Source organism: Streptomyces sp. NPDC002676 (assembly GCF_053592455.1).
Genome location: NZ_JBSFVT010000004.1, coordinates 115,344 through 171,004, shown reverse-complemented (window position 1 = coordinate 171,004; position 55,661 = coordinate 115,344). Strand labels below are relative to the sequence as shown.

Sequence of the window (55,661 nt, the reverse complement as noted above, 5' to 3'; positions counted from 1 at the left end):
TCAGGCTGAAGGCGAGGTTGCGGTCGGCCGTGACACCGCGCTTCAGGATCCCCGAGATCTCGTGTGCCGCCGCCTCGATGGTCTTGTCGTCCTCCTTGGTGGTGTCGGCCTTGCACATGCCGTCGGCGATGTCGGTGGACACGGTTCCGTCCGCGTGGATGTAGAGCCCCTTGTCCGTGGCCCGCCGGACGGCGTCCTTGAGGTCCCGCTGGGCGGCCTTCAGATCGACCACCGCGTCCTGGACCACGCGTTGCGCCGCGTCCGCCACGGCCGCGGCGTCCTCCAGCTGCCGCTGGATGTCGTCGATCATCTTCCAGGCGTACGGGGCCGCGGCCCCTTCCCAGTAGCCCTTGTTGCGCAGCGGGCTGAGGACGTCGTCGTGCATCTGCTTGCCGAGGCCCTTGATCTTGCCGTGGATGCTCTTCCAGCGGTCCGCCAGGTCGTCCAGGACCGTGAGATCCGCGCCCAGCAGGGCCTGGTAGAAGGTCTTGGCCATCAGTAGTCCTCCAGCACCGAGCGGACCTTCACCTGCCGCGCCGACTCCTCGACGGAGGCGTCGGTCGACTTGTAGGTGTGGTCGGTCGAGCGCAGGCTCTCGGCGATGTGGGCCAGCCAGGCCGTGACGGTGCCGGCCTGTCGCTCCCACTGCCGGTGGGCCAGCCGGATCGCCGGCGCCGACTCCATGCCTGCCAGCTCGCGCACGGCCTTCAGTGAGGGCTCCTCCAGGGTGGCGGCCGGCTTGTAGAAGTCGTCGTAGATGTCGTCCACATGCCCGGCGGCCGTCTTCAGCACCGACGGGGCGATCTTCAGCCGGTCTCCCGAACCACCGGACTTTCCGGGCGGCTTGATCAGGCCGGGCGGATCCGGCTGGAGCGGCGGCCGGTCCAGCGGGTCCTTGGCGCTGTCGGCGGGCGGCGCGTGGTAGTCCCCCTCGAAGCCCGGAAGGATGTCGTGCTTCCTGATCTCGTCCGGGGACAGCGGAAGTTTCGACTGGTCCGGCTCCGGAAGCCTGTCGTCCCCAGTTACGGCTTTGCGATCGCTCACGGTTCTTCCCCCGAAGATTCTTTGGTGCAGCAAGGTAACCATGACGGCGGCGGAAGATCACATCTGGAGCTGCGAAGGGTCCGGTGAAAACCCTGTGATCGCGGCTCGGGCGATGTCGTAGCGTGCCGTCCATGACGACGACAGCCGCCACTGACGCCGAAGGATCCGGAGCCCACCCGCGGTTCGCCGAAGCGCTGCGCGCACTCGGCCTCGACGAAGTCCTCGCGCGGACCCGGCATTTCCCGGAGGCCACCCGGACCGCCGCCGAGGCCGCCGCGGCGATCGGGTGCGAACTGAGCCAGATCTGCAAGTCACTGATCTTCGCAGCCGACGGCGTTCCGGTGCTCGTACTGATGGACGGCGCCTCGCGCGTGGACGTGGAGAGGGTGCGGCGCGAACTGGGCGCCGGGAAGGTCACCCGGGCCGACGCCGGAGCCGTCCGCGAGACCACCGGCTATGCCATCGGCGGCGTACCGCCCTTCGGGCACCGCACCCGAACGCGTGTGCTCGCCGACCGCTCGCTGCTCGCGCACGACACCGTGTGGGCGGCGGCCGGAACTCCCCACACCGTCTTCCCGATCGGGCCGAAGGACCTCGTCGCCCACGCGGGGGCCACGCTGGTGGACGTGCGCGAGCAGACCGCGTGACGCCGCTGGTCACCGCGGCCGTCCTGGTCGCGGCGGTCACACACGCCAGCTGGAACGCCATCGCGCACCGCATCACCGACAAGCTGGTCGGGTTCACGCTGATCATGGCCGGCGGGGTGCTCATCGGACTGGTGCTGGCGCCGTTCACGGCGTTCCCGGCGGCGCGCGCGTGGCCGTACCTGCTCGCCTCGGCCGTCGTCCATGTCGTCTACGTCCTGCTGCTGATGACGTCGTTCCGGCTGGGGGACTTCGGGCAGGCCTATCCGATCGCGCGGGGCAGCGCACCGCTGGTGGTCACCGTGTTCGCGGCCGTCTTCGCACACGAGGTGCCCGACACCTGGGGCGCCGCCGGCATCGTGCTGTGCTGCACCGGCCTGACCGGGGTGGCGCTGTGGGGGCTGCGCGGGCGCCGGCCGGACTGGGCGGCGATCGGGGCCGCGCTCGCGACGGGGCTGTCCATCGCCTCGTACACGGTCATCGACGGCCTCGGCGTGCGCGCCTCCGGCTCGCCGCTCGGCTACACCGGCTGGCTGATCATGGTGCAGGGCGTGGCGATCCCGGCGTACGCCGTTGTCTTCCGCTGGCGGCGCGAGTCGGTGGCCGTCCTGCGCCCCTTCGCCGCCCTCGGCCTGCTCGGCGCGGTGCTGTCCGTCTCCGCGTACGGCCTGGTGCTGTGGGCGCAGACCCGCGCCGAACTCGCCCCCATCGCCGCACTGCGCGAGTCCTCGATCATCGTCGGCGCGGCCATCGGCGCCCTCTTCTTCAAGGAGCGTTTCGGTGCGCCCCGCATCGCGGCGGCGGGTTTGCTGGTCGTGGGCATAGGGCTGATGCTGCACACCGGGTGACCGAATGAAGATCCGTACGAAGGAGCCGTCATGACCGACAAGCCGACCGTCAGCGTCCTGGGCACGGGCATCATGGGCGCCGCCATGGCCCGCAACCTGTGCCGCGCCGGACTCCCCGTGCGGGCCTGGAACCGTACGCGCGCGAAGGCCGAACCGCTCACCGCCGACGGTGCCACCGTCACCGGCACGCCCGCCGAGGCCGTCGAGGGCGCCGATGTCGTCCTGACCATGCTCTACGACGGCACCGCCGCCCTGGAGGTCATGCGCGAGGCCGCCCCGGCGCTGCGTCCCGGCACCGTGTGGGCGCAGTCCACCACCGCCGGGATCGAGCTGACCGCCGACCTCGCCGCCCTCGCCCGCGAGCACGGCCTGGTCTTCTACGACGCCCCCGTGCTCGGCACCCGCGAGCCCGCCGAGGCGGGCCGGCTGACCGTGCTGGCGGCCGGACCCGAGGAGGGCCGGGCGACGGTCACGCCGGTGTTCGACGCGGTCGGCGCCAAGACCGTGTGGACCGGCGAGGACGGCGCGGCGGGCAGTGCCACGCGGCTGAAGCTGGTCGCCAACAGCTGGGTCCTCGCGGCCACCGCGGCGACCGGCGAGGTGCTGGCCCTGTCCCAGGCCCTCGGCGTCGACCCGCAGCGCTTCTTCGACGTGATCGAGGGCGGCCCGCTCGACATGGGATACCTGCGCGTCAAGTCGGCCCTGGTGCTGGAGAACCGGCTCTCCCCTGCGTCGTTCGCGGTGGCCACCGCCGAGAAGGACGCCCGGCTCATCGTCCAGGCCGGCGAGCAGGGCGGCGTACGGCTCGACGTCGCCGCGGCCACCGCCGAACGGCTCGCCCGCGCCGCGGCCCAGGGCCACGGGGCCGAGGACATGGCCGCCGCGTACTACGCCAGCTTCGAGGAAGGAAAACCGGCCGGCTGAAGGCGGTTCACGCGTCAATGTGCCGTTCCGGGTGTGGGGGAGCACCCTGGTATCAGCAGCCTTCGGAGGTGGTCATCATGGTGCACACCCTTGTCGGATGGCACATCGAAATGGAATTCATCGAGGAGAACGACACCCACACGCGCGCGGTGGCCCTCTTGCGTCTGCCCGACGGCACCGAGGTGCGGGCGCACGGTCACGCCAGCAGGCACCGCGTCGACCCCAACCAGCCCAGGGTGGGCGAGGAGATCGCGGGGGCCCGTGCGCTCAACGAACTGGCCATGCAGCTGCTGACCAAGGCCCACACGGAGATCGACGCGGTGTCCGGCCGGACCTCGCACCCGATCAACGTGTGAGCGTCGAGCGCAGCGCGCGCACCAGTGCCTGCGCCCGCGGGTCCGCCGTCACGCTCTTCCGGAAGCCGTTGGTGACGTAGCCGAAGGAGAGGCCCGTCTCCGGGTCGGCGAAGGCCAGCGCGCCGCCGCGGCCCGGGTGGCCGAAGGAGGCGGGGGAGAGCAGCGGGGACGCGCTGCCGTGCAGCATGTAACCGAGGCCGAAGCGGGTGCCCACGACCAGCACCCGGTCCGGCCCGGCGGACTGCTCGCCGCGGGCCAGTTCCATGGTGTCCGCGGTGAACAGGCGGCGCCCGCCGTCCACTTCGCCGATGAGCGAGGCGTAGAACCGGGCCAGGCCGTCGGCGGTCGCGATGCCGTTGGAGGCGGGCAGGACGGCGGCCCGGTAGGCGGGGTCGTTCTCGTCCGGGAGCGGGGTGATGGCGGCGAAGGCGCGGCGGGTGAGGGAGTCCGGGTCGGCGTAGGCGTCGGCGACCGCCCGCTTGGGGCGGGTCCGCAGACCGCCGGCCGGCTGCGGGTCCTCTGCGGGACCGACGCGGCCCACGCGCGCCTGCTCCGCCTCCGGCAGCCCGAGCCACAGATCGGCGCCGAGGGGCGCGGCGATCTCGGTGGCTATCCACTCGCCCACGCTGCGCCCGGTGACCCGCCGGACCAGCTCGCCGGTGAGCCAGCTGTAGGTCTGCGCGTGGTAGCCGTGGTCCGTGCCCGGCTCCCATGCCGGCGCCTGCGCCGCCACGGCCGCCGCGCCGAGGTCGGGGTCGGTGGCCTCGGCGGGGGTCAGCGGGCGGTCCAGCACGGGCACGCCCGCGCGGTGCGCGAGCAGGTGCCGGACGAGGGTGCGCTCCTTGCCCGCGGTCTTGTACTCCGGCCAGTACGCGCCGACCGGGGCGTCCAGGTCCAGCTCGCCGCGCTGGTGCAGGAGCAGCAGTGCGGCGGCGGCGACACCCTTGGTCGCGGAGCGCACGATCTGTGCGGTGCCCTGCTCCCAGGGGGTCTCGCCGTCCACGTCCTTGGTGCCGGCCCACAGGTCGACGACCTTGTGCCCGTCCCGGTACACGGCGAGGGCCGCGCCGCGTTCCCCGAGCAGCGCGAAGTTCGCGGCGAACGCCTCCCTGACCGGCTCGAAGCCTTCGGCCACCACGCCGTTCACGTCCAGATCCACGACCGGTCCCTCCACTCGCTTGCGACCATGAGTGAAACACGGGTGTGTGGCCTTGGATTCCTCGGCCGATGGTGATCTCGGCTACGCGGGGCTCAGCCCAGCAGAATCGTCACGTCGATGTTGCCGCGCGTCGCGTTCGAATACGGGCAGACCTCGTGCGCCGCGTCCACCAGCTTCTCCGCGATCTCCCGGTCCAGGACCGGCAGGGAGACGCTGAGGGCGACCGCGAGGCCGTAGCCGCGGTGCCGGTTCGGGCCGATGCCGACCTTCGCGGCCACCGTCGAGCCGGTCAGGTCGTAGCCCGCGCGGTTGCCGACCAGGATCAGCGCGTTGTGGAAGCAGGAGCTGTAGCCGGCCGCGAACAGCTGCTCGGGGTTGGTGCCGTGGCCGTCTCCGCCCAGCTCGGGCGGCATCGCGACCTTCAGCCCGATCTGGCCGTCCTGGCTGGTGACATAGCCCTCCCGGCCGCCGTGGGCGGTGGCCTCGGCGACGTACATGATCTTCGTCGGACGGGTGTCGACACCGGTGTCGACTGCGGTGCCGTCGGTCAAGACTGGCCTCCCCAATCAAGTGGCGCACAAGTGCATTGTGCACAAGGTACTGGCTGGTAGGTCAGTCCGCTCCACCAGGGGACTCGAACCGCGGGTAACGCGGGATCAGAGGCGGTCGGACGCCGCGTCGACGCGCTCGGTGAGCCGCCACAGCTCCTCGCGCAGCCGCGTCATCTCCTGCGCGTCGAGCCCCGTCGCCGTGATGAGCGCGCCGGGCACGCACTCCGCGCGCTCCCTCAGTTCCTCCCCGCGCCCGGTGACCGCGACGAGCACCGAGCGCTCGTCGCTCGCCGCGCGCTCCCTGCGCACCAGGCCCGCCCCCTCCAGCCGCTTCAGCAGCGGCGACATGGTGCCGTAGTCCAGCCGCAGGGCGCTCGCCAACTCCTTCACGGTGGTCTCGCCGCGCTCCCACAGCACGAGCAGGACCAGATACTGCGGGTAGGTGAGCCCGAGGTCGTCCAGCAGCGGACGGTATGCGGCCGTCACGGCGCGCTGCGCGGCGTACAGCGCGAAGCACAGCTGGTCGTCCAGCAGCAGCGAACCGGCGGCCCCTTTGCCGGGCCGGTCGTCTCGGTCGTCTTGAGGCGTCACGCGCCCATTGTCACGGACTTCGGGTCGAAGCCGAAGGGCAGCTCCAGCCGGTGGGCCCGCATCAGCGCGTCGTCGCACAGCAGCTCGCCGGTCGCGGCGTCCGCCGCGATCACGCCGTCGCTGAGGATCAGCGAGCGCGGGCACAGCTCCAGGGCGTACGGCAGGTCGTGCGTGACCATGAGCACCGTGACGTCCAGGGAGCGCAGGATGTCGGCCAGTTCGCGCCGGGAGGCCGGATCCAGGTTGGAGGACGGCTCGTCCAGGACGAGGATCTCCGGCTCCATCGCGAGCACGGTCGCCACCGCCACCCGCCGGCGCTGGCCGAAGGACAGGTGGTGCGGCGGGCGGTCCGCGAACTCCAGCATGCCGACCCGCTCCAGGGCGGTCCGTACCCGCTCCTCCAGCGCCGCGCCCCGCATCCCGGCCGCCGCCGGACCGAACGCCACGTCCTCCCGGACCGTCGGCATGAACAACTGATCGTCGGGGTCCTGGAAGACGATGCCGACCTTCTGCCGGATCTCGGCCATGTGCCGCTTGCCGACCGGCAGCCCGGCCACGGTCACCGTGCCGGTGCCGCCGCCCAGGATGCCGTTGAGGTGCAGCACGAGGGTGGTCTTGCCGGCGCCGTTCGGGCCGAGCAGCGCGACGCGTTCGCCGCGCGCGATGCTGAAGTCCACGCCGAACAGGGCCTGGTGGCCGTCGGGGTAGGCGAAGGCGAGGCCGGAGACCTCCAGGGAAGCGGGTGCGGTCACAGCGGTCACAGGATCCATCCCAGCAGACAGACGATCAGGGCGGCGAAGGGCAGGGCGAGGGCGTACGACCACTGCGCCCGGGACGCGGTCACCTCGTCGATGACCGGCATCGAACCGGAGTAGCCCCGGCTCACCATGGCCAGGTGCACCCGCTCCCCGCGCTCGTAGGAGCGGATGAACAGCGCGCCGGCCGACTTGGCGAGCACGCCCCAGTGGCGCACGCCCTTCGCCTCGAAGCCGCGCGATTCACGGGCGATCCGCATCCGGCGCATCTCGTCGGTGATGACGTCGCCGTAGCGGATCATGAAGGAGGCGATCTGCACGAGCAGCGAAGGCAGCTTCAACCGCTGCAGCCCGAGCAGCAGTTCGCGCAGTTCGGTGGTGGCGGCCAGCAGTACGGAGACGGCGACGCCGAGGGTGCCCTTGGCGAGCACGTTCCAGGCGCCCCACAGTCCGCCGACGCTCAGCGAGAGCCCGAGCACGTGCACCCGCTCGCCCTCCGCGACGAACGGCATCAGCACCGCGAACGCCACGAACGGCACCTCGATCAGCAGCCGTTTGAGCAGGAAACCGGCGGGCACGCGCGCGTGCCGCGCGACGAACGCCAGCAGCACGGCGTACAGAGCGAACGCCCACACCGCCTCGCGCGGGGTCGAGACGACGGCCACCACGAAGGCGAAGGCGGCGGCGAGCTTGGTGTGCGGCGGCAGGGCGTGCACGGGGGAATGGCCGTGCCGGTAGAGCCGGTGTGCGTGTCCCGCTCCCATGTCAGGCCCCCGTGCTCGCCGTCGAGGCGGGGGAGACGTCGCCCGTACGCCGCCTGCGCACCGCCCAGAACACCGTGCTGCCCGCGACGACCGTGACTCCGACGCCGATCGCTCCCGCGAGGCCCTTGGAAGCGCGACCGTCGGTGATGTCCTTGACGCCGTAGCCGGCGAGCGGGGAGCCGTCGCTCGCGTGCTTCTGGGTCTTCTTGTCGATGCCCTTGTCGTGGGCGACCTTCATCAGGCCGTCCGGACTGGCGGAGGCGTAGAAGCTCACGAACCCGGCGAGCACCAGGGAGGTGATCAGGCCGCCGATCAACAGCGTGCGCCGGGAGGTGCGCGCCGCCACGGGCGCCGTGGTCGGTGCGTCCACGAGTACGCCGTTCACGCGCAGCTTGAGGCGTTGGTGCAGGCCACGCGCGCCGTGCACCAGGTCCGGGCGTACGGCGACGACCGCGCTCACCGTGAGCGCGGTGATCACGGCCTCGCCGATGCCGATCAGCACGTGGACGCCGATCATCGCGGTCGCCACCTTGCCGAGGGCGACGTCCGTCGTGCCGCCGATCGCGTAGATGAGGGTGAAGACGACGGCGGCGGCCGGCACGGAGGCCAGCGCGGCGACGAAGGAGGCGACGGTGACCGAGCGCCGCTTGCGGGGCAGCACGGCGAGCAGCGCGCGGAAGACGGCGTACGCGACCACCGTGGTGACGATCGCCATGTCGGTGATGTTCACGCCGAGCGCGGTCAGCCCGCCGTCCGCGAAGAGCACGCCCTGCATGAGCAGCACGACCGACACGCAGAGCATGCCCGTGAAGGGCCCGACCAGGATCGCGGCGAGCGCCCCGCCCAGCAGATGGCCGCTCGTTCCGGCCGCGACGGGGAAGTTCAGCATCTGTACGGCGAAGATGAACGCCGCCACCAGACCGCCCAGCGGGGCCGTCCGCTCGTCGAGTTCTCGGCGGGCGCCGCGCAGGCTCACGGCGAGGGCGCCGACGGCGACAACGCCGGTGACGGCGGAGGTGGGGGCGTCGATGAATCCGTCAGGTACGTGCACCGTTCGATCTTAGAGGCTTGTTGCGAGTCTTTTGCAATAGCTAGCCGCTCGCCAATCGCAGCTCCGGAGGCACAAATCGGAAAATATGGGACATTAAGGAAGAAGAGGTGGATGCGCGGCTGCCGCATTCGTCACACTGCGTGAGAGGTTGTTCCGATGTCTGTAGTCGAACAGACCGCCCGCGCCCACATCGTCACGGACGAGGAGGACCCGGGGGCCGTACCGGTGGTGCTGCGGTACGACCCGGACGCCGATCCGCGGTCGGTCCGGGTCGGGCTGCCGGGACCGCACGAGTGGACGTTCTCCCGGGCGCTGCTGGAACGAGGACTGCGGGCACCGGCCGAGAGCGGTGATGTGCGGGTGTGGCCGTGCGGGCGCGTCCAGGCGGTCGTCGAGTTCCACTCCGACAACGGTGTCGAGGTGGTCCAGTTCGAGTCGAAGGCGCTGCTGAGATTCCTCCGCCGCACGTATACGGCGGAGCCGGTACGGAACTGAGCCGAGCCGGTACGGCCTGGTCAGCCGCCCATCTTCAGCAGGGCCGCCACGATCGGGCCGGCCGTGTCGCCGCCGTGCCCGCCCGCCTGCACCACGCCAGCGGCGACGAGGTCGCCCCGGTAGGCGGTGAACCAGCCGTTCGGCTTCTTCTGCCCGTCGACCTCGGCGGAGCCGGTCTTGGCGCCGACGTCGCCGCCCACGCCCGCCATCGCCTTGGCGGCCGTGCCGTACGCCGCCGTGTACTGCATGACCTCCTTCACCTGGGCCCGGGTCTTCGACGACATCGTGTGCGTGGCCTTCGCCAGCGTGCGGTGGTCCACCGAAGGCGACACCAGATACGGCTGGTGGAAGGCGCCCGCCTGCACCGTCGCCGCCACCGACGCCATGTTCAGCGGGTTCATGCGCACCCCGCCCTGCCCGATCAGCGAGGCGCCCATCTGCGCGCCGCTCTGCACCGGGACGGAGCCGTCGAACGACGGGACGCCGATGGCCCAGTTGTCCATGCCGAGGCCGTAGACCTGCTGGGCCTCCTTCGTCAGGTCGCTGTTGGACAGCTTCGGCGCGAAGTTGATGAAGGCGTTGTTGCAGGAGGCCCCGAAGCTCTGCTTGAACGTGCCCTTCTTGATCTCGGAGTCGCCGTCGTTGTGGAACGTCCAGCCCGCGAGCTTGTACGTCTTGGGGCACGGGTGGGAGGCGTCCGAGGTGATGAGCTTCTTCTCGAAGAGCATCGTCGACGTCACGATCTTCATCGTGGAGCCGGGGGCGAGGGAGCCCTGGAAGGCGACGTTGAAGCCGTGCTCGCTGTTGGCGACCGCGAGGATCTCACCGGTCGAGGGCCGCACGACGACCACGGAGGCGCGCTTGCGCTTGCCGACCTGCCGCTCGGCCTCCGCCTGGAAGGAGGGGCTCAGCGTGGTCTTCACCGTGCCCGGCGTGCCCTGGCTCAGCGCCACGAGCGTCTTGTCGGACAGCTTGGCCTTCTGCGACGCCTTGCCGCGCACCACGCGCAGCTCGATGCCTGCCTTGCCGCCCGCCGTCTTGCCGTACTTCTCCCGCAGCCCGTCCAGCACCGCGCCCAGTGAGGGGTACTTGGCGGCCGTCAGCTCGCCGCCGTCGCGGTCCAGCGCCTTGATGGGCGGGGTGCCGGACTCGCCGGTGACGAGGGTGTCGCCGTCCTGCAGATCCGGGTGGACGATCGAGGCGTGCCAGCCGACCAGCGGCTTGCCGTCGCTCGCCCGCCGCACCACGGTGAGCGAACCGCCGTAGGCCAGCGGCTTGCTGAGGCCCTGGTCGGCCACCGTCGCCTTGACGGCGAACGGCACCTTGGCGCCGGTGGCCGCGGCCGGGGTGAGCGTGACGCTCTTCAGGTGGGCGTCCTTGGCGACCTCGGTGAGCAGCGTGGTGGCGGCGGAGGGGTTGTCGGTGGCGGAGGCCGCCTCGGCGACCCGCCCCTGCTGCCAGGCTGTCAGGAAACGTGCGGAGGCGGTGTGGACCTCGGCGGGGGTGAGCGGGCCGGTCTTGATGTTCTTGTGGTCGGCCGTGGCGGAGGCCGCATCGGCGGCGCCCCCGCCGTCGTAGAGCGCGTAGACGCCGAACCCGGTGACGACGACGGCGGCGGCGATCATCCCGCCGAGCGCGGCGGAGCTGGGCTTGCGTCGCTCGACGACACGTCTTCTCTTGCCCACAGCCTCAGTTCCTCCGCGCTCTCCCCAGGGTCCCCGCAGCCCTCTCACTCCTCAACGACGGCTCTTACCTTAAAGTCCCTGGCTTCGCGAGAGATATCAGCCCGAAATCCGTAGCACGCTTGCGACAATCGGCCCCGCCGCGTCGATGCCGTGGCCGCCGTCCTGGACCATCGCCGCGGCGGCGACGTCGTTCCGGTACCCGGTGAACCAACTGTCGGACTTCGCCTGGCCGTCGGCCTCCGCCGAACCGGTCTTCGCGCCGATGTCCCCGCCGAGCCCGGACATGACCCCGGCTGCGGTGCCGCTGCGCGCGGTGCGGTTCATCATGGTGCGCAGCTGCTGGACGGTGCTGTGCGACAGCCCGCGCGCGCGAGCCGGTCTGCGGTGGTCCAGGCTCAGCGGCACGATCACGGGCTGCCGGAAGGTGCCGGTCGTCGCGGTCGCCGTGACGGAGGCCATGTTCAGCGGGCTCATCTGCACCTGTCCCTGGCCGATCAGGCCGGCGGCGGTGTCCGGGCCGTCGGCGGCGGGCACCCGGCCGTCGAAGGACGGGACGCCGATCTGCCAGTTGTCCTGCCCGAGCCCGAACCGTTCCTCGGCCTCATTCTTGAGGGAGTCCACCTTCACCTCGTCGGCGAACTTCACGAACGCCGTGTTGCAGGAACGCGCGAAGCTGTCGGAGAGGGTGGCGTGCTCGTCCGGGACCAGGCCCTTGAGGTTGTGGAAGGTCTGGCTCTCCGAGACGGCGGAGGGCGGGCAGGGTGCCGGGCCGTTCGCCGTCGTCAGCCCGTTGTCGATGAGGGTCGCCGCGCTGATGATCTTCATGGTGGAGCCGGGCGGGCGTTCGCCGAGGAGAGCCGCGTCGAAGCCGTCCGTACGGTGGTTGGCGACGGCCAGGATCTCGCCCGTGCTGGGCTTGACGGCCACGACGGATGCGTCGGCGTACTTCTGCACGGCGGCCTCGGCCGCCGCCTGCGCGCTCGCGCTCAGCGTCGTGGGCAGTCTGCCCGGTCTGCCCTTGGCGAGGGTGAGCAGGGTTGTGTCGGCGGCCTGACTGCCGTCTCCCGTGTCCGCATGACGTATCACCAGCTCCACGCCGGGGCGCCCGCCCGTCTTCGCGCCGTACCGCTTGCGCAGCTCGTCCAGGACGGGCCCGAGCGACGGGTACTTCGCGGGCGTCAGCACCCGCCCGTCGCGGTCCACGGCCTCGATCTGAGGGGCCGACGACTCGCCGGTCGCCAGGGTGTCGCCCTTGCGCAGCTGCGGGTGGACGACGGAGGGCTGCCAGTCCACGAGCGCCCGGTGCGAGGTCCTGCCGCGCACGACCGTCAACCGGCTCCGGTAGGTGAGGGGCTGGGACTTCCCGTCGTACGACACCGTTGCCCTGACCTTGAAGGGCACGGTCCTGCCGGTGGCCGCACCGGGCGTGATGTGCACATCGCCGATGTGCGCGGCCTCGCCGTACGCGGTCAGCAACTCGCGGGCGGCCTCAGGGAAGTTGGTGTACGTGGCCGCCGTCGCGCTGTCCCCCTTCTCCCACGCGGCGAAGAACTTCGCCGTGGTCGCCCTGACCTCGGCGCCGCTGGGCGGGCCGGTCTGCGCGGCGGCGGGACTCCCGCCCGTCCCCCCGCCGCCGTTCAGCGCCGACAGCATGTTGTAGGCGCCGTAACCGGCCCCGCCCAGCACCACCACGCACACGCCGCCTATGACGGCCCCCTTGACTGCGCTGTGCATCGCGCGTTCCTCCCCGTTTGCTGAACATGTTCAATAAATGCTCAGGGGGAACGGTATGCGGCGGTGATTTGTGCGAACAGAGTGTTTGTACTCAGGTGTCCAGCCGTGGACAGAGCGCTTATACCCAGGTGTCCAGCCACATCCGCGACCGCCAACTGTCGATCGGGATGGCCGTACCGGTGTAAAGGGGCCAGAAGTAGATGAAGTTCCAGGCGATCAGCAGCACCAGCACGCCCGCCGTCGACGCGCCGATCACCCGGCGGGTCTCACTGGAGCCCGCAGGGCCGACGATCGCGCCGATCATCATCGCCACCGCCAGGCACAGGAACGGCACGAAGACGACCGCGTAGAACAGGAAGATCGTCCGCTCCTGGTACATGAACCAGGGCAGATAGCCCGCCGCGATACCGCAGGCGATGGCGCCCGCCCGCCAGTCGCGGCGGAACGCCCAGCGCCACAGCACGTACAGGATCGCGAGGCAGGCCGTCCACCACAGCAGCGGTGTGCCGATCGCCAGCACCTCCCGGGCGCACTTCTCCGCCGCGTTCGCCGGGCAGCCGTCCGTGCCGGGGGCGGGGGACTCGTAGAAGTACGACACCGGGCGGCCCAGCACGATCCAGCTCCACGGGTTGGACTGGTAGGTGTGCGGGGACGTGAGCCCGACGTGGAACTTGTAGACCTCGTGCTCGTAGTGCCAGAGGCTGCGCAGCCAGTCCGGCAGGAAGGTCCAGTTCCCGCCCTTGCCGTCGGTGGCGGCCCAGTTGCGGTAGTAGCCGCCGGTGCCGTCGGCCGGGGAGAGGATCCAGCCGATCCAGGAGGAGAGGTAGACGGCGACGGCGACCTGGGTCATGGCCAGATAGGTGATGACCGTGTCGGCCCAGAACAGGCCGGGGAAGCGGCGTCGGGCGCCGGCCACCTTGCGGGCGCTGACGTCCCAGAGGACGGCCATCACGCAGAAGAAGACCAGGATGTACAGGCCGTTCCATTTCGTGCCGATCGCGAGGCCCATCAGTACGCCTGCCGCCCAGCGCCAGGGGCGCCACCCGAGCCACGTCGTCTCCGCGATGTGCGCGTCGGGGCGGACCCGGCCGTCCGCCTCGACCGGCAGCGCGGCGGCCAGTCTCGCGCGAGCCTTGTCCCGGTCGATGAGCAGACAGCCGAACGCCGCCAGCACGAAGAACATCAGCACGCCGTCGAGCAGCGAGGTCCGGCTCATCACGAAGTGCAGCCCGTCCACCGCCATCAGCGCGCCCGCCAGGCAGCCGAGGAAGGTGGAGCGGAACATGCGGCGCCCGATCCGGCACAGCAGGAGGACGGAGAGCGTCCCGAGCAGCGCCGTCATGAAGCGCCAGCCGAACGGGTTGAACCCGAACATCAGTTCGCCGAGCCCGATCACGTACTTGCCGACCGGGGGGTGCACCACATACGCCGCGTCCGAGGGGATCGCGAGGTGCCCGTGCGTCTGCAGGACCAGGTCGTTGGCGTTCTTGTCCCAGTTGACCTCGTAGCCACGGTGGACCAGCGCCCAGGCGTCCTTGGCGTAGTACGTCTCGTCGAATATCACCGCACGCGGGCTGCCCAGGTTGTAGAACCGCATCAGGCCCGCCATCAGCGTCACCAGCAGCGGCCCGCCCCAGCCCGACCAGCGCGTGAGCCGGCGGCCCAGGGCCGGCGGCACGCCCAGCGCCTGCCACAGCCGCGGGCTCGGTTCGGCGTACGGAGGCACGAGCCGCTCGCGTACGTCGCCCACGGGCGCTCCCTCGGCCGGTGCGTAGCCGAATCGGCGCAGCCGCTGCTGCCACGACGGCCGCTGGTCGTGCGGCGACTGGCCCTGCCGGAGGTCCGTGGAGGACGCGGTACTGGTCACCGCGCCATCGTAGGGAACCCTTCTGTGTGAGTCCCGTGCATGGGTCCTACGGGCCGGATGCGTGGCGTTCCGGCGCCGCTGCGAGCCTTGCCGCCGGCCCTGGGAGGATGGGGGCGTGACTGGAACCCTTGTCCTGGCAGGTACCCCCATCGGCGACATCGCGGACGCGCCGCCCCGGCTGGCGGAGGAGCTGGCGGGCGCCGACGTCGTAGCCGCCGAGGACACCCGGCGGCTGCGCCGGCTCACCCAGGCGCTCGGCGTGACGCCCAAGGGCCGCGTGGTGTCGTACTTCGAGGGCAACGAGGCCGCCCGCACCCCCGAGCTGGTCGAGGAGCTGCTCGGCGGCGCCCGCGTGCTGCTGGTGACCGACGCCGGGATGCCGTCGGTCTCCGACCCCGGGTACCGGCTGGTCGCCGCCGCCGTCGAGAAGGACATCCGGGTCACCGCCGTACCCGGCCCCTCCGCCGTGCTCACCGCGCTCGCCCTGTCCGGGCTGCCCGTCGACCGGTTCTGCTTCGAGGGGTTCCTGCCGCGCAAGGCGGGCGAGCGGCTCTCCCGGCTGCGCGAGGTCGCGGGCGAGCGGCGCACGCTCGTCTACTTCGAGGCCCCGCACCGCCTGGACGACACCCTCGCCGCCATGGCCGAGGTCTTCGGCGCGGACCGGCGGGCCGCCGTCTGCCGCGAGCTGACCAAGACGTACGAGGAGGTACGGCGGGGCCCGCTCGGCGAACTGGCGAGCTGGGCCGCCGAGGGGGTGCGCGGCGAGATCACCGTGGTGGTCGAGGGCGCCGCGGAGGCCGGCCCGGAGGAACTGGACGCCGAGGAACTGGTCCGCCGGGTTCGCGTCCGCGAGGAGGCGGGTGAGCGGCGCAAGGAGGCGATCGCGGCGGTGGCTGTGGAGGCCGGGCTGCCGAAGAGGGTGGTTTTCGACGCCGTGGTCGCGGCGAAGCGCTCCGCCGGGTGAGGCGGCGCACACCCCCTCTGAGCAGGGTGCTTCTCGACTGAGCACGCGCCCCATGGGAGGGCAAAAGGCTGTCGCCGAAGGCAAAGCCAGGCAGGGCCGACCGGGGCCGTTTCGGCAAGGAAGGCTCAAAACGGCTCCAACACTCGACAGGACAGCTGCGTTCGCGCCGGTGAAGGCGTCCACTGGTCGAAGGGACGCACCGTCCCTTGTCCAGCGGACAAGAGGAGCTGGCATGAGCGAGATCGCAGCCGTCGTTCACGAGTCGTACGCCTTCGCCTGCATGCGCTGCGGGCACGGCTGGGAGCAGTCGTACGAGATAGAGCACCACACGGACGCCGAGGGCAAGGAGTTCGTGGTGTACGTGGCCGACGGCCGCATCGTGCCGTCCCCGCTGAGCCGGCCCACGTGCCACAACTGCGACCACCACGTCGTGCGGATCATGCGCGCGGGGCAGGTCTCGTCGGTGCGCGACGCCGCCCGGCGGCAGCACCACCCCGTGGTCCAGGCGGACCCGGCGCAGGCGCCCGAGCAGGACAAGGGGCACCACCACTGGCACCTGTCCGATCTCCTGCATCCCTTCCACCGCAAGGCGGGCTGAGCGGATCACCGGCGTTCGCCGGGGTGCCCCTTTCGTAGGATCGGAGCATGCCTTCGAACGCCGGTCGCACCTCCAAGGACGACAAGAACGCGGCCCCGCCGCTCCCGGCACCCCTCGCGGTGCCCGTCGCCGACTCCCACACGCACCTCGACATGCAGTCCGGCACGGTCGAGGAGGGCCTCGCGAAGGCCGCGTCGGTGGGCGTGACGACGGTCGTCCAGGTCGGCTGCGACATCAACGGCTCGCGGTGGGCTGCGGAGACCGCCGCCGCGTACGAGAACGTCCACGCGACGGTCGCCCTGCACCCCAACGAGGCTCCGCGCATCGTCCACGGCGACCCCGACGGCTGGTCCCGGCAGGGTGCCCGTGTGCCCGGCGGTGACGCCGCGCTGGACGAGGCCCTCGCCGAGATCGACCGGCTGGCCGCCCTGCCCCAGGTCAAGGGCGTGGGCGAGACCGGCCTCGACCACTTCCGCACCGGGCCCGAGGGCAAGGCGGCCCAGGAGCGGTCCTTCCGCGCGCACATCGAGATCGCCAAGCGGCACGACAAGGCCCTCGTCATCCACGACCGCGACGCCCACGCCGACGTCCTGCGCGTCCTGAAGGAGGAGGGCGCCCCGGCGCGCACCGTCTTCCACTGCTACTCCGGCGACGCCGAGATGGCCGAGATCTGCGCCCGCGAGGGCTACTTCATGTCCTTCGCCGGCAACGTCACCTTCAAGAACGCCCAGAACCTGCGCGACGCCCTCGCCGTCGCCCCGCTGGAGCTCGTCCTGGTGGAGACCGACGCGCCGTTCCTGACCCCGGCGCCCTACCGCGGACGGCCCAACGCCCCGTACCTCATCCCGGTCACGGTGCGCGCGATGGCCGCCGTGCGCGGCATCGACGAGGACGCGCTGGCGACGGCCCTGGGCGCCAACACCGCACGCGCCTTCGGTTACTGAACACTGGCCGAACGTTCCGCGGACAACAGTGCGTAGTCGCGTCGCTTTGGAGAGTGACGGCGGCTCGGCTAGGTTCTGGAGGCCCGATCCGGACCCCTCTGGCCTTCTGGAGCGTATCGGCGTGAGCAAGTCGCAGTACGAGGCGTACGACGAGACGTACGGCGAGGCGTACGGCCCCCACGGCCATGACGTCCCCGTACATCTGGCTCAGACGCTGCCCTCCGGGGTGTACCGGGACACCTACCGGCCCGCCTACGAGGCCGAACCGGTGCGGCCGTCGCCGCGGCAGGCGGGAGCGGGCGGGCGGGCCTCGCGCCGGCGCAGGGCGCGCTACGGCGAGCGCCCGGAGTCCGCCGTGCGCCGTCTGCTGCCGCAGGCCCTGGTCGTGGCCTTCCTGGCCGGCGGCACCACCGCGTTCGTCGCCAAGGACAAGGCGGTCGAGCTGAGCGTCGACGGCAGCACGCACACGCTGCACACCTTCGCCGACGACGTCAGCGGACTGCTCGCCGAGGAGGGCGTGCGCGTCGGGCCGCACGACGTGGTCGCACCCGCCACCGGCAAGGCGCTCGCCAGCGGCGACGAGGTCGGCGTGCGCCACGGGCGCCCCCTGCGGCTCACGCTGGACGGCGAGCGGCGCGAGGTGTGGACGACGGCGCGCACGGTGGAAGGGGCGCTCGAAGAGCTGGGGGTGCGCGCGGAGGGCGCTTACCTGTCGGCCCTGCGCTCCCAGAGCATCGGACGCGCCGGGCTCGCGCTCGACGTGCGCACCGAGCGGGCCGTCACGATCATGGCGGACGGCCGCACCCGCACCATCCGCACCAACGCGGCCACCGTCGGGGAGGCGGTCGAGGATGCCGGGATCACCCTGCGCGGCCAGGACGCCACCTCCGTGCCGCCGGAGAGCTTCCCGCGCGACGGGCAGACGGTGACCGTGCTGCGGGTGACCGGCAGCAGGGAGGTCCGCGAGGAGCAGATCCCGTTCGAGGTCGAGCGGGCCGCGGACCCCTCCCTCTCCAAGGGCACCGAAGTCGTCGCACAGTCCGGGCAGCCCGGTCTGCGCCGGGTCACGTATCTGCTGCGCACCGTCAACGGGGTGCAGCAGAAGCCGCGCCGGGAGCAGTCCGAGGTGGTGCGCCGGCCGCGCACGGAGCTGGTCAAGGTGGGTACCAAGCCGTTGCCGCCGTCCGTGCAGGGCGCCGAACACCTCAACTGGCAGGGCCTCGCCGCGTGCGAGTCCGGCGGCCGTCCCCACGCCGTCGACCCCTCGGGGACGTACGGCGGGCTCTACCAGTTCGACACCCACACCTGGCACAGCCTCGGCGGCACCGGCCGCCCCCAGGACGCATCGGCGGAGGAACAGACGTTCCGGGCGAAGAAGCTGTACATCCGCCGGGGGGCCAGCCCTTGGCCGCACTGCGGGGCGAGGTTGCACGGGTAGCCGCGCAGCCGCAGCGCCGGGGCACCTGGCAATCCCGCCGACCACACCCCCGTACCCTTGTCCCGTGAGCAGCCCCACCCCCGACGCCCTCCTCGGCCCCGCCGACATCCGTGAGCTTGCGGCAGCGCTCGGTGTCCGGCCCACCAAGCAGCGCGGTCAGAACTTCGTGATCGACGCCAACACGGTCCGCCGTATCGTCCGCACCGCCGAGGTCCGCCCCGACGACGTGGTCGTCGAGGTCGGCCCGGGGCTCGGCTCCCTCACGCTCGCGCTGCTGGAGGCCGCCGACCGGGTCACCGCCGTCGAGATCGACGACGTCCTGGCCGGCGCGCTGCCCACAACCGTCGCCGCGCGCATGCCAGAGCGCGCCGACCGCTTCGCCCTCGTCCACTGCGACGCGATGCACGTCACCGAACTCCCCGGCCCCGAGCCGACGGCCCTGGTGGCGAACCTGCCGTACAACGTCGCCGTCCCCGTGCTGCTGCACATGCTCGACACCTTCCCGAGCATCGAGCGGACGCTGGTGATGGTGCAGTCCGAGGTCGCCGACCGGCTCGCCGCCACGCCCGGGAACAAGGTGTACGGCGTGCCGTCCGTGAAGGCCAACTGGTACGCCGAGGTGAAGCGGGCCGGCGCCATCGGGCGCAACGTCTTCTGGCCCGCGCCGAACGTCGACAGCGGGCTCGTCTCCCTGGTCCGGCGGACCGAGCCGATCAAGACGACGGCCTCCAAGGCGGAGGTCTTCGCCGTCATCGACGCCGCCTTCGCACAGCGCCGCAAGACCCTGCGGGCCGCCCTCGCCGGCTGGGCCGGTTCCGCCGCCGCCGCCGAGGCGGCGCTGGTCGCGGCCGGGGTCTCCCCGCAGGCGCGTGGCGAGGCGCTGACGGTGGAGGAGTTCGCGCGCATCGCCGAGGCCGCGTCCTTGCGTGGAGCGACCCCCGCACGCCCGGAAGAGGAGTCCGGCAAGTGAGCGTCACCGTGCGCGTCCCGGCCAAGGTCAACGTCCAGCTCGCGGTCGGCGCCGCCCGCCCCGACGGCTTCCACGACCTGGCGAACGTCTTCCTCGCCGTCGGCCTGTACGACGAGGTCACCGTCACCCCGGCCGACGAGCTGCGCGTCACCTGCGAGGGCCCGGACGCCGCACAGGTCCCCCTGGACCGCACCAACCTCGCGGCCCGTGCCGCCCTCGCGCTCGCCGGGCGCCGGGGCATCGAAGCGGCCGTGCACATCCACATCGCCAAGGACATCCCGGTCGCCGGCGGCATGGCGGGCGGCAGCGCGGACGGCGCGGGCGCGCTGCTCGCCTGCAACACGCTGTGGGGCGCCGGTGCCTCCCGCGCCGAACTCCTCGCCATCTGCGCCGAGCTGGGCAGCGACGTGCCGTTCAGCCTGGTCGGGGGCGCGGCGCTCGGGGTCGGGCGCGGCGAGCGGCTGACCGCCCTGGAGGTCGGCGGCACCTTCCACTGGGTGTTCGCGATGGCCGAGCGCGGGCTGTCGACCCCGGCCGTCTTCCGCGAGTTCGACCGGCTCGCCGAGGGCCGGGACATCCCCGAGCCCGTCGCCTCCCCGGACCTGCTGGAGGCGCTCGCCAAGGGCGACCCGGACGCGCTCGCCGCCGCCGTCTCCAACGACCTGGAGCCCGCCGCCCTCTCCCTCTTCCCGGAGCTGGCCGACACCCTGGCCGCCGGCCGCGCCGCCGGCGCCCTCACCGCGCTGGTCTCCGGCTCCGGCCCCACCACGGCCTTCCTGGCCCGCGACCCCGAGTCGGCCGCCTCGATCGCCGAGGCTCTGCGTGCCTCCGGCACCTGCCGCACGGTACGCACGGCAGCAGCTCCAGCGCCGGGCGCGACGGTGCTGACCGCGGCCCGCGAAACGGGCGTGAGCGCCGCCGTGTGACGACAGCGGGGCAACAGCAGGGGGAGCTGTGAGCTGTGAAGGGGGAACAGCATGACCGCCGAGGAACTCGTCGCCGCCGTACGCCGGGGTGACACGGACGCCGTACGGGACCTGCTCCGGGGCGGGGCCGACCCGGACACGCTCGTGCCCGGCGAGGACGTCCCCGTCCTGTGTCTCGCCGTGGCCGCGTACGACCACAAGGTCGCCGAAGCCCTGACGGAGGCCGGAGCCGACGCCCTGCGCCCCCTGCCCGACGGCACCACCCCGCTGCTGCGGGCGATCGACGGCGGCGACCGGGACACCGTCGACGAGGTCCTGCCGCCCGCCGAACGCATGGCCGAGGACGCACGCCGCGAGGCGCTGGCGCGGGCGCGGCACTGGGCCGACACCGGCGTGGAGGCCGAGCTGCGCCGAAGGTCGGGGGCGCGGGGGCCGGTGCGGCGCGAGGTCGTCGAGAGCCGCTGGGGGGCCAGCCACAGCGTGCAGCTCGCTCTCGGCGGGCTGACGGCACGCGACGCCCACCTCGGCATCCTGTGCGAGCTGGAGCGGTGGCACGGGGTGCGGGTGCCGTTCGAGGAGCTGCTCGGGCGGGCGCTCGCACGGCAGGACCCCGATCACGCGGACTGGTTCGCCGCCGCCAACGTCCTCGGCGGGCGCCAGGAGAACGACGAGACCTGGCAGGCCGCCGTGGCGCTGAGCCGGCACCCCGAGGCGCTGCACCGGCTCTTCGCCGCCGACGTGCTGCTCTTCCTCGGCATCGGCTCCGGACTCGACGGACGCACGCCCTTCGACGACCTCGGTACCGAGGCCTTCCTCCCCTGGGCCCGCGCGGAGCGCGACCCGCGCGTGCTGGCCGCCGTACTGAACGGGCTGGCCCACCAGGACGACGCCCCGGAGATCGAGGACGTGGGCCTGTCCTACCGGGCGCATCCGGACCCCCGGGTGCGCGCCCTGGTGCCGGACATCCTGGAACGGGGCGAGGGCGGACTGCTCGTACGGCCCGCCCGCCTCGCCGCCGTGCTCGGCCTCGCCCGCGACCCCGACCCGCTCGTCCGCCGGTCGGCGTGCATGTGGCTCGCGGAGTACCCGGGACGCGACCCGGAGCTCAGGGACGCGCTGGCCGCACTCACCGACGAGGACGACCCGGCGACCCGCGTCTACGCCATGTACGGGCTGGCCAACAAGGACGACCCGCGCTGTGTGGAGGCGAGCCGCCGCATAGAGGCCGCCGACGGGGAGCCCTGGGGGGACGACTGGATGCTGGACGCCGCCCGGCGCTACGAGGAGCGCAGGGCGAAGGCCGCCGGGGCGGGCGCGGCGGGGTAGGCCGCCGTGGCGCATTAGGCTGGGAGGCTGACCCCCTCGTGCGCAGGAGTGAAATGGCCGTCAATCTGGTCAATGTCGAGAACGTCAGCAAGGTGTACGGCACCCGTGCCCTGCTGGACGGCGTCTCGCTCGGCGTCTCCGAGGGCGACCGCATCGGAGTCGTCGGCCGCAACGGCGACGGCAAGACCACCCTCATCCGGATGCTCGCCAAGCTGGAGGAGGCCGACACCGGACGGGTCACCCACTCCGGCGGGCTGCGCCTCGGCGTGCTCACCCAGCACGACTCCCTGGACCCCGCCGCCACCGTCCGTCACGAGGTCATCGGCGACATGGCCGACCACGAGTGGGCCGGCAACGCCAAGGTCCGCGACGTGCTGACCGGCCTGTTCGGCGGGCTGGACCTGCCGGGCTTCCCCAAGGGGCTCGACACCGTCATCGGACCGCTGTCCGGTGGCGAGCGGCGCCGGATCGCGCTCGCCAAGCTGCTCATCGAGGAACAGGACCTGCTCGTCCTCGACGAGCCCACCAACCACCTCGACGTCGAGGGCATCGCCTGGCTCGCCCAGCACCTGCAGAACCGGCGGTCCGCGCTCGTGTGCGTGACCCACGACCGCTGGTTCCTCGACCAGGTCTGCACCCGCATGTGGGACGTGCAGCGCGGTGACGTGTACGAGTACGAGGGCGGCTACTCCGACTACGTCTTCGCGCGCGCGGAGCGCGAGCGGATCGCCGCCACCGAAGAGGCCAAGCGGCAGAACCTCATCCGCAAGGAGCTGGCCTGGCTGCGCCGCGGCGCCCCCGCGCGTACGTCCAAGCCGCGCTTCCGCGTCGAGGCCGCCAACGAGCTGATCGCCGACGTGCCGCCGCCCCGGGACAGCAGCGAGCTGATGAAGTTCGCCTCCTCCCGGCTCGGCAAGACGGTCTTCGACCTTGAGGACGTCACAGTGCAGGCCGGGCCCAAGGTGCTGCTCAAGCACGTCACCTGGCAGCTCGGCCCCGGCGACCGCATCAGCCTGGTCGGCGTCAACGGCGCCGGCAAGACCTCGCTGCTGCGCGCCATGGCCGAGGCGGCGCGGACCGGGGGCGAGGCGCAGCCGGCGGGCGGCCGGGTCGCCGTCGGAAAGACCGTCAAGCTCGCCTACCTCTCCCAGGAGGTCGCCGAACTCGACCCCACCTGGCGGGTGTTGGAGGCCGTGCAGCGCGTCCGTGAGCGCGTCGACCTCGGCAAGGGCCGGGAGCTGACGGCGGGACAGCTGTGCGAGACGTTCGGCTTCGGCAAGGAGAAGCAGTGGACGCCGGTCGGGGACCTGTCCGGTGGTGAGCGTCGCCGGCTCCAGCTGCTGCGCCTCCTCATGGACGAGCCCAACGTCCTCTTCCTGGACGAGCCGACCAACGACCTCGACATCGAGACCCTCACCCAGCTGGAGGATGTCCTCGACGGCTGGCCCGGCTCGATGATCGTCATCTCCCACGACCGGTTCTTCGTCGAGCGCACCACCGACCGCGTCTTCGCCCTCCTCGGCGACAGCACCCTGCGCATGCTGCCGCGCGGCATCGACGAGTACCTGGAGCGGCGCCGGCGCATGGAGGAGGCGGTCGCCACGCAGGCCGCCACCTCGGCTGCCAAGCCGGCCACCGCGGAGAAGAGCGCCGCCGACCAGCGCGCCGCGAAGAAGGAACTCCAGAAGATCGAGCGCCAGTTGGACAAGGTCTCCGAGAAGGAGTCCAAGCTGCACGCCCAGATCGCCGAGAACGCCACCGACTTCGCGAAGGTGGCCGAACTGGACGCCCAGCTGCGGGATCTGGCCGGGGAGCGCGAGGAACTGGAGCTGCGCTGGCTGGAGCTGGCCGAGGACGCGTAACAGGCAGAGGCCTTGGGCGCATTAGTCGCAACAGGCTTGCGCGCGCCCCGTGAAGGGGGCGTGAAGGCGGATAACGACGGCATCACGGGCCGGTCCTCCCTTGGGAACAGGGGCGGATCCGGCCCCGTTTGCTGTCGGAGCCGGTGATAGAAATGGCCGTCTGAGAACTGTCTGAGACTGTCTGAGAACGACTTCTGCATCTGTCACGAACCTCAGGGCGTGGCTGAAAAACGGGGAACGAGGGGGAAGAGCGCTGATGACTCAGCCGCCCAACCAGCCGCCGCAGGGCGGTTTCGGACCGCCACCGGACCAGCCGCCGCAGGGCGGCGGATTCGGGGCCCCGACCCCGCCGGCGCAGGGCGGTTTCGGCACACCCCAAGGCGCCCCGGGAACGCCCCCGCAGCCCCAGCCCGGCTACGGCTACCCCCAGCAGCCCGGCCCGTACGGCGCCGCTCCCGCCGCACCGGGCACCCCCGGCCCCTACGGCCAACCGCAGCAGCCGGGACCGTACGCAGCCCAGCCCCAGCCCGGCTACGGCTACCCGCAGCAGCCGCAGTACCCGGGCGCGCCCGGCACTCCGCCGGGCGGCAAGCAGGGGCTCAAGGGCAAGCCGGTGGTGATCGTCGCCGCCGTCGTGGCCGCACTGCTCGTCGTCGGCGGCACCGTCTTCGCGGTCACGGGCGGCGGTGGCGGCGGCAAGAAGAAGCCGGTCGCCGAGAAGAGCGGCGACGACAAGCCCTCCGCGTCCCAGCCGGTCAACCCGGGCGACGGCAGCGGCGACGGCGGTTCGGACCCGGACAACCTCAACGAGGGCCGCAAGCCCGGCGAGGCCAAGGTCCTCTGGTACAAGGGCGCCCCCGACGCACCCGGTTCCGGAGCCCACGCGCCCGGGATGTGGATCACCGACAAGACCGTGGTGAAGGCGGCGTACAAGCAGGTCTTCGGGTTCGGCATCGCCAACGGCACCCCCGCCTGGAGCCCGATCACCTTCCCGCAGAAGATCTGCGCGGCCACCCCGCAGCCGTCGCCGGACGGCAAGATCGTCGTGGCGTACATGAGTGGCGTCAGCGACAACGCCAAGTGCAACCAGCTCCAGCAGATCGACCTCGCCACGGGCGAGAAGGGCTGGAGCGGCGAGGTCGCCGACGGCGGGCTGTTCGACAGCGCGCGCGACATCGGACTGACCATCAGCGGCAAGACGCTGATGGTGTCCCGCGAGGAGTCGGGCACGGCCTACGACGTCGACACCGGCAAGAAGCTGTTCGACAAGAAGAAGTACGGCAACGCCTGCTACCCGGCCGCGTACGCGGGTGACGCCAACCGGCTGATCCAGGTGGCCTCCTGCGGCGCCGGCACCAGCACCGAGCACGACGAGATCTCCGAACTCGACCCGGCCACCGGCAAGGTCGAGTGGACGCAGCCGTTCAAGAAGGGCTGGACGATCGCGCGCACCTACTCCGTCAGCCCGCTCGTGGTCTATGCGACCAACGACGACGAGAAGGCCTGGAACATCTCCACCTTCACCAAGGCCGGCAAGTTCCGTTCGGAGGTCAAGGTCGACGAGAAGTTCGGGCCCAACTGCGGCTTGGCGATCCTCCAGCGCGACCTGCAGGGCTGCCAGGGCGCCGCGGCCGACGACGACACGCTCTACCTGCCCACGGACTCGGACAGCGGCGCCAACGAGATCGTCGCGATCAGCCTGTCCACCGGCAAGGCGAAGTGGCGGGTCAAGTCCCCGGCGGACGAGCCGATGAGCGCGATCAAGGTCGAGGACGGCAAGCTCATCGCCTATGTGCAGCCGTCGTACGACGCGGGCGGCCAGGTGCTGTCGATCCCGACCGGCGGCTCCTCGCACACGCCGGCCAAGCTGCTGCAGAACCCTTCGGGCACCGCCCAGATCGAGGACAGCTTCTACCTCGGCCGGGTCGACTGGGTCGGCGGGCGCTTCTTCATCTCCTCCACCGAGCTGAACGGCAACGACGATTCGAAGGAGAAGCTGATGATGGCCTTCGGCAACTGAGCCCGGCCGGTCCCGCTCTCCGTCTCCTCGTCTCCGATTCCGCGCCGTCCTTCGGCCCTTAGCGCTTCACCGAGGTACCTCCGTCATGACTCAGCCGCCTCCGCCGCCGCCGAACCAGCCCCCGCAGCAGGGCGGTTTCGGCCCGCCGCAGGACCAGCCCCCGCAGCCCCCGCAGCCCCAGCCCGGCTACGGCTACCCGCAGGCACCGCAGCCTCCGCAGCCCCAGCCCGGCTACGGCTACCCGCAGGCACCGCAGCCCCCGCAGGCCCCGCCCGCCCAGGCCCCCCAGCCTCCGCAGGCACCGCAGCCCGGCTACGGCTACCCCGGCGTCCAGCAGAACCCGTACGCCCAGCAGCCCCCGGCCTACGGCCAGCCGCCCACCGTGCCGATGCAGCCGCAGGCCGGGTACGGCCAGCCCGCGCAGCCGGGCTACGGCTACCCGGGCCAGCCGCCCACCATGCCGATGCACCCCCAGCCGGGGCAGCCCGGCGGCGGGCGCAACAACAGCACGCTGATGATCGTGGTCGCGGCGGTCGCCGCCATCGCGCTGATCGTCGTCGGCGGCATCTGGTACGCCTCCTCCTCCGGGGACGACGGCAAGAAGCACGACACCGCCGGCTCCAGCGGCGGCACCGGCGGCAAGGACGACAAGGGCGACTCCGGCGGCACGGGCGGCGGGGGCAAGGAGAAGGTTCCGGCGAACACCGCCGCGAACGTCCTCTTCGAGGTCCCGATGCCCAAGACGAACGACACCGTCGTCACCTCGGGTTCGTGGCTGACCGACAAGGTGTACGCCAAGACCGGCGTCGCCGAGATCGACGGCTACGACCCCGCCAACGGCTCCAAGCAGTGGACGCTCAAGCTGCCCGGCCCGGTGTGCCAGGCCACCGGCCACGTCACCGACGACGACAGGACGGCGATCCTCTTCCAGCCGAAGATGCCCCCGAAGGACTCCTCCGCCGGGTGCAGCAAGATCGGTGCGGTCGACCTCGACACCGGCAAGCTGCTGTGGTCGAAGTCGATCAACAGCGGTGACTCTCCGATCGACTTCGACAATGTGACGGTCGCTCAGCACACCGTCGCCGTCGGCAGCAGCTACGGCGGCGCCGCCTTCGACATCGCCTCGGGCAAGCTGCTCTGGCAGCCCAAGTCGGACGACACCTGCTACGACGCCGGCTATGGCGGCGGCACGAAGCTGGTGGCGGTGCGCAAGTGCGGCGAGTACGACAACCGGCAGCTGCACATCCAGAACATCGACCCGCAGACCGGGAAGGTGATCGCCGAGTACAAGATGGCCCAGGGCATCGAGTACGCCTCCGTCATCTCCACCGACCCGCTGGTCGTGGCGGCCGACGTCGGCGACAGCGCGGGCGACGGCAGCGGCATCTCGGACTACTTCTCCATCGACGCCAAGACCGGCAAGCTGCTCGCCCGCATCTCCGCGCCCGGCGACACCTACGGCGGTCGCTGCGAAGGCATCACCCGGGTCGAGGACTGCAAGCAGGTCGTCGCGGGCAACGGCAAGCTGTACGTGCCGACCGAGGAGCACGACGGCACCGGCGACTACAGCCAGACCAACGAGATCATCGCCTTCGACCTGAACACCGGCAAGCAGACCGGCCAGCGCGCCGAGGCCGGCGACGGCTACCTGCTCTCGCCGCTGCGCATGGACGGCCCCAACCTGATCGCCTACAAGCGCCCGCCGTACGACAAGGGCGGCCAGATCGTCAGCATCGACGGCGGCTCCTTCAAGGAGACCAAGCTGCTGGAGAACCCGGCCAAGGACAGCGTGCGCAGCGTCGAGACCAGCATGCTGCCGGACTACTCGGAGATCCTCTACGCGCAGGGCCGGCTGTACATGTCGCAGGTGTTCGCGGAGAAGGCGGACTCCTCGCTGCACGAGAAGACGTACCTCGCGGCGGCGTTCGGCACGAGCGGCTGACGCGGGCGCCCGCACGCCCTGCCGCGCGCCAACGCGCTGGTTACCGAGAAGTGCCCCGGATTTCATCGATCCGGGGCACTTCTCCTGCATAGGGGCAGCGCGACGTCGAACAAAGCGTGTAGCTTCCGGGGGCATGAATGGCGGGGGTTGCTGGGGGGTTGCTCTATGGGAGTGCGGCTCATGGTCGTCGACGACCACCGCTTGCTCGCGGAGGCGCTGGCGTCGGCACTGAAGCTGCGCGGGCACCGGGTGCTCGCGGCGGCGGCACCGGCCGCGGGCGCGGCCGAGCTGGTCATCGCGCGGGCGCCGGAGGTGTGCCTGCTGGGTACGGCGATACCGGCCGAGCCGGGGGTCTTCGACCCGGTGGTGCGGATCAAACGGGAGCGCCCGCAGGTGGCGGTGCTGGTGCTGGGCCCGGTGCCGTCCCCGCGGGGCATCGCGGCGGCCTTCGCCGCGGGCGCGTCGGGGTACGTACGGCACGACGAGCGCATCGAGGGCGTCGAGCGGGCCATCATCAAGGCCAGGGCCGGGGAGGCGGCGGTGGCCCCGCAGCTGCTCCAGGGCGCGTTCGGCGAACTGCTGAACCCCGCCGCCCAGCCGGACGACGAGGGCCAGCGCCTGCTCCAGATGCTGACCCCGCGTGAGGTGGAGGTCCTGGTCCGGGTCGCCGAGGGCGAGGACACCCGCCTGATCGCGGCCGGCATGGGCATCGCCCCCAGCACCGCCCGCACCCACGTCCAGCGGGTCCTGATGAAACTGGGCGTGGGCTCCCGCCTGGAGGCAGCGGCACTGGCGGCCCGGACGGGCCTGCTGGACAGAGCGGGCCCGCTGACCGGCGGGAGCTAGGTCCTGTCGTCACATTCCCGTCGTCCGCCCGGAGGGCGGGCCGCGGCGGCGATGGGGGTGCCCCCGCGCGAGCGCTCCGGCAACGCGGCTGGGGGTCCCCCCGCGTCGTTGAGGCAGTGGGGGAGTGCCTGCCAGGCGTCGCGCGGCAGGCGGCAATGTGTCGACAGGACCTAGGGGGCTTCGCTCACGCGCGTTCGTCGGGTGCCGGCGGCGGCTTCTCCGAGGGTCGGAGCCACAGCCACGTCAGGAAGAAGACGCCCAGGATCAGCATGCCGATGCCGGTCCACAGGTTGATGTTGACTCCCTGGGCCTTGTCGATCGCGGCCCGGGAGTCGGTGATGCCGGTGACCGTGACGATGACGCCGTACAACACGAACAGGCCGCCGATGATGCGGCGCAGGTCGAAGATGCGGGCCGCCGTCGCGGACTTCCGCTCCAGCTCGGTGACCTCCCGCTGGACTTCCTCTTCGGAGGACGCGGAGAAGTCGAACTGCTCGGTCATGGTCTCTCCATTCTCCCGCGGTCAGAACGAGAACGGGATGTAGCAGGCGGCGGCCAGGATCACCGCGCCCCAGCCCAGCAGCGCCGGCCGGCGGTACCAGGCCTCGTCGCCGGGGGCGGGCGGCTCGCTCATACCGGGGGAGCGGGTGCCGTAGACGAGACCCTGGAGCTGCTCGGCCGGCTTCGGCGCCGTGAACAGTGACACCGCGACCATCACGACCGCGCCGGCGACGAAGCCCGCGATCGCGGAGACGAAGTTGGCGCCCTGGTCGGAGGGGATCGAGATGATGCCTCTCTTGTAGAACACGAAGTAGTTGACCATCGCGGTCACGGTGCCGGCGAGCAGGCCCCAGAAGCCGGACTTCGCGGACGCCCGCTTCCAGAACATGCCGACGATGAACACCACGAACATCGGCACGTTGAAGAAGGAGAACAGCGTCTGGAGGTAGCTCATGATGTTCGAGAACGAGGACGCCAGGAACGCGGTGCCGACCGAGGCGCAGACGCCGATGACGGTGATCAGGCGGCCGAAGCGGACGTAGTACGCGTCCTCGCGGTGCAGCACGACGTACTTGGCCCAGATGTCGTTGGTGAACACCGTGTTGAAGGACGAGACGTTCGCCGCCATGCCGGCCATGAAAGCGGCGAGCAGACCCGTCACCGCGATGCCGAGCACTCCGTTGGGCAGCAGCTCCTGCATCAGATAGGGGATGGCGTCGTTGTACTGGTAGCCCGAGGCGGGGGTGCCGAACTTCGGGACGAGCGCGGCGGCGACCAGGCCGGGGATCATCACCAGGAAGACGATGAAGATCTTCGGGTAGGCGGCGATCAGCGGGGTGCGCTGTGCGGCGGAGAGGTTCTTCGCGGACAGGGCGCGCTGCACCTCAGCGAAGTTGGTGGTCCAGTACCCGAAGGACAGCACGAAGCCGAGGCCGAGCACGATGGTCAGCCAGTTGGCGCCCAGCGGGTTGGCGCTGCCGATGCCGGTGCCGCCCCAGGCGGTGGTGAAGTTGTGGCCGTGGGTGGCGGTGAGCCTGTCGGTCAGTCCGCCCCAGCCGCCGGCCTTCTTCAGACCGAGCACGGTGATCGGGATGAGGGCGGCCAGGATCACGAAGAACTGGAGCACCTCGTTGTAGATCGCCGAGGAGAGACCGCCGAGGGTGATGTACGCGAGCACGAAGGCACCGGCGACCACGATGGCGACCCACTGCGGCCAGCCGAGCAGAGCCTCGACGACGATCGCGAGGGCGTACAGGTTCACGCCCGCGATCAGGATGGCGGCGAAGGCGAACAGGATCGCACTGAGCAGGTGGGCCCACCTGTCGAAGCGCAGCAGCAGGAACTCGGGGACCGAGCGGACCTTGCTGCCGTAGTAGAAGGGCATCATCACCAGGCCCAGGAAGACCATCGCGGGGATGGCGCCGATCCAGTACCAGTGCACGGTGTAGGCGCCGTACTGGGCGCTGTTGGCCGCCATGCCCAGGATCTCGGTGGCCGCCAGGTTCGCCGAGATGAAGGCGAGGCCGGTGATCCACGCGGGCAGCGAGCGCCCGGAGAGGAAGAAGTCGAGGCTGGTCTTCACCGAGCGGCGGGCCGCGAAGCCGATGCCCAGGACGATGACGAAGTAGATCCCGAGGATCGTGTAGTCCAGCCCGTTGGTGGGAAGCCGTAGCCCCGCCGCCAGGTCCATGTGTGGGTATGTGGGGGTTTGCATGGGCACTCGCTCGTTCTTCGTTTGATTGTGGTCGTCCGAGGTGTTGTCGAGTTGTGAGCTGTTATGTTTGATTGTGTTGAGTGATTGGTGGGGACGTAGAGGAGTCCGTGTGAAGAAGACCTCGACCCGGCTGGCCGACGGTCGTGAGCTGATCTACTACGACCTGCGGGACGACGCCGCGCGGGACGCGGTCGACCGCCGCCCGCTGGAGCGGACCCACACCACGTCCGAGGTCCGCCACGACGTGCTGCTCGGCGACGCGGTCGCGGTCGCCTCGCACCGCCAGGGCCGCACCTACCACCCGCCGGCCGACGAATGCCCGCTGTGCCCGAGCCGGGGCGGGCGGCTCAGCGAGATCCCGGGCTCCTCGTACGACGTCGTCGTCTTCGAGAACCGTTTCCCCTCCCTCGCCGGCGACTCCGGCCGCTGCGAGGTCGTCTGCTTCACCTCCGACCACGACGCGTCCTTCGCCGACCTCACCGAGGAGCAGGCGCGCCTGGTGCTGGAGGCGTGGACGGACCGGACGTCGGAGCTGTCGCATCTGCCCTCCGTCGAGCAGGTGTTCTGTTTCGAGAACCGCGGTGCCGAGATCGGCGTGACCCTCGGCCACCCGCACGGGCAGATCTACGGATACCCCTTCACCACACCCCGCACCGCCCTGATGCTCCGCTCGCTCGCCGCCCACAAGGAGGCGACCGGCGGGGAGAACCTGTTCGACGCGGTTCTGGAGCGGGAACTCGCCGGCGAGCGGGTCGTCCTTGAGGGTGAACACTGGGCGGCCTTCGTGCCGTACGCGGCGCACTGGCCGTACGAGGTCCACCTGTACCCCAAGCGCCGGGTGCCCGACCTGCTCGGGCTCGACGAGGCGGCCCGCACAGAGTTCCCCCAGGTGTATCTGGAACTCTTGAGGCGCTTCGACCGGATCTTCGGCACCGGTGAGCCTCCGACGCCCTACATCGCGGCCTGGCACCAGGCCCCGTTCGGCGATCTGGAGGAGTTCGACGGCGTCTCGCGCGACGATTTCGCGCTTCACCTCGAGCTTTTCACCATCCGCCGCACTTCCGGCAAGCTGAAGTTCCTCGCGGGCTCCGAGTCCGGCATGAACGTGTTCATCAACGACGTGCCGCCGGAGCGCGCGGCCGAGCGACTGCGAGAGGTAGCGAGTTCATGAAGTACCTGGTGACGGGCGGGGCGGGGTACGTCGGCAGCGTGGTGGCCCAGCATCTGCTGGAGGCCGGCCACGAGGTCACGGTCCTCGACAACCTCTCCACCGGCTTCCGCGAGAGCGTGCCCGCGGGCGCGGCCTTCGTCGAGGGCGACATCCGCGACGCCGCCAGGTGGCTCGACTCCTCCTACGCCGGCGTGCTGCACTTCGCCGCCTCCTCGCAGGTCGGCGAGTCGGTGGTGAAGCCGGAGAAGTACTGGGACAACAACGTCGGCGGCAGCATTGCCCTGCTCGGCGCGATGCGCGAGGCGGGCGTGCGCCGGCTGGTCTTCTCCTCCACGGCGGCCACGTACGGCGAGCCGGAGCAGGTCCCGATCGTGGAGAGCGCCCCGACGAAGCCCACCAACCCCTACGGCGCCTCCAAGCTCGCCGTCGACCACATGATCACCGGCGAGGCGCACGCCCACGGCCTGGCGGCGGTGTCCCTGCGCTACTTCAACGTGGCGGGTGCGTACGGGCCGTACGGCGAGCGCCACGACCCCGAGTCGCACCTCATCCCGCTGGTCCTCCAGGTCGCCCAGGGCCGCCGCGACGCCATCTCGATCTTCGGCGACGACTACGCCACGCCCGACGGCACCTGCATCCGCGACTACATCCACGTCGCGGACCTGGCGGAGGCCCACCTGCTGGCGGTTCGGGCCGCGCAGCCGGGCGAGCACCTGATCTGCAACCTCGGCAACGGCAACGGCTTCTCGGTCCGCGAGGTCATCGAGACCGCCCGCTCGGTCACCGGGCACCCGATCCCCGAGGTGGTCGCCCCGCGCCGGGGCGGCGACCCGGCGGTCCTGGTGGCCGCCGCGGACAACGCCCGCGAGAAGCTGGGCTGGAACCCGTCCCGCGCGGACCTCGCCGGGATCGTCGCGGACGCCTGGGAGTTCGCACAGAGCATCGCAAGGGAGCAGTAGTGGAGGAACAGCAGGTCCGGGTGCGGTTCTCCGAGCTGTACGGAGCCGAGCCGGAGGGAGTGTGGGCGGCGCCGGGCCGGGTCAACCTGATCGGCGAACACACCGACTACAACGACGGCTTCGTCATGCCCTTCGCGCTCCCGCACCAGGTGACGGCGGCCGTCTCCCGCCGGGAGGACGGTGTCCTGCGCCTGCACTCGGCGGAGGCCGAGGGCGGGATCGTGGAGCTGCGCCTGGACGCCCTGGCCCCGCAGAGCGACGCCGGCTGGACGGCGTACCCGGCGGGCGTGGTCTGGGCCCTGCGCGAGGCGGGCCACGCGGTGACGGGCGCGGACATCCATCTGTCCTCCACCGTCCCGACGGGCGCGGGCCTGTCCTCCTCGGCCGCCCTGGAGGTCGTGATCGCGCTCGCGCTGAACGACCTCCACGGTCTCGGCCTCCAGCGCTGGCAGCTGGCCCGCCTGTGCCAGCGCGCGGAGAACGTCTACGTGGGCGCGCCGACCGGGATCATGGACCAGACGGCCTCGGCCTGCTGCGAACAGGGCCACGCCCTGTTCCTCGACACCCGCGACCTGTCCCAGCGGCAGATCCCCTTCGACCTGGCTGCCGAGGGCCTGCGCCTGCTGGTCGTCGACACCCAGGTCAAGCACGCCCACAGCGGCGGCGAGTACGGCAGGCGCCGGGCGGGCTGCGAGAAGGGCGCGGCCCTGCTCGGCGTGGACGCCCTGCGCGACATCCCCTACAGCGACCTGGACGCGGCCCTGGCCCGCCTGGGCGACGAGGAGGAGGTGCGCCGCCTGGTCCGGCACGTGGTCACCGAGGACGAGCGGGTCGAACGCACGGTCGCCCTGCTCCGCTCCGGCGAGACCCGCGCCATCGGCCCCGTCCTCGCCGAGGGCCACGCCTCCCTGCGCGACGACTTCCGCATCTCCTGCCCGGAGCTGGACCTGGTCGTCGACACGGCCCTCGCAGGCGGCGCCCTGGGCGCCCGCATGACCGGCGGCGGCTTCGGCGGCTCGGCGATCGTCCTCGCGGAGGCGACGGACGTCGACACGCTCACCAAGGCGGTGGAGGCGGCCTTCGCCGCGGCGGGCTTCACGGCACCGCGGGTGTTCGAGGCGGTGCCTTCGGCGGGGGCGCGGCGGCTCGTCTGAGTCTTTGCCGGCCGCTTCAGCCCAGGCGCTTCGTCAGCGTGTACTCCGTGATCCCCGGCGGGTAGTCGGGGATCACGCACACCACGTCGTAGCCCTGCTTCTTGTAGAACTCCGGGGCCTGGAAGTCCCAGGTCTCCAGGCGGGCGCCGGTGCAGGCGCGGTCGGCGTGGGCGATGCGTTCGGCCTCGGTGAGGAGGCGGGAGCCGAGGCCGGTGCCGCGGTGGCGGGCGTCGACCCACAGGTAGGTGACGTGCAGCCAGGTCGTCCAGGTGTGGCCGACCAGGCCGCCGGCCAGGTCTCCCGACGGGTCCAGGGCCCAGACGTGGAGGGGGACTTCGCGTTCGCCCGGGCCGCCGCGCAGGGCTGCCAGGACCGGTGAGGCCGCCGTGTTGGTGTCCCGCAGCCGCGAGCGCAGCAGTTCGCGTCGTTCCTTGTCGACTTCCGCCTCAATACGAAACATGTGCCACACCATAAACGCGCCCGGCCGCCAGTTCTGCAAATCTCCTTCCGCTCTGTGCTCCCATCCGTACTCTGAGGTACTACACCGGTGGGGGCCGGTGCTGATCAGGGGGCGAGACAGGCGGGTACGGCGCCCGCGGTGGGGGTAGCAGTCTCCGCAACGGCGGCGGCCGTGCGGTGGGCGTCCTTATCCGTGGGTGTCGTGCTCGCGCGGGTCGTCGTTCTCCGGAGCCTTCCGGACATTTCCGGACCTGGATATCCCCTGCTCCGTGCGGAGCCTGGGGAAGGGGGTTTCGTGGTTCGTATCCGAGTCCTGGTCGTCGACGACCACCGCATCTTCGCGGAGTCGCTCGCCGCCGCCCTGGCCGCCGAGCCCGACGTCGACGTCTTCGCCGCCGGCAGCGGCCCGGCCGCGCTGCGCTGCCTGGAGCGGGCGGCGGGGGAGGGCCGCCGCTACGACGTCCTGCTCGTCGACGCCGACCTGGGCGGCAGCCTGCCCGGGGCCCGGCCGGCCGTGCCCGTGCAGGAGGGCGACGAGGAGGGGCTGGTCGACGGGATCTCGCTGGTCGCGGGGGTCCGGGCGGCGCAGCCCGGGGTGCGGCTCGTGGTCCTCGCCGAGAAGGACGACCCCCGGCGCGCGGCGCTCGCGCTCCAGGCCGGTGCCTCCGGCTGGGTCGCCAAGGACTGCTCGCTGTCCCGGCTGCTGACGGTGATCCGGGGCGTACTGCGGGACGAGACCCATCTGCCGCCCGCCCTGCTCACCGGGGTCCTGAAGGAGCTGACGGCCGCGCGCAAGCACCGCACCGAGAGCGAGCAGCTGGTGGAGTCCCTCACCCCGCGCGAGCGGGAGGTGCTGCGCTGCATGGTCGCGGGGCTGGGCCGCAAGGCCGTCGCCGAACGGCTGTTCCTCTCCCCGCACACCGTCCGCACCCACATGCAGAACGTCCTCGGCAAGCTGGGCGTCCACTCGACGCTGGCCGCCGTGGCGCTGGCCCGGCGGGCCGGGGTGGGGCCGGCTGAGCTGGGGTCTGCCGGGCGGATCATGCCGGAGGAAACGAACAGCGCCTGATCAACGTAACGTGAGCGGTTCTGGTGCGTGCAGCTGCAAGGCGGAGGAGGGAAGTCGACGATGGGGGTCCCCTCGCGCGAGCGCATTCGAGCGTGGGGGAGCGTCGGCGACTGACGACGACGCGGCTGGGGGTCCCCCTTCTGGGGGAGTGCGTGCCAGACCCCGCGTGTCCGGCAGGAGCCGCCCGGCAGACCCCTAGCCGGGGATGTTGTCGAACGGGGCGGTCAACTGGCGTAGCAGGCCCGCGAGTTCGGCCCGCTGGGTGCGGGACAGCTCGGCGAGGATCGCCCGCTCCTGCTCCAGCAGGCCGGCCAGTGCCTGGTCCGCGCGGTCCCGGCCGGTGTCGGTCAGCCGGACCAGCACACCGCGCCGGTCGCTCGGGTCGGGCAGCCGCTCCACCAGGCCCTTCTTGGCCAGCCGGTCGATCCGGTTGGTCATCGTGCCCGAGGTGACGAGGGTCTGCGTCAGCAGCTGCCCGGGGGAGAGCTGGTACGGCGTTCCCGCGCGCCGGAGTGCGGTCAGGACGTCGAACTCCCAGGGTTCCAGCTGGTGCTCGGAGAACGCGAGCCGGCGTGCGCGGTCCAGGTGCCGGGCCAGTCTGCTCACCCGGCTGAGCACTTCCAGCGGCTCCACGTCGAGGTCCGGACGCTCTCGGCGCCACGCTGCCACCAGCCGATCGACCTCGTCCTCCATGACGATCAGTGTAGTGGTTCTGTCGACATTAAGTCTCTTGATTTCAAGTCTCTTGACATCGAGATAAATGGGGGAGGACAGTGAGAGCCATGACCAAGCCGACCTGGGATCCCGACCAGTACCTCCGCCACGCAGGCCACCGAGCCCGCCCCTTCATGGACCTGCTCGCCCGCGTCCCCCCGCTGCCGGCGGCACCGCCCGCGGGGCGGCCTCGCATCGCCGACCTCGGCTGCGGCCCCGGCAATGTCACCGCCACGCTCGCCGACCGCTGGCCCACCGCGCACATCACCGGGTACGACAACTCGGCCGAGATGCTCGACAAGGCGCACGTGGACTTCGAGGGGCCGACGGCCGGCGGTGGCCGCCTCGACTTCGCCGCCGCCGACGTACGCACCTGGCGGCCCGAGGAGCCGTACGACCTGATCGTCAGCAACGCGACCCTGCAGTGGGTGTCCGGTCACGTAGACCGCTTCGCCGACTGGATCGTCGCCCTCAAGCCCGGCGGCACCTTCGCCTTCCAGGTCCCCGACAACATCGACGCCCCGCTGCACGCCCTGATGCGCGAGCTGGCCGCCACCCCCCGCTGGAAGAGCCGCCTCGGCGGCATCCTGCGCCGCGAGGACTCCGTCCACGAGCCCGGCGTCTACCTGGACCGCCTCGCCCGCCTCGGCTGCGCCGTGGACGTGTGGCAGACGACGTACTTCCACGTCCTGCCCGGCGAGGACCCGGTCCTGGACTGGTCGAAGGGCACGGGCCTGCGCCCCGCCCTGACCGCGCTCGCCGACGACCCCGAGGCCCGCGACGCGTTCCTCACCGAGTACCGGGACCTGCTGCGCGAGGCCTACCCGAGCGCCCCGTACGGCACGGTCCTGCCCTTCCGCCGGCTCTTCGCCGTGGCCGTGAAGGAGGCCTGAGCATGCTCGTCACGCTCGACCACGTGCAGTTGGCGGCCCCGCCGGGCTCGGAGGACAGCCTGCGGGCCTACTACGTGAACGTCCTCGGCATGACCGAGATCCCGAAGCCCCCGGTACTGGCGGCCCGCGGCGGCTGCTGGTTCGAGGCGGGCTTCGTCCAGCTCCACCTCGGCATCGAGCCCGCCTTCAGCCCGGCGAAGAAGGCCCACCCGGGCCTGCGCGTGCGGGACATCGAGACATTCGCGACCCGCGTCGCCGCGAGCGGGGCCCCGGTGATCTGGGACGACAACCTCCCGGGCCACCGGCGCTTCTACTCGCAGGACCCGGTGGGGAACCGGCTGGAGTTCCTGGAGCCGGTGGCTACGGCCTCCTGAAAGCGTCCAGTCTGATCCCGGCCAGTGCCCCGGCAGGCAACGTTTGCCCGGGGCGAACGTTGCCTGTTGGGGCACTAGCTCTTCCGGTGCCCGATCAGCCGCGGCTTCGGCTCCAGGCCGTCCAGGCCGTGCCAGGCCAGGTTCACCAGGTGGGCCGCCACCTCCGCCTTCTTCGGGCGGCGCACGTCCAGCCACCACTGGCCGGTCAGGGCGACCATGCCGACCAGGGCCTGGGCGTACAGGGGGGCCAGCTTCGGGTCGAAGCCGCGGGACTTGAACTCGCGGCCCAGGATGTCCTCCACCTGGGTGGCGATGTCGGAGATCAGGGAGGCGAAGGAGCCCGTCGACTGGGGGATCGGGGAGTCGCGGACCAGGATGCGGAAGCCGTCCGTGTACTCCTCGATGTAGTCCAGGAGGGCGAAGGCGGCCTGTTCGCACAGTTCGCGGGGGTGACCGGCCGTGAGCGAGCTGGTCACCATGTCCAGCAGGCGGCGCATTTCGCGGTCCACCACCACCGCGTACAGCCCCTCCTTGCCGCCGAAGTGCTCGTACACCACCGGCTTGGAGACCCCGGCCTTCGCCGCGATCTCCTCCACCGACGTGCCCTCGAAGCCCTTCGCCGCGAAGAGGGTGCGACCGATCTCCAGCAGCTGCTGGCGGCGCTCGGCACCGGTCATTCGGGTCCGGCGGGTCCGCCGCTGCTTGTCGTTGCCTGAAGTGCTGCTGGAATCGGTCGCCACGGCTTCAATCATGCCGCCTTGGCCGTCTCCCTCCGGCGCCCGGAGCCGCCCTCACCGGTGTTACGGCGCGAATCGATACGCGAGCGTGACGGCCAGCGCACGTCGTACGCCCAGCCGAGCTGCTCGAACCAGCGGATGAACCGCGCCGAGGAGTCCAGCTGGCCACGCATCACACCGTGCCGCGCCGAGGTCGGGTCGGCGTGGTGCAGGTTGTGCCAGGACTCGCCGCAGGACAGGACCGCCAGCCACCACACGTTGCCCGAGCGGTCCCGCGACCTGAACGGCCGCTTGCCCACCGCGTGGCAGATCGAGTTGATCGACCACGTCACATGGTGCAGCAGCGCCACTCGCACGAGTGAACCCCAGAAGAACGCGGTGAACGCGCCCCACCAGGACATCGTCACCAGCCCGCCGATCAGCGGAGGCAGCGCGAGCGACACGACGGTCCACATCACGAACTGGCGGGAGACCGCCCGGATCGCCGGGTCCTTGACCAGATCCGGCGCGTACTTTTCCTGCGGGGTCTGCTCCTCGTCGAACATCCAGCCGATGTGCGCCCACCACAGGCCCTTCATCAGCGCCGGAATCGTCTCGCCGTAACGCCACGGAGAGTGCGGGTCGCCCTCCGCGTCGGAGAACTTGTGGTGCCTGCGGTGATCGGCCACCCAGCGCACCAGCGGGCCCTCGACCGCCATCGAACCCATGATCGCGAGCGCGATCCTCAGGGGCCGCTTGGCCTTGAACGAGCCATGGGTGAAGTACCGGTGGAAACCGATCGTGATGCCGTGGCACCCGAGGTAGTAGAAGAACACCAGCAGGCTCAGGTCGAGCCAGCTCACCCCCCAGCCCCAGGCCAGCGGCACGGCCGCCACCAGCGCCAGGAACGGCACGATGATGAACAGCAGCAGCGCCAGCTGCTCGATCGAGCGCTTCTGCTCGCCGCCCAGCGTGCCGGAGCCGAGGGAGGTGTCGGTGGCCTTCGGAACGTCGTCGATCACATCGGAACTGGAGGTCATGCGCGTCCCCTGTGGGGTCGAGGGCAAAGGCTGGCGGGGTGCCGGGGCTGCCGGGACCGGGCGGGTAAAGCAGTACTTCCTTACGGTTCCGTAACCTACGGCGTCGTAAGTATGGCAGCGTGTCCTCCGGCGGCAAGAGCCCAACGGCCTGCGCGTCCGCATGGACACCTATCCTTGGAATCGGTCGGACAGCGCGGTCCGCTTTCTTTCCTTCCCGGACGCTCCGGCCGGTATGCGACGCCCCCGCGCCGCACAGCCGACGGCTTCCGGGTTCCCTCCCAGACGAGCTTCAACACTGCAAGGAGCCGCACCTGTGAGCAGTGCCGACGACCAGACCACCACGACCAGCAGCGAGCTGCGCGCCGACATCCGGCGACTGGGCGACCTCCTCGGCGAGACCCTCGTCCGGCAGGAGGGCCCCGAGCTCCTTGAGCTGGTCGAGAAGGTCCGCCGCCTCACCCGGGAGGACGGCGAGGCCGCCGCCGAGCTGCTGCGCGGCACCGAACTGCAGACCGCCGCCCAGCTGGTCCGCGCCTTCTCCACCTACTTCCACCTGGCCAACGTCACCGAGCAGGTGCACCGCGGCCGGGAGCTGCGCGCCAGGCGCGCCGCCGAGGGCGGCCTGCTCGCCCGCACCGCCGACCGCCTGAAGGACGCCGACCCCGAGCACCTGAAGCAGAGCGTCGAGCACCTCAACGTTCGCCCGGTGTTCACGGCACACCCCACCGAGGCCGCGCGCCGGTCGGTCCTCAACAAGCTCCGGCGCATCGCCGAGCTGCTGGACACCCCCGTCCTCGACTCCGACCGCCGCCGCCACGACGTCCGCCTCGCCGAGAACATCGACCTCGTGTGGCAGACCGACGAGCTGCGCGTGGTGCGCCCCGAGCCCGCCGACGAGGCCCGCAACGCCATCTACTACCTGGACGAACTGCACGCCGACGCCGTCGGCGACGTCCTGGAGGACCTCACCGCGGAACTGGAGCGCGTCGGCGTCAAGCTCCCCGAGGCCACCCGCCCCCTCACCTTCGGCACCTGGATCGGCGGCGACCGCGACGGCAACCCCAACGTCACCCCCCAGGTCACCTGGGACGTCCTCATCCTCCAGCACGAGCACGGCATCAACGACGCCCTGGAGACGATCGACGAGCTGCGCGGACTGCTCTCCAACTCCATCCGCTACTCCGGCGCCACCGAGGAACTCCTCACCTCGCTGAAGACCGACCTCGAACGGCTGCCCGAGATCAGCCCCCGCTACAAGCGCCTCAACGCCGAGGAGCCCTACCGGCTCAAGGCCACCTGCATCCGGCAGAAGCTGGAGAACACCAAGCAGCGCCTCGCCAAGGGCACCCCCCACGAGGACGGCCGCGACTACCTCGGCACCAGCGAGCTGCTGGCCGACCTGCGGATCATCCAGGCCTCCCTGCGCGAGCACCGCGGCGGCCTCGTCGCCGACGGCCGCATCAACCGCACCATCCGCACCCTGGCCGCCTTCGGCCTCCAGCTCGCCACCATGGACGTACGCGAGCACGCCGACGCCCACCACCACGCCCTCGGCCAGCTCTTCGACCGGCTCGGCGAGGAGTCCTGGTGCTACGCCGACATGCCCCGCGACTACCGCGCCAAGCTCCTCGCCAAGGAGCTGCGCTCCAGGAGGCCGCTGGCCCCGACCCCGGCCCCCGTGGACGCGGCCGGCGCGAAGACCCTCGGCGTCTTCCAGACGGTCAAGAAGGCGCTGGAGGTGTTCGGCCCCGAGGTCATCGAGTCGTACATCATCTCCATGTGCCAGGGCGCCGACGACGTCTTCGCCGCCGCCGTCCTCGCCCGCGAGGCCGGCCTCGTCGACCTGCACGCCGGCTGGGCCAAGATCGGCATCGTCCCGCTGCTGGAGACCACCGACGAACTCAAGGCCGCCGACACCATCCTGGAGGACATGCTCTCCGACCCCTCCTACCGGCGCCTGGTCGCGCTGCGCGGAGACGTCCAGGAGGTCATGCTCGGCTACTCCGACTCCTCCAAGTTCGGCGGCATCACCACCAGCCAGTGGGAGATCCACCGCGCCCAGCGCCGGCTGCGTGACGTCGCCCACCGCTACGGCGTCCGCCTGCGCCTGTTCCACGGCCGCGGCGGCACCGTCGGCCGCGGCGGCGGCCCCTCCCACGACGCCATCCTCGCCCAGCCCTGGGGCACCCTGGAGGGCGAGATCAAGGTCACCGAGCAGGGCGAGGTCATCTCCGACAAGTACCTCATCCCGTCCCTGGCCCGGGAGAACCTCGAACTGACGCTCGCGGCAACCCTGCAGGCCTCCGCCCTGCACACTGCTCCGCGCCAGTCCGACGAGGCCCTCGCCCGCTGGGACGCCGCCATGGACGTCGTCTCCGACGCCGCCCACGCCGCGTACCGCAAGCTGGTCGAGGACCCCGACCTGCCCGCCTACTTCTTCGCCTCCACCCCGGTGGACCAGCTCGCCGACCTCCACCTCGGTTCCCGGCCCTCCCGCCGCCCCGACTCCGGCGCCGGCCTGGACGGCCTGCGCGCCATCCCGTGGGTGTTCGGCTGGACCCAGTCCCGGCAGATCGTCCCCGGCTGGTACGGCGTCGGCTCCGGCCTCAAGGCCCTGCGCGAGGCGGGCCTGCGGCAAGAAGGGGACACCGTCCTGGCCGAGATGCACGGACAGTGGCACTTCTTCCGCAACTTCATCTCCAACGTCGAGATGACACTGGCCAAGACGGACCTCAGGATCGCCCAGCACTACGTCGACACCCTCGTCCCCGACGAGCTGAAGCACGTCTTCGACACCATCAAGGCCGAGCACGAGCTGACCGTCCGCGAAGTGCTGCGGGTGACGGGCGAGACCGAACTCCTCGACGCCCAGCCGGCGCTCCGCCAGACCTTCACCATCCGCGACGCCTACCTGGACCCGATCTCCTACCTCCAGGTCACCCTGCTCAAGCGCCAGCGCGACGAGGCGGCCACGGGCGCCGAGCCCGACCCGCTGCTCTCCCGCGCCCTGCTTCTCACGGTCAACGGCGTGGCGGCGGGCCTGCGCAACACCGGCTGACGGCCACACACGAAGAAGGGTGCCCCCGGGGTCCGTACGACCCCGGGGGCACCCTCACGTTTCGACTGCCGTCACTGGAGTGCCAGGTACGCCGCCGTCAGCAGCGCCGCCCCCGAACCGCCCAGCACCCACGCCACCCGCGTCAGCCGCATCCCGCCCGCGACCACCACCGCCGCTAGCAGCAGTGCCCCGCCGAGCGGTATCCAGGCGTACAGGATCCCCGCGGGACCGGACCGCACCGCGTCCCCGGTATTGGGCTTCAGGACGACGTCGTACGTCTGCCCCTTGCGCACCGCGACGGACTTCGCGATCCGCACGTCCGTCCGGACGCTCGCGCCCGCGGACGCCGGCGTGAACGGGCCCGTACACGTGCCCCCGTCGCACCGGATCACCTTGATCGTGCCGCGCTCGCGCCCCTTCGTCAGCATCACGTGCTGCGCGGTTCCCCAGGAGCTCCACACCCCGCCGATCAGGATCAGTGCGGCGACCGCACCCATCGCGGCGATCCGCCCGAACCGCAACGCGGTTCCGGAGACCTGGCGGACGGTGGTGGCTGTGGCAGGCATGGCCGGGATCATTGGCCATGTGCCTACGGCCGGTCAACTCCGGTGGGAGCCATGAAGGGACAAGTCGGGAGTTGTACGCCGGCGGTTCTGCGTCAGGAGTTGTAGGCGCTCTGCGCCCGCTCCAGCCCCTCGGTCACCAGACACTCCACCGAGTCCGCCGCCCGGTCCACGAAGTAGTCCAGCTCCTTGCGCTCCGCCGAGGAGAAGTCCTTCAGCACGAAGTCCGCGACCTGCATCCGCCCCGGCGGCCGGCCGATCCCGAAACGCACCCGGTGGTAGTCCGCGCCCATCGCCTTCGTCATCGACTTGAGGCCGTTGTGCCCGTTGTCCCCGCCGCCCAGCTTCAGCCGCAGCGTGCCGTAGTCGATGTCCAGCTCGTCATGGACCGCGACGATGTTCGCCACCGGCACCTTGTAGAAGTCGCGCAGCGCGTTCACCGGGCCGCCCGACAGGTTCATGTACGACATCGGCTTGGCGAGGATCACCCGGCGGTTCGCCGGCCCGACCGGACCGATCCGCCCCTCCAGCACCTGCGCCTGGGCCTTGCCCGCCCGCTTGAACTTCCCCCCGATCCGCTCCGCGAGCAGGTCCACCACCATGAAGCCGACGTTGTGCCGGTTCATGGCGTACTCCGGCCCGGGATTACCGAGCCCGACGATGAGCCAGGGGGCGTTGGCGGGGGTGGTCACGTCCATGTCTCCTTGATACGCCCTCAGGCGTCCTTGATATGCGCCAGCCGCTGCCCCCGAAGGGAACAGCGGCTGACCGAACGATGACTACGAGGCTCAGGCCTCGGCGGTCTCGCCCTCGGCGGCCTCGCCCGCGACGGCTTCCTCGGCCTGCGCCTGCAGGACCTGGAGAACGACCGCGTCCTCCTCGACGGCCAGCGTGACACCGGCCGGCAGGGTGATGTCCTTGGCGAGGACGGAGGCACCGGCCTCCAGGCCCTCGACGGAGACGGTGAGCGCCTCGGGGATGTGGGTCGCCTCGGCCTCGACCGGCAGCGCGTTCAGGACGTGCTCCAGCAGGTTGCCACCCGCGGCCAGCTCACCCTCGGCGTGGACCGGAATCTCGACCGTGACCTTCTCGCCGCGCTTGACCAGCAGCAGGTCGACGTGCTCCAGGAAGCCCTTCAGCGGGTCGCGCTGCACGGCCTTCGGGATCGCCAGCTCGTTGGTCTTGCCGTCGATGTCCAGGGAGATCAGGACGTTCGGCGTACGCAGCGCCATCAGCAGCTCGTGGCCCGGCAGGGTCAGGTGCAGCGGGTCGGAGCCGTGGCCGTACAGAACAACGGGAACCTTGCTCTCACGGCGGATGCGGCGGGCGGCACCCTTGCCGAACTCGTTGCGGGTCTCGGCGGCGAGCTTCACCTCGGACATGATGATCACTCCTCGTAGATCTTGGAACGGACGTGGTCACCCGGCCACGAACGGCCTGCTACGAAGAGCGCGTCGATAACGGACCGCCGTACCTCGTCGGAACAACGAGTACGGCCTCCCTCGCCGAGCAACTTCAGCAGTCTACTCGGAGGGGGAGGCCGCACTCAAAAGGATCTACGGCCGGCCCGCGTGCGGGAGCCGCAGAAACCTCACTGCTCGTCGAAGAGGCTGGTCACCGAGCCGTCCTCGAACACCTCACGCACCGCGCTCGCGATCGTCGGAGCGATCGACAGCACCGTGATCTTGTCCAGATCCCGGCCCAGCTCCGACGGCGTCGGCAGCGTGTTCGTGAACACGAACTCGCTCACCCGGGAGTTCTTCAGCCGGTCCGCGGCCGGACCGGAGAGCACACCGTGCGTGGCGGTCACGATGACGTCCTCGGCGCCGTGCGCAAACAGCGCGTCCGCAGCGGCGCAGATCGTGCCACCCGTGTCGATCATGTCGTCGACCAGCACACACACGCGACCCTTGACCTCACCCACGACCTCGTGGACGGTCACCTGGTTCGCCACGTCCTTGTCCCGGCGCTTGTGCACGATCGCCAGCGGCGCACCGAGCCGGTCACACCAACGGTCCGCCACCCGCACCCGGCCCGCGTCCGGCGACACGACCGTCAGCTTGTCGCGGTCGACCTTTTCACCCACGTAGTCCGCGAGGAGCGGAAGCGCGAACAAGTGGTCGACGGGACCGTCGAAGAAGCCCTGGATCTGGTCCGTGTGCAGATCGACGGTGAGAATCCGGTCCGCACCCGCCGTCTTCATCAGGTCCGCGATCAGACGCGCCGAAATCGGTTCACGGCCACGGTGCTTCTTGTCCTGCCGCGCGTAACCATAGAACGGCACGATGACCGTGATGGAGCGCGCCGACGCACGCTTCAGCGCGTCGATCATGATCAGCTGCTCCATGATCCACTGGTTGATCGGAGCCGTGTGGCTCTGGATCACGAAGCAGTCCGCACCACGGGCCGACTCCTGGTAGCGGACGTAGATCTCACCGTTGGCGAAGTCGAAGGCCTTCGTCGGGACGACCCCGACACCCAGCTGGTGGGCGACCTCCTCGGCAAGCTCGGGGTGGGCGCGGCCGGAGAAGAACATCAACTTCTTCTCGCCGGTCGTCTTGATCCCGGTCACAGCACTGTCTCCTCAGAGGTGTGTCAGCCAGCCGGCCGCTCGGCGACCTCTCGGCTGGGCGTGAAAGGCCGAATCAGCTGGTAGGGGTGCGGGGTGCACGCGTGCGGATGTGCACTTATCACGGTACGCCGTGTTTGGCGCACCTGTTTCCGGTCAGTCCTCGGCCTCGACCTGCCGGGACGCCACCTCGGCCGCCTTCGCAGCCGCGCTCCCAGGACGCTTACGGGCCACCCAACCCTCGATATTCCGCTGCTGACCACGGGCCACGGCCAGCGAACCGGGCGGCACGTCCTTCGTGATCACGGACCCGGCGGCGGTGTAGGCGCCGTCCCCGACCGTGACAGGAGCCACAAACATGTTGTCCGAACCCGTACGGCAGTGTGACCCCACAGTCGTGTGGTGCTTGTCCTGACCGTCGTAGTTCACGAACACGCTCGCGGCCCCGATGTTCGTGTACTCACCGATCGTCGCGTCACCGACGTACGACAGATGCGGAACCTTCGTCCCCTCGCCGATCGAGGCGTTCTTCGTCTCCACGTACGTACCGACCTTCGACTTCAGGCCGAGCCGCGTACCCGGACGCAGATAGGCGTACGGCCCCACGCTCGCCCGCGGTCCGACCAGCGCCCCGTCGGACACGGTGTTGTCCACTCGCGCCCCGGCCCCGACCACGGTGTCCTTCAGCCGGCAGTTCGGCCCGACCTCCGCGCCCTCACCGAGGTGCGTCGAGCCCGTCAGCTGCGTGCCCGGGTGCACGATCGCGTCCTGCTCGAACGTCACGGTCACGTCCACCCAGGTGGTGGCCGGGTCGACGACGGTCACACCGCCGAGCATCGCGCGCGTCAGCAGCCGGTCGTTGAGGATCCGCCGGGCCTCGGCGAGCTGCACGCGGTTGTTGATCCCGGCGATCTCCCGGTGGTCACCGGCGACCGAGGCGCCGACCCGGTACCCGGCCTTGCGCAGGATCCCGAGCACGTCCGTCAGGTACTCCTCGCCCTGGCTGTTGTCCGTCCGCACCTTCTTCAGGGCGTCCGCGAGCAGCTGCCCGTCGAAGGCGAAGACACCGCTGTTGATCTCCCGGATCGCCCGCTGGGCGTCCGTGGCGTCCTTGTGCTCCACGATCGCGGTGACGGCACCCGTCATGTCGTCGCGCACGATCCGGCCGTACCCGGTCGCGTCCGGGACCTCGGCGGTCAGCACGGTCACGGCGTTGCCGTCGGCCTGGTGGGTGGCGGCGAGCTGCGTCAGGGTGTCGCCGGTGAGCAGCGGGGTGTCCCCGCACACGACCACGACGGTCCCGGTGACGACCCCGCCCAGCTCTTCGAGACCCATCCGCACGGCGTGCCCGGTCCCGTTCTGCTGCGCCTGCACGGCGGTGCGCACAGCGGGGTCGACCTCGCCCAGGTGCGCGGTGACCTGCTCGCGGGCGTGGCCGACCACGACGACCAGGTTCTCGGGGTCCAACTCACGTGCGGCGGCGAGCACATGGCCGACCAGGGACCGGCCGCAGATCTGGTGCAGGACCTTCGGTGTGGCCGACTTCATACGGGTGCCCTCGCCCGCTGCGAGAACGACGACGGCTGCCGGGCGAATGGCGCTCACGAGGTTGCCCTTCGGCTCTGGATGGGTGGGGGTGACAGCCGCAGGATACCGGGGCGTTTCGTGGAGGACATGAGAGCGGGCCCTGACGGTGCTGTCAGGGCCCGAACCTGGGTCTTGTGTGCTGTGGCTCCCCCGCAAGGATTCGAACCTTGTCCTACTAGATCCAAAATCTAGTGTGCTGCCAGTTACACCACGGGGGACAGCGCTTCAGACCTTACCGGAGACGCGTTGCTGTGCCAGCAACTATCCCGTTCCACCAGCCTTCGATGCGCTGGTACAACTCTGCGCTCTTACGCACCGTGATGACGAGACAACCGTGGTAGTCGTCCCCGGTGTTCTTGCGTACCGTCTTCGGGTTGTGCCGCTTCAAGGTTGTCTTGCCGAATGAACCAGGGTCCGACTGGACGACATCGGCCCAGTAGCGCTCTGCTGCTGCGACGTTGGCTGACTCATGGATCATGACCCGGTAGCAAAGCCGTTCGTGTTCGACGCCGAGTAGTTCCAACCAAGCGAGGAACAAGCGGATCATGTCGGCGTCGCTGTTCACGAACGTGACTCGCTCGCGCCGTGCATGCGGCTTGTCCTTGGTGCCTTCAGCCCAGTAGAGGGCGACACCCGCAATGAAGAGGTTGTGATCGGAGAGGTCACCGACCTCCCGCGCTGCAGCCGCCTTTGTTCGCTGGCGTTGTTCGTCCCGCACGGCCAACTCGTGCTCCCAGCGCCTCTGCGTAGCGAGCTTCGCCTGCTCCTGTGGGTTGCGCCGCTCGGGCCTCGGAAGGTCCCGCACCCACAATGAAACCGAACTTCGCGAGCACCCCAGCTCCGCCTCGATCCGGTCGTAGGTCCAACCCAGGAGCCGCAGCTCCCGCGCCCTCTCCCGCAGGTCGTCCTTCGCCCTGGGTCGCTTCGTCCACTCCGGCGGCGGTTCCCCCTTCACCAGCTGGTTGAGGATGTCGTTGTTGAAGATCTTCAGCTCGTCCCGGATCTGCCGGAGGCTGTAGCCGGCGCGTCGTAACGCCACCGCCTGCTCCCGTAGCCCCTCGAAGTCCCGGTACTTGCCCTGTGGATGCGCCATGGGCATACCGTCCAGCCGGAATGTCTGCTTCCGGCATCGAACGGTCGCAGTTCAGCAGTTCGAGTGATATCGGCGGTTTTCGCTGCTGTTCGATTACGGAGTGTGGTGTAGGCCAATAGCCAAAAGTCACCGGAAAAGCGCACCCCGCCGCCCGTAGGCTGGACGCATGACCACGACGGGGGAAGACCACGCCAGGGCCAGGACGGGGCCGTGGTGGTGGGCGAGGTGGCGCAGTGCGGTGCTCGACGGGGGCCTCGCGCTGGTGTCGGCCGTGGAGTGCGGCGCCGAGGGGATTCCGTTCGCCCGGGATGCGGGTATCCCGGTGTCGGCAGGCATCGTGTTCGGGGTGCTCAGCGGTTCGGCCCTGCTGCTGCGGCGCAAGTGGCCGATCGCCGTCGTGCTGGTCGCCATCGCGATCACGCCGGCCCAGATGGGCTTCCTGATGGGCATCGTCGGTCTGTACACACTGGCCGCGGCGGAGCTGCCGCGGCGGATCATCGGCTCGCTGGCGGGGATGTCGCTGCTGGCCACGCTGATCGTGACGTTCGTGCGGGTGCGGCAGGACATGGCGCGAGGGGATCTCACCCTCGGTAACTGGTTCGTGCCGTTCGCCTCGATCACGACGGCGATCGGCCTGACCGCGCCTCCGGTGCTGCTGGGTCTGTACGTGGGCGCTCGGCGGCGCCTGATGGAGAGCCTGCGGGAGCGTGCCGACAGTCTGGAGCGGGAGCTTCAGCTGCTCGCGGAGCGGGCGGAGGAGCGTGCCGAGTGGGCGCGCAGCGAGGAGCGGACGCGCATCGCGCGGGAGATGCACGACGTGGTCGCGCACCGGGTGAGCCTGATGGTGGTGCACGCCGCCGCGTTGCAGGCGGTGGCGCGCAAGGATCCGGAGAAGGCCGTGAAGAACGCGGCGCTCGTGGGGGACATGGGCCGGCAGGCGCTCACCGAGCTGCGGGAGATGCTCGGGGTGCTGCGGGCGGGGGACGACGTGGAGCGGCCGTCGCCTTCGGTGCCGTTGGCGGCGGTGGGGGCGGCTGCCGCGGAGGCGGCCTCCCGGGCGGTCGACGAGGACGGTGCCGTGGACGGGCCGTGTCTGTCGGAGCTGGAGGAGCTGGTCGGGCAGTCGGCCGCGGCCGGGATGGTCGTGGACCTGTCGGTCGAGGGGGAGGTGCGGTCGTATGCGGCGCAGATCGAGCAGACGGCGTACCGGGTGGTGCAGGAGGCGTTGACGAACGTCCACAAGCACGCGTCGGGTGCGAAGACGCGTGTGCGGCTGGCGCACCGGGTGTCGGAGCTCGCGATGCAGGTGGAGAACGGGCCGCCTCCGGAGCCGGCTTCGGCGTCGGCGGGGCTGCCGTCGGGCGGCAACGGCCTGGTGGGGATGCGGGAACGGGTCCTCGGGCTGGGCGGTGTGTTCGTGTCGGGGCCGACGGATGCCGGGGGTTTCCGGGTGTCGGCGGTGATTCCGGCGGTGTAGGGCTGCCTTTTGCCGTCAGCCTGCCGTCAGGCGTGCGGGGGCTATGCCCCCGACGAGGGTGGCCAGGGCCTGGTCGATGTCGGCGCCGACGTACCAGTCGCCGGTGTGGTCGAGGGCGTAGACCCGGCCCTCGGTGTCTATGGCGAGCAGGGAGCCGGTGTCGGTTTCCTGGCCGAGGGGGCACAGTTCGGTGCCGAGGGCGCGGCCGAGGTCGCCGAGGGTGCGGGCGAGGTGGAGGCCGTGCAGGGGGTCGAGGTCGAGGGGTGCGGGGGCGACCTGGCGGCCGGGGCCGGTGGGTGTGACGCGGAGGCCGCCGAACTCGGCCCAGGCCTCGACGGCGGCGGGGAAGACGGTGTGGGTGTGCCCGGCGGGTGAGGTGTGGGCGCGCAGGGCGTCGGCCCAGACCTCGGCCTGTTTTATGTCCCAGCGCCCGGGTTGCCAGCCGGCGGCGCGCAGGGCGCCGTCGACGAGTACGGGGAAGCGGGAGGAGCTGGCGCGGTCGGGGTGCATCTGCCCTTCGTTCGGTCGTGTCGTGCGTGCGTTCTGAAACGCCGTGCCGGACGGTTCAGTCGTCGGTCGCGGTGGGGTTGACGATGCGGACGCCGAAGTGGGCGCTGAGGGCCGTGCAGGCGCGGCAGGGAGTGGCGAAGCCGCCGTGCAGGGGGTCGCCGTCCTCGCGTATGTGGCGGGCGGTGAGCTTGGCCTGCTTGAGGGCTCTGCGGGCTTCGCCGTTGGTCATGGGTTTGCGTGCGGCGCGTTTGCTGCGGGCGTTGTCGGCGGCGGTGACGTGCCGGGAGATGAGGATCGTCTCGGCGCAGCGGCCGGTGAAGCGGTCGCGCTGGGCGCTGGTGAGGGTGTCGAGGAAGTCCTGTACGAGGGGGTGCAGGGGCGGTGGCTGGTCGCCGCGGGCGGCGGTGCCGGTGAGGGTGGCGCCCCGTACGGAGAGGGCTGCGGCGACGGTGGGCAGGATGCCGTCGCGGCGGTGCAGGAGGGTCGGTGCGGGGGGTGCGTCGGTGCCGCTCCAGCCGATGCGAGGGTCGCCGGCCCGCACGTTCGTACCTCCCGTTGGCGTCGCATTCATGATCGTTTTTACCTCCCCAGGCATCCCCCCGAATGAGACAGGGTGCCAAATGCCATGGCTGGTGCGGAAGCTGGGGCGGCGCGACACGCCAGGGTTCGAGCGGGCCGTCACGGTGGGGTGACGGCTGGTCACGCAAGCGGAGGGGTGGTGTTCATGTGGGGACGGTGGGCCGGTGACCGGGCTGCGCGTACCGCATAGGCTGTCGCCATCCGCGAACGACACCGCCGTTCAGGCCTAAGACAACGCCGCAGGGGGCTACCGCCATGACGACAGGTCGGCTCGGGCAGCAAGCCGCGCCGCCGAACGCGGCCTACGCCGGGCAGGTTGTGCACTTCCCGGATCCGGTCCGGGCGGCACGTCACCCGAGAGGGGTACGTGTGGACGAGCGCGGTTACCCGGATTTCTCGCCCTACGCGCGCGTGGCGGTGGAGATCGCCGAGCCGCCGGAGGGCTTCGGCGTGGACGAGTTGCGGCTGACGGACTTTGTGTCAGCGAACGCCGCGCTGGCGGCGACGCGGCACGAGTTGTGGGACACGGTCCCGGACGTGGCGACGCCGCACGGCTGGACGTGGCATCACGTGGCGGGCACGCGGCGGCTGGAGCTGGTCCCGGTCGAGGTGAAGGCGTTGCTGCGGCACCACGGTGGTGTGGCGACCACGCGGGTGGACCACGGCAAGCGGGGCACGCGGCCGTTGCAGGAGACGCGTCCGGCGCACTTCGGGCTGCCGAAGTCGGGTGTGGCGGTGACGGAGTCGCAGATCCAGGGTGTGGAGGAGGAGCTGGGGTACCGGCTGCCGGGCGCCTACCGCTCCTTCCTGAAGGCGGCGGGCGGTTGCGCGCCGGTGGGCGCGGCGCTCGACGCCGGGCTGGGGCTGCTGCTGGACCAGCCGTTCTTCACCGTGCGCGACGAGGCGGCGGTCAACGACCTGGTGTACGTGAACAAGTGCCTGCGCGACCATCTGACGAAGGACTACCTCGGTGTCGCCTTCGTCCAGGGCGGTCTGCTCGCGGTGAAGGTGAAGGGCGAGCGGGTCGGTTCGGTGTGGTTCTGCGCGTACGACGATGCGCGGGACGTGGATCCGTCGTGGCCGCCGGCCGAGCGCGTGGAGCGTCTGCTGATGTCCTGCGGTGACGACTTCGACGCGTTCCTGGCACGACTGGCCGGTAATCCGCCGGAGTTGGAGACGGTGGCGAACCTGATGGTGGACGGCGGTTTCGCACGCGTCGTTCCGGTGGGGGAGTGAGCTTCGGGCCATGGTGACCTACGCGCAGGCGCAGGAGCGCGCCGAGGAGTGGATCAACGGCGACGTCCCGGCGTACCAGCACCGTGAGGTGCGGGTGCGGGAGTTCGAGCTGGGCTTCGTCGTGTGGGGCGAGGACCGTGCGCAGGGCCCGCGTTCGGATGCGGGCGGGCAGCGGCTCGTCCTCGCCCGGGACACCGGGGAGGCCACGCTGTGGCCGGCCCTGCCGGTGGGTGAGGTGATCCGCCGGTACGAGGAGGAGTACGGCCGTGCCGACGAGCCGCAGGACGCGGTTCCGGCCCCGCCTGCCGCCCGTGTCGACCTGAACCAGACGTCGTTCCTGCTGACTCCTCCGGAGTGGTTGCAGGAGGCGGCGGACAAGATGGGCATCCCGGACCGCCGCTCGGGCGACGGAGGGCGCGGGGCCGGTGCCGGGGCTGCGGCGAGCGCGGCCGGTGCCGGTGCTGCCGGTGCTGGTGCCGGGCCGGCGGAGACGCAGGCCGGGGTGCCGGCGGGGCCGCCCGCGCCCGGTGCTGCCGCCGGGTCCGGGAGCGGGGCGTCATGGCCCGCGGCCGGGGCGGGCGCGCCGCTTCCGGCGGACACGCCGCCCGGGGCCACGCCCTGGTCCGGTACGGACACGAACGCGGACGCCGGTGAGGACCGTTCGGTGCCGTTGCCCGCGACGGTGTTCGCACCGCCGCTGAGCGACGTGGACAAGCCCGCGCCGCGTCCGCCGGCCGCCGCGCCGGACGCGAAGACGGCGCTGATGTCGGGGGGCAGCCAGCTGCCGCCGACCGCGGTCGCGCCCGCGCTCGACGCCCCGAACGCGCCGGGAGCGCAGGGCTTCCCGCCGCCTGTCGGTCCCGGTGTGCCGGGTGCTGCGCAGGGCAGCACGCCTCCGCCTCCGCCTCCGGGTGCCCCGTCGTACGGCTACCCGGGTGCGCCCGGCGGCCTTGGCACGCCCCCGCCGGGTGTGCCCGCGCCGCCTGTCGGTCCCGGTGTGCCGGGCGCTGCGCAGGGCAGCACGCCTCCGCCTCCGGGGGGCCCGTCGTACGGCAATCCGCCGGCGCCGGGCGGTGCCCCGCACGCGCCGCAGCCGCCGGCGGGTCCGGGTGCCTCGGAGCGGCGGCTCGCGCCGAACGCCGGGGAGATCGCGGACGCCGCGACGAGCAAGGCCGCACCGCCGCCGAAGAAGGCGCGCGGTGGCGCGGGCGCGCTGCCTCATCCGCCGGGCGCTCCCGGTGCCCCGGGCGCCCGCCCGGGGAGCCCGGCGACGCCTCCCCCGCCGGGTGCGCCCGCGGGCGGGTACGTGCCGACGCAGCTGATGTCGGCGCTCGAGCCCGAGGGGCCGGGCGGTCCCGGTGTGCCCGCGGGTCCGGCCGGCGCGGACGCGCCTCATCCGCCGGGTGCCCCCAACCCGCCCGCCGCGCCGGGTGCCCCGGGCGGCACGCCTCCGGGCGGTGTGCACCACGCGGCCACGATGCTGGCCGACCCGAGCCTGAGGGGCGGCATGCCGCCCGCTCCCGGCGCGCCGCAGCCTCCGGGCGCCCCGGGCATGCCGAATCCGCCCGGCGCTCCGGCGGCTCCGGGCGCCCCGGGCATGCCTCCGGCCCCCGGCGCGCCCCAGCCGCCCGGCGCCCCGGGCGCCCCCGGTATGCCTCCCGCCCCCGGCGGGCGCGGGGCCGTGCACCACGCGGAGACCGTGCTGGCCGCGCCTCCCGTGGCCGGGCCGGGCGCACCTCCGCCGCCGCCCGCACCCGGCGTGCCCGGCGCTCCTGGCGCCCCCGGTATGCCGCCGGCGCCGGGCGCTCCGCAGCCGATGCCGCCGGGTGCGGTGCCGCCGCCGGGCGCGCCCCTGCCGGGGCAGCCGCAGGCGTACGGGTATCCGCAGCAGCCCGCCGGGCAGCCGACCGTCGGCCCCGGCTACCAGGCCGTGCTGCGCTACCGCGCTCACGACGGCTCCGAGCAGCAGCTGATCCGGCGTTCGGCGCCGGGCACGCCGCACCCGGAGTGGCAGATCTTCCACGAGCTGCGGGCGATGAACGTGCCGCCGGACCAGGTGCTGGAGCTGCACACGGAGCTGGAGTCGTGCCAGCTGCCCGGTGCGTACTGCGCGCGGATGATCCGGGAGCAGTGGCCGCAGGCGCGGATCACGAGCATCGCGCCGTACGGCACGGACCACGCGAGCCGGCAGCAGGGCATGCAGCAACTGCTCGCGCACCAGGGCGAGTTGCACCAGGTCGCGGACGGTCCCGCGCGCCTCGCGCCGGTGCGGGCGCCGCTGCCGCCGGTGCAGGCCGCGCCGCCGGTCCCGCCGGAGGCCGTCGCGCAGGAGCTGGCGGGGGCGTTCGGGCCGGGTGTGTTCCGGTTCGAGCAGCAGGCGGTGTCGCGCCAGGGTGTGCCGCCGATCGTGGCGCACACGCTGGTCGTGGCCGGACTGCCCACGGATCTGGGCCCGTTCTTCTGGGCGCAGGCGCAGCCGGGCCGCCCGGTGCCGACGCTGGCGGAGCTGGCCGCCGAGCGCGGGGTGCAGCCGGCCGCGGACGCGGGGTCGTACCTCGTCATGGGCAGCGACTTCGGCAAGGCCCTCTGTGTGCAGTACGGCACCGCGAACATCGTGGCCGTGCCCGTGGAGGCGGGGCCCGGAGGGGCGCCCGTGCCACCGCAGTTCGTGAACACCGGGCTGCCGGAGTTCGCCCGCTGCCTGGCGCTGCTGGGCCGGATGTGGCGGCTGCGGTTCGGGCTGAACCAGGAGCAGGCGGGCCGCTGGACCGTCGACTTCCAGGCCCAGCTGGCCGCCCTGGACCCGGCGGCGCTCGGCTCGCCGGAGACGTGGTGGTCGGTGCTGCTGGAGCAGATGTGGGACGGGCTCCTGTAGCCGTCATCGAGCACGTCTTGCCCTTCACCCGCGCGTGAAGGGCAAGACGCGCGGGTGGACTTCGAGCCCAGGAGACGCTGCTGCGGGCCTGGAAGGCCCGGGACCCGTAGTGCGTGTCGGCCGAACGGGTCGGCGCGGCCCGTCCTCACCCGCTACCGGAGGGCGGCGCGATGACGGTCCGCTTCCTCGCCCTGTACGAGACCCCGGTCGGTGCTCAGCATGGTCGTCACCCTGGAGAAAGACGTGCTGGGTGACCCGGACAGCCCTGCGCATCACGACGTGCGGCAGTTCGACGGTATTTGGCCCGTGACGTGACTTCGGAGTGTCGCGTTATGGGTACTTAAGCCCGATCCATCAAGATGTGCGCGAAATCAGCCTGTCGTGCATGTCCGCGGAGAGGGGTTCCCAGCGTGAGCAGCGCACCGGTGACGCCGTACGGCTTCATGACCGTCCGAGGGCGCGGCTACCGCCCCGATCAGGTCGACGCGTACACGGAGGCGCTGTCCCGGGACCGGGACGCCTCCTGGGAGCGCGCCGCACGGCTGACCGTGCTGGCCAAGGACATGGAGGCGCAGGCCGCACGGCTGCGCGAGACCGTCGCGCAGCTTGCGCCGCAGACGTACGAGTCGCTCGGGGAGCGTGCGCGGCGCGTGTTCCAGCTCGCGCTCGAAGAGGCCGCGGACGTACGAGAGGGCGCGCGGCGCGAGACGCAACAGCAGCTCGCGCAGGCCGAGGCGCACGCCGAGGGCGTACGCGGTGCGGCGCAGGAAGCGGCGGACGCGCTCCTCGCGGAGGCCGAGGAACGCGCCCGCCAGCGGCTCCTCGCGGCGCGCGCCGAGGCAGACGACCTCCGCATCGGCGCCCGGCGCGAGGTGAAGGAGCGGCGCGGAGAGGCGCTCGCCGCCTTGCGCGAGGTACGGCAGCGCACCACCGGCATGCTCGCCGAGCAGGAGCGGGAGCAGGCCGAGCGCTGGGCCGCGGCCGAGCGCGAGGAGTCCGAACGCGTGGCCGCGCTGGACGCCGGCCACGCCGAGCGGCTGAGCCGG

The 55,661-nt window shown here is 71.5% G+C and carries 52 protein-coding genes and 1 tRNA gene (2 of these 53 cut by a window edge); 27 read left to right on the top strand and 26 right to left on the bottom strand.

The window, feature by feature from the left end; all coding sequences use genetic code 11:
• Together ACWD3E_RS14055 and ACWD3E_RS14050 are read right to left on the bottom strand one after the other, a co-directional pair.
• A protein-coding gene (locus ACWD3E_RS14055; RefSeq protein WP_451387797.1) for a hypothetical protein crosses the window boundary here: on the bottom strand, positions 1 to 496 show its beginning. Its footprint begins 644 nt before the window's first position; the window shows 496 of its 1,140 coding nt (coding positions 1-496); its start codon is at positions 494 to 496; its stop codon lies beyond the left edge, outside the window.
• Positions 496 to 1,044, bottom strand: a complete 549-nt coding sequence (locus ACWD3E_RS14050) for a hypothetical protein (RefSeq protein WP_451387796.1) — start codon at positions 1,042 to 1,044, stop codon at positions 496 to 498. Before ACWD3E_RS14050 ends, ACWD3E_RS14055 begins: the two co-directional genes overlap by 1 nt.
• 131 nt (positions 1,045 to 1,175) lie before the next feature.
• Here ACWD3E_RS14050 and ACWD3E_RS14045 point away from each other — a divergent pair, with 131 nt between their 5' ends.
• The 4 genes from ACWD3E_RS14045 (at position 1,176) to ACWD3E_RS14030 (ending at position 3,816) form a co-directional block, all read left to right on the top strand.
• On the top strand, positions 1,176 to 1,691 hold the full coding sequence (locus tag ACWD3E_RS14045) for a YbaK/EbsC family protein (protein WP_451387795.1): 516 nt from the start codon (positions 1,176 to 1,178) through the stop codon (positions 1,689 to 1,691).
• The gene (locus ACWD3E_RS14040; RefSeq protein WP_451387794.1) at positions 1,688 to 2,536 is read left to right on the top strand and encodes an EamA family transporter; all 849 of its coding nucleotides are present in this window, start codon (positions 1,688 to 1,690) and stop codon (positions 2,534 to 2,536) included. The genes ACWD3E_RS14045 and ACWD3E_RS14040 overlap by 4 nt, the downstream gene beginning before the upstream one ends.
• Before the next feature lie 30 nt (positions 2,537 to 2,566).
• Positions 2,567 to 3,460 carry an NAD(P)-dependent oxidoreductase gene (locus ACWD3E_RS14035; protein ID WP_451387793.1) on the top strand — a complete coding sequence of 298 codons (894 nt, stop codon included), beginning with the start codon at positions 2,567 to 2,569 and terminating at the stop codon, positions 3,458 to 3,460.
• Between the two features lie 77 nt (positions 3,461 to 3,537).
• The gene (locus ACWD3E_RS14030) at positions 3,538 to 3,816 is read left to right on the top strand and encodes a DUF1876 domain-containing protein (protein WP_451387792.1); all 279 of its coding nucleotides are present in this window, start codon (positions 3,538 to 3,540) and stop codon (positions 3,814 to 3,816) included.
• Here ACWD3E_RS14030 and ACWD3E_RS14025 read toward each other — a convergent pair.
• The 6 genes from ACWD3E_RS14025 to ACWD3E_RS14000 form a co-directional block, all read right to left on the bottom strand.
• Positions 3,806 to 4,969, bottom strand: a complete 1,164-nt coding sequence (locus ACWD3E_RS14025; RefSeq protein WP_451388143.1) for a serine hydrolase domain-containing protein — start codon at positions 4,967 to 4,969, stop codon at positions 3,806 to 3,808. The genes ACWD3E_RS14030 and ACWD3E_RS14025 overlap by 11 nt on opposite strands.
• A 98-nt stretch (positions 4,970 to 5,067) precedes the next feature.
• Positions 5,068 to 5,472, bottom strand: a complete 405-nt coding sequence (locus ACWD3E_RS14020; protein ID WP_451388142.1) for an organic hydroperoxide resistance protein — start codon at positions 5,470 to 5,472, stop codon at positions 5,068 to 5,070.
• A 159-nt stretch (positions 5,473 to 5,631) separates the two neighbouring features.
• Positions 5,632 to 6,117 (bottom strand): MarR family winged helix-turn-helix transcriptional regulator, encoded by a 486-nt coding sequence (locus ACWD3E_RS14015; protein WP_451387791.1) that lies wholly within the window; start codon positions 6,115 to 6,117, stop codon positions 5,632 to 5,634.
• On the bottom strand, positions 6,114 to 6,887 hold the full coding sequence (locus ACWD3E_RS14010) for an energy-coupling factor ABC transporter ATP-binding protein (protein WP_451387790.1): 774 nt from the start codon (positions 6,885 to 6,887) through the stop codon (positions 6,114 to 6,116). The genes ACWD3E_RS14015 and ACWD3E_RS14010 overlap by 4 nt, the downstream gene beginning before the upstream one ends.
• Positions 6,875 to 7,636: a cobalt ECF transporter T component CbiQ gene (gene cbiQ, locus ACWD3E_RS14005; RefSeq protein WP_451387789.1), complete on the bottom strand. Its 762-nt coding sequence runs from the start codon at positions 7,634 to 7,636 to the stop codon at positions 6,875 to 6,877. Before cbiQ ends, ACWD3E_RS14010 begins: the two co-directional genes overlap by 13 nt.
• Position 7,637: 1 nt before the next feature.
• Positions 7,638 to 8,687, bottom strand: a complete 1,050-nt coding sequence (locus ACWD3E_RS14000) for an energy-coupling factor ABC transporter permease (RefSeq protein WP_451387788.1) — start codon at positions 8,685 to 8,687, stop codon at positions 7,638 to 7,640.
• Positions 8,688 to 8,843: 156 nt separating this feature from the next.
• Between ACWD3E_RS14000 and ACWD3E_RS13995 the strand changes: the two genes are divergently transcribed.
• Positions 8,844 to 9,182, top strand: coding sequence for an SsgA family sporulation/cell division regulator (locus ACWD3E_RS13995; protein ID WP_451350804.1), 339 nt, complete (start codon positions 8,844 to 8,846; stop codon positions 9,180 to 9,182).
• 20 nt (positions 9,183 to 9,202) lie between these two features.
• Here the strand turns inward: ACWD3E_RS13995 and ACWD3E_RS13990 are convergent, their stop codons facing one another.
• The 3 genes from ACWD3E_RS13990 to ACWD3E_RS13980 all read right to left on the bottom strand — a co-directional run bounded on the left by ACWD3E_RS13990 (position 9,203) and on the right by ACWD3E_RS13980 (position 14,468).
• Entirely contained in the window at positions 9,203 to 10,867 is a 1,665-nt protein-coding gene (locus ACWD3E_RS13990; protein WP_451387787.1) for a penicillin-binding transpeptidase domain-containing protein, read from the bottom strand.
• Between the two features lie 96 nt (positions 10,868 to 10,963).
• Positions 10,964 to 12,601, bottom strand: coding sequence for a penicillin-binding transpeptidase domain-containing protein (locus ACWD3E_RS13985; RefSeq protein ID WP_451387786.1), 1,638 nt, complete (start codon positions 12,599 to 12,601; stop codon positions 10,964 to 10,966).
• 118 nt (positions 12,602 to 12,719) lie between these two features.
• Positions 12,720 to 14,468, bottom strand: a complete 1,749-nt coding sequence (locus tag ACWD3E_RS13980; RefSeq protein ID WP_451387785.1) for a dolichyl-phosphate-mannose--protein mannosyltransferase — start codon at positions 14,466 to 14,468, stop codon at positions 12,720 to 12,722.
• Positions 14,469 to 14,583: 115 nt separating this feature from the next.
• Between ACWD3E_RS13980 and rsmI the strand changes: the two genes are divergently transcribed.
• The 11 genes from rsmI to ACWD3E_RS13925 all read left to right on the top strand — a co-directional run bounded on the left by rsmI (position 14,584) and on the right by ACWD3E_RS13925 (position 28,304).
• The gene (gene rsmI, locus ACWD3E_RS13975; RefSeq protein WP_451355146.1) at positions 14,584 to 15,432 is read left to right on the top strand and encodes a 16S rRNA (cytidine(1402)-2'-O)-methyltransferase; all 849 of its coding nucleotides are present in this window, start codon (positions 14,584 to 14,586) and stop codon (positions 15,430 to 15,432) included.
• Positions 15,433 to 15,664: 232 nt separating this feature from the next.
• Positions 15,665 to 16,030, top strand: coding sequence for a hypothetical protein (locus tag ACWD3E_RS13970; protein ID WP_451387784.1), 366 nt, complete (start codon positions 15,665 to 15,667; stop codon positions 16,028 to 16,030).
• Positions 16,031 to 16,077: 47 nt separating this feature from the next.
• Entirely contained in the window at positions 16,078 to 16,974 is an 897-nt protein-coding gene (locus ACWD3E_RS13965; protein ID WP_451387783.1) for a TatD family hydrolase, read from the top strand.
• A 121-nt stretch (positions 16,975 to 17,095) separates the two neighbouring features.
• The gene (locus ACWD3E_RS13960; protein WP_451387782.1) at positions 17,096 to 18,412 is read left to right on the top strand and encodes a ubiquitin-like domain-containing protein; all 1,317 of its coding nucleotides are present in this window, start codon (positions 17,096 to 17,098) and stop codon (positions 18,410 to 18,412) included.
• 64 nt (positions 18,413 to 18,476) lie between these two features.
• Positions 18,477 to 19,382, top strand: a complete 906-nt coding sequence (gene rsmA / locus ACWD3E_RS13955) for a 16S rRNA (adenine(1518)-N(6)/adenine(1519)-N(6))-dimethyltransferase RsmA (RefSeq protein ID WP_451387781.1) — start codon at positions 18,477 to 18,479, stop codon at positions 19,380 to 19,382.
• The gene (locus ACWD3E_RS13950; RefSeq protein ID WP_451387780.1) at positions 19,379 to 20,308 is read left to right on the top strand and encodes a 4-(cytidine 5'-diphospho)-2-C-methyl-D-erythritol kinase; all 930 of its coding nucleotides are present in this window, start codon (positions 19,379 to 19,381) and stop codon (positions 20,306 to 20,308) included. The genes rsmA and ACWD3E_RS13950 overlap by 4 nt, the downstream gene beginning before the upstream one ends.
• A 51-nt stretch (positions 20,309 to 20,359) precedes the next feature.
• Entirely contained in the window at positions 20,360 to 21,634 is a 1,275-nt protein-coding gene (locus tag ACWD3E_RS13945; RefSeq protein WP_451387779.1) for a hypothetical protein, read from the top strand.
• Positions 21,635 to 21,687: 53 nt separating this feature from the next.
• Complete coding sequence (locus ACWD3E_RS13940; protein ID WP_451387778.1) at positions 21,688 to 23,496, top strand: ABC-F family ATP-binding cassette domain-containing protein; 1,809 nt, start codon at positions 21,688 to 21,690, stop codon at positions 23,494 to 23,496.
• 256 nt (positions 23,497 to 23,752) lie between these two features.
• The gene (locus ACWD3E_RS13935) at positions 23,753 to 25,516 is read left to right on the top strand and encodes an outer membrane protein assembly factor BamB family protein (RefSeq protein WP_451387777.1); all 1,764 of its coding nucleotides are present in this window, start codon (positions 23,753 to 23,755) and stop codon (positions 25,514 to 25,516) included.
• 85 nt (positions 25,517 to 25,601) lie between these two features.
• Positions 25,602 to 27,458, top strand: coding sequence for an outer membrane protein assembly factor BamB family protein (locus tag ACWD3E_RS13930; RefSeq protein WP_451387776.1), 1,857 nt, complete (start codon positions 25,602 to 25,604; stop codon positions 27,456 to 27,458).
• A 165-nt stretch (positions 27,459 to 27,623) separates the two neighbouring features.
• On the top strand, positions 27,624 to 28,304 hold the full coding sequence (locus ACWD3E_RS13925; RefSeq protein WP_451387775.1) for a helix-turn-helix transcriptional regulator: 681 nt from the start codon (positions 27,624 to 27,626) through the stop codon (positions 28,302 to 28,304).
• Positions 28,305 to 28,488: 184 nt separating this feature from the next.
• Here ACWD3E_RS13925 and ACWD3E_RS13920 read toward each other — a convergent pair whose 3' ends face one another.
• Together ACWD3E_RS13920 and ACWD3E_RS13915 are read right to left on the bottom strand one after the other, a co-directional pair.
• Positions 28,489 to 28,806 carry a hypothetical protein gene (locus ACWD3E_RS13920; RefSeq protein WP_451387774.1) on the bottom strand — a complete coding sequence of 106 codons (318 nt, stop codon included), beginning with the start codon at positions 28,804 to 28,806 and terminating at the stop codon, positions 28,489 to 28,491.
• Between the two features lie 21 nt (positions 28,807 to 28,827).
• The gene (locus ACWD3E_RS13915; RefSeq protein ID WP_451387773.1) at positions 28,828 to 30,519 is read right to left on the bottom strand and encodes a sodium:solute symporter family protein; all 1,692 of its coding nucleotides are present in this window, start codon (positions 30,517 to 30,519) and stop codon (positions 28,828 to 28,830) included.
• A gap of 109 nt (positions 30,520 to 30,628) precedes the next feature.
• On the opposite strand from ACWD3E_RS13915, the gene galT reads away from it, so the two are divergent.
• From galT to galK, 3 genes are read left to right on the top strand one after another with little or no spacing between them, the layout of a single operon-like run.
• A complete protein-coding gene (gene galT / locus ACWD3E_RS13910) occupies positions 30,629 to 31,690 on the top strand; it encodes a galactose-1-phosphate uridylyltransferase (protein WP_451387772.1) in 1,062 nt (353 codons plus the stop codon).
• A complete protein-coding gene (gene galE, locus ACWD3E_RS13905) occupies positions 31,687 to 32,649 on the top strand; it encodes a UDP-glucose 4-epimerase GalE (RefSeq protein WP_451387771.1) in 963 nt (320 codons plus the stop codon). Before galT ends, galE begins: the two co-directional genes overlap by 4 nt.
• Entirely contained in the window at positions 32,649 to 33,803 is a 1,155-nt protein-coding gene (gene galK / locus ACWD3E_RS13900) for a galactokinase (RefSeq protein ID WP_451387770.1), read from the top strand. The genes galE and galK overlap by 1 nt, the downstream gene beginning before the upstream one ends.
• Positions 33,804 to 33,819: 16 nt before the next feature.
• Here the strand turns inward: galK and ACWD3E_RS13895 are convergent, their stop codons facing one another.
• Positions 33,820 to 34,275 carry a GNAT family N-acetyltransferase gene (locus ACWD3E_RS13895; protein WP_451388141.1) on the bottom strand — a complete coding sequence of 152 codons (456 nt, stop codon included), beginning with the start codon at positions 34,273 to 34,275 and terminating at the stop codon, positions 33,820 to 33,822.
• A 282-nt stretch (positions 34,276 to 34,557) separates the two neighbouring features.
• On the opposite strand from ACWD3E_RS13895, the gene ACWD3E_RS13890 reads away from it, so the two are divergent.
• Positions 34,558 to 35,331 carry a LuxR C-terminal-related transcriptional regulator gene (locus tag ACWD3E_RS13890; protein ID WP_451387769.1) on the top strand — a complete coding sequence of 258 codons (774 nt, stop codon included), beginning with the start codon at positions 34,558 to 34,560 and terminating at the stop codon, positions 35,329 to 35,331.
• A 195-nt stretch (positions 35,332 to 35,526) separates the two neighbouring features.
• On the opposite strand, the gene tamR is transcribed toward ACWD3E_RS13890, so the two are convergent.
• Entirely contained in the window at positions 35,527 to 36,024 is a 498-nt protein-coding gene (gene tamR / locus ACWD3E_RS13885) for a MarR family transcriptional regulator TamR (RefSeq protein ID WP_362680698.1), read from the bottom strand.
• A gap of 89 nt (positions 36,025 to 36,113) precedes the next feature.
• On the opposite strand from tamR, the gene ACWD3E_RS13880 reads away from it, so the two are divergent.
• Together ACWD3E_RS13880 and ACWD3E_RS13875 are read left to right on the top strand one after the other, a co-directional pair.
• Positions 36,114 to 36,938 carry a trans-aconitate 2-methyltransferase gene (locus ACWD3E_RS13880; protein WP_451387768.1) on the top strand — a complete coding sequence of 275 codons (825 nt, stop codon included), beginning with the start codon at positions 36,114 to 36,116 and terminating at the stop codon, positions 36,936 to 36,938.
• Positions 36,939 to 36,940: 2 nt separating this feature from the next.
• Positions 36,941 to 37,312 (top strand): glyoxalase, encoded by a 372-nt coding sequence (locus ACWD3E_RS13875; protein WP_451387767.1) that lies wholly within the window; start codon positions 36,941 to 36,943, stop codon positions 37,310 to 37,312.
• A 74-nt stretch (positions 37,313 to 37,386) separates the two neighbouring features.
• Here the strand turns inward: ACWD3E_RS13875 and ACWD3E_RS13870 are convergent, their stop codons facing one another.
• Together ACWD3E_RS13870 and ACWD3E_RS13865 are read right to left on the bottom strand one after the other, a co-directional pair.
• Complete coding sequence (locus ACWD3E_RS13870) at positions 37,387 to 38,064, bottom strand: TetR/AcrR family transcriptional regulator (protein WP_451387766.1); 678 nt, start codon at positions 38,062 to 38,064, stop codon at positions 37,387 to 37,389.
• Positions 38,061 to 39,068, bottom strand: a complete 1,008-nt coding sequence (locus tag ACWD3E_RS13865; RefSeq protein ID WP_451387765.1) for an acyl-CoA desaturase — start codon at positions 39,066 to 39,068, stop codon at positions 38,061 to 38,063. The genes ACWD3E_RS13870 and ACWD3E_RS13865 overlap by 4 nt, the downstream gene beginning before the upstream one ends.
• A gap of 313 nt (positions 39,069 to 39,381) precedes the next feature.
• Here ACWD3E_RS13865 and ppc point away from each other — a divergent pair, with 313 nt between their 5' ends.
• Entirely contained in the window at positions 39,382 to 42,126 is a 2,745-nt protein-coding gene (gene ppc / locus ACWD3E_RS13860) for a phosphoenolpyruvate carboxylase (RefSeq protein ID WP_451387764.1), read from the top strand.
• Positions 42,127 to 42,197: 71 nt separating this feature from the next.
• Here the strand turns inward: ppc and ACWD3E_RS13855 are convergent, their stop codons facing one another.
• From ACWD3E_RS13855 to ACWD3E_RS13825, 7 genes are all read right to left on the bottom strand, one after another.
• Entirely contained in the window at positions 42,198 to 42,704 is a 507-nt protein-coding gene (locus ACWD3E_RS13855; protein WP_451387763.1) for a hypothetical protein, read from the bottom strand.
• An 80-nt stretch (positions 42,705 to 42,784) separates the two neighbouring features.
• The gene (gene pth, locus ACWD3E_RS13850; protein WP_451387762.1) at positions 42,785 to 43,387 is read right to left on the bottom strand and encodes an aminoacyl-tRNA hydrolase; all 603 of its coding nucleotides are present in this window, start codon (positions 43,385 to 43,387) and stop codon (positions 42,785 to 42,787) included.
• Positions 43,388 to 43,477: 90 nt separating this feature from the next.
• Positions 43,478 to 44,071 carry a 50S ribosomal protein L25/general stress protein Ctc gene (locus ACWD3E_RS13845; RefSeq protein WP_451387761.1) on the bottom strand — a complete coding sequence of 198 codons (594 nt, stop codon included), beginning with the start codon at positions 44,069 to 44,071 and terminating at the stop codon, positions 43,478 to 43,480.
• 209 nt (positions 44,072 to 44,280) lie between these two features.
• Positions 44,281 to 45,261: a ribose-phosphate diphosphokinase gene (locus tag ACWD3E_RS13840; protein WP_451387760.1), complete on the bottom strand. Its 981-nt coding sequence runs from the start codon at positions 45,259 to 45,261 to the stop codon at positions 44,281 to 44,283.
• 153 nt (positions 45,262 to 45,414) lie between these two features.
• Positions 45,415 to 46,863: a bifunctional UDP-N-acetylglucosamine diphosphorylase/glucosamine-1-phosphate N-acetyltransferase GlmU gene (glmU, locus tag ACWD3E_RS13835; protein ID WP_451387759.1), complete on the bottom strand. Its 1,449-nt coding sequence runs from the start codon at positions 46,861 to 46,863 to the stop codon at positions 45,415 to 45,417.
• Between the two features lie 124 nt (positions 46,864 to 46,987).
• A tRNA-Gln gene (locus ACWD3E_RS13830) sits at positions 46,988 to 47,063 on the bottom strand.
• 14 nt (positions 47,064 to 47,077) lie between these two features.
• Positions 47,078 to 47,938, bottom strand: a complete 861-nt coding sequence (locus ACWD3E_RS13825) for a hypothetical protein (protein WP_451387758.1) — start codon at positions 47,936 to 47,938, stop codon at positions 47,078 to 47,080.
• A gap of 166 nt (positions 47,939 to 48,104) precedes the next feature.
• Here ACWD3E_RS13825 and ACWD3E_RS13820 point away from each other — a divergent pair, with 166 nt between their 5' ends.
• Positions 48,105 to 49,415 (top strand): sensor histidine kinase, encoded by a 1,311-nt coding sequence (locus ACWD3E_RS13820; protein WP_451387757.1) that lies wholly within the window; start codon positions 48,105 to 48,107, stop codon positions 49,413 to 49,415.
• A 15-nt stretch (positions 49,416 to 49,430) separates the two neighbouring features.
• On the opposite strand, the gene ACWD3E_RS13815 is transcribed toward ACWD3E_RS13820, so the two are convergent.
• Positions 49,431 to 49,925, bottom strand: coding sequence for an SUKH-3 domain-containing protein (locus ACWD3E_RS13815; RefSeq protein ID WP_451387756.1), 495 nt, complete (start codon positions 49,923 to 49,925; stop codon positions 49,431 to 49,433).
• Between the two features lie 55 nt (positions 49,926 to 49,980).
• On the bottom strand, positions 49,981 to 50,496 hold the full coding sequence (locus tag ACWD3E_RS13810; RefSeq protein WP_451387755.1) for a YwqJ-related putative deaminase: 516 nt from the start codon (positions 50,494 to 50,496) through the stop codon (positions 49,981 to 49,983).
• Positions 50,497 to 50,759: 263 nt separating this feature from the next.
• Between ACWD3E_RS13810 and ACWD3E_RS13805 the strand changes: the two genes are divergently transcribed.
• From ACWD3E_RS13805 to ACWD3E_RS13795, 3 genes are all read left to right on the top strand, one after another.
• Positions 50,760 to 51,740, top strand: coding sequence for an SMI1/KNR4 family protein (locus ACWD3E_RS13805; RefSeq protein WP_451387754.1), 981 nt, complete (start codon positions 50,760 to 50,762; stop codon positions 51,738 to 51,740).
• Positions 51,741 to 51,750: 10 nt separating this feature from the next.
• The gene (locus ACWD3E_RS13800; RefSeq protein ID WP_451387753.1) at positions 51,751 to 54,615 is read left to right on the top strand and encodes an SUKH-4 family immunity protein; all 2,865 of its coding nucleotides are present in this window, start codon (positions 51,751 to 51,753) and stop codon (positions 54,613 to 54,615) included.
• 443 nt (positions 54,616 to 55,058) lie between these two features.
• Positions 55,059 to 55,661, top strand: partial view of a cellulose-binding protein gene (locus ACWD3E_RS13795; RefSeq protein WP_451388140.1) — the 5' portion only. The gene runs 252 nt beyond the window's last position; only the first 603 of its 855 coding nucleotides appear in the window; the start codon lies at positions 55,059 to 55,061; its stop codon lies beyond the right edge, outside the window.

Excerpts from the sequence above, each read along its gene's own strand:
- ACWD3E_RS14045 (WP_451387795.1), top strand. The coding sequence starts at position 1,176 with ATGACGACGACAGCCGCCACTGACGCCGAAGGATCCGGAGCCCACCCG.
- ACWD3E_RS14035 (WP_451387793.1), top strand. The coding sequence starts at position 2,567 with ATGACCGACAAGCCGACCGTCAGCGTCCTGGGCACGGGCATCATGGGC.
- ACWD3E_RS14030 (WP_451387792.1), top strand. The coding sequence starts at position 3,538 with ATGGTGCACACCCTTGTCGGATGGCACATCGAAATGGAATTCATCGAG.
- ACWD3E_RS14020 (WP_451388142.1), bottom strand. The coding sequence starts at position 5,472 with ATGTACGTCGCCGAGGCCACCGCCCACGGCGGCCGGGAGGGCTATGTC.
- ACWD3E_RS14010 (WP_451387790.1), bottom strand. The coding sequence starts at position 6,887 with ATGGATCCTGTGACCGCTGTGACCGCACCCGCTTCCCTGGAGGTCTCC.
- cbiQ (WP_451387789.1), bottom strand. The coding sequence starts at position 7,636 with ATGGGAGCGGGACACGCACACCGGCTCTACCGGCACGGCCATTCCCCC.
- ACWD3E_RS13995 (WP_451350804.1), top strand. The coding sequence starts at position 8,844 with ATGTCTGTAGTCGAACAGACCGCCCGCGCCCACATCGTCACGGACGAG.
- ACWD3E_RS13985 (WP_451387786.1), bottom strand. The coding sequence starts at position 12,601 with ATGCACAGCGCAGTCAAGGGGGCCGTCATAGGCGGCGTGTGCGTGGTG.
- ACWD3E_RS13970 (WP_451387784.1), top strand. The coding sequence starts at position 15,665 with ATGAGCGAGATCGCAGCCGTCGTTCACGAGTCGTACGCCTTCGCCTGC.
- ACWD3E_RS13965 (WP_451387783.1), top strand. The coding sequence starts at position 16,078 with ATGCCTTCGAACGCCGGTCGCACCTCCAAGGACGACAAGAACGCGGCC.
- ACWD3E_RS13945 (WP_451387779.1), top strand. The coding sequence starts at position 20,360 with ATGACCGCCGAGGAACTCGTCGCCGCCGTACGCCGGGGTGACACGGAC.
- ACWD3E_RS13940 (WP_451387778.1), top strand. The coding sequence starts at position 21,688 with ATGGCCGTCAATCTGGTCAATGTCGAGAACGTCAGCAAGGTGTACGGC.
- ACWD3E_RS13935 (WP_451387777.1), top strand. The coding sequence starts at position 23,753 with ATGACTCAGCCGCCCAACCAGCCGCCGCAGGGCGGTTTCGGACCGCCA.
- ACWD3E_RS13930 (WP_451387776.1), top strand. The coding sequence starts at position 25,602 with ATGACTCAGCCGCCTCCGCCGCCGCCGAACCAGCCCCCGCAGCAGGGC.
- ACWD3E_RS13925 (WP_451387775.1), top strand. The coding sequence starts at position 27,624 with ATGGGAGTGCGGCTCATGGTCGTCGACGACCACCGCTTGCTCGCGGAG.
- ACWD3E_RS13920 (WP_451387774.1), bottom strand. The coding sequence starts at position 28,806 with ATGACCGAGCAGTTCGACTTCTCCGCGTCCTCCGAAGAGGAAGTCCAG.
- ACWD3E_RS13915 (WP_451387773.1), bottom strand. The coding sequence starts at position 30,519 with ATGCAAACCCCCACATACCCACACATGGACCTGGCGGCGGGGCTACGG.
- galE (WP_451387771.1), top strand. The coding sequence starts at position 31,687 with ATGAAGTACCTGGTGACGGGCGGGGCGGGGTACGTCGGCAGCGTGGTG.
- ACWD3E_RS13895 (WP_451388141.1), bottom strand. The coding sequence starts at position 34,275 with ATGGTGTGGCACATGTTTCGTATTGAGGCGGAAGTCGACAAGGAACGA.
- tamR (WP_362680698.1), bottom strand. The coding sequence starts at position 36,024 with ATGGAGGACGAGGTCGATCGGCTGGTGGCAGCGTGGCGCCGAGAGCGT.
- ACWD3E_RS13880 (WP_451387768.1), top strand. The coding sequence starts at position 36,114 with ATGACCAAGCCGACCTGGGATCCCGACCAGTACCTCCGCCACGCAGGC.
- ACWD3E_RS13875 (WP_451387767.1), top strand. The coding sequence starts at position 36,941 with ATGCTCGTCACGCTCGACCACGTGCAGTTGGCGGCCCCGCCGGGCTCG.
- ACWD3E_RS13870 (WP_451387766.1), bottom strand. The coding sequence starts at position 38,064 with ATGATTGAAGCCGTGGCGACCGATTCCAGCAGCACTTCAGGCAACGAC.
- ACWD3E_RS13865 (WP_451387765.1), bottom strand. The coding sequence starts at position 39,068 with ATGACCTCCAGTTCCGATGTGATCGACGACGTTCCGAAGGCCACCGAC.
- ACWD3E_RS13855 (WP_451387763.1), bottom strand. The coding sequence starts at position 42,704 with ATGATCCCGGCCATGCCTGCCACAGCCACCACCGTCCGCCAGGTCTCC.
- pth (WP_451387762.1), bottom strand. The coding sequence starts at position 43,387 with ATGGACGTGACCACCCCCGCCAACGCCCCCTGGCTCATCGTCGGGCTC.
- ACWD3E_RS13845 (WP_451387761.1), bottom strand. The coding sequence starts at position 44,071 with ATGTCCGAGGTGAAGCTCGCCGCCGAGACCCGCAACGAGTTCGGCAAG.
- ACWD3E_RS13825 (WP_451387758.1), bottom strand. The coding sequence starts at position 47,938 with ATGGCGCATCCACAGGGCAAGTACCGGGACTTCGAGGGGCTACGGGAG.
- ACWD3E_RS13820 (WP_451387757.1), top strand. The coding sequence starts at position 48,105 with ATGACCACGACGGGGGAAGACCACGCCAGGGCCAGGACGGGGCCGTGG.
- ACWD3E_RS13815 (WP_451387756.1), bottom strand. The coding sequence starts at position 49,925 with ATGCACCCCGACCGCGCCAGCTCCTCCCGCTTCCCCGTACTCGTCGAC.
- ACWD3E_RS13810 (WP_451387755.1), bottom strand. The coding sequence starts at position 50,496 with ATGAATGCGACGCCAACGGGAGGTACGAACGTGCGGGCCGGCGACCCT.
- ACWD3E_RS13805 (WP_451387754.1), top strand. The coding sequence starts at position 50,760 with ATGACGACAGGTCGGCTCGGGCAGCAAGCCGCGCCGCCGAACGCGGCC.
- ACWD3E_RS13800 (WP_451387753.1), top strand. The coding sequence starts at position 51,751 with ATGGTGACCTACGCGCAGGCGCAGGAGCGCGCCGAGGAGTGGATCAAC.